Annotated in this window: 38 protein-coding genes (1 of these 38 cut by a window edge); 1 reads left to right on the forward strand and 37 read right to left on the reverse strand. The window is 51.0% G+C overall.

Annotation, left to right across the window (positions count from 1 at the left end):
* The 10 genes from B5F75_RS04090 to B5F75_RS04140 all read right to left on the reverse strand — a co-directional run.
* Positions 1 to 981, reverse strand: the 5' portion of a protein-coding gene (locus B5F75_RS04090) for a hypothetical protein (protein WP_087288212.1). 297 nt of this gene lie to the left of the window's left edge; only the first 981 of its 1,278 coding nucleotides appear in the window; the start codon lies at positions 979 to 981; its stop codon lies off the left edge, out of view.
* A 4-nt stretch (positions 982 to 985) separates the two neighbouring features.
* Positions 986 to 2,329: a hypothetical protein gene (locus B5F75_RS04095; protein ID WP_087288214.1), complete on the reverse strand. Its 1,344-nt coding sequence runs from the start codon at positions 2,327 to 2,329 to the stop codon at positions 986 to 988.
* A gap of 45 nt (positions 2,330 to 2,374) precedes the next feature.
* Positions 2,375 to 3,775 (reverse strand): hypothetical protein, encoded by a 1,401-nt coding sequence (locus tag B5F75_RS04100; protein WP_087288216.1) that lies wholly within the window; start codon positions 3,773 to 3,775, stop codon positions 2,375 to 2,377.
* Between the two features lie 2 nt (positions 3,776 to 3,777).
* Positions 3,778 to 5,040, reverse strand: a complete 1,263-nt coding sequence (locus B5F75_RS04105) for a hypothetical protein (protein ID WP_087288218.1) — start codon at positions 5,038 to 5,040, stop codon at positions 3,778 to 3,780.
* A gap of 201 nt (positions 5,041 to 5,241) precedes the next feature.
* A complete protein-coding gene (locus B5F75_RS04110; protein ID WP_143351247.1) occupies positions 5,242 to 6,576 on the reverse strand; it encodes a hypothetical protein in 1,335 nt (444 codons plus the stop codon).
* A 105-nt stretch (positions 6,577 to 6,681) separates the two neighbouring features.
* A complete protein-coding gene (locus tag B5F75_RS04115) occupies positions 6,682 to 8,076 on the reverse strand; it encodes a hypothetical protein (RefSeq protein ID WP_087288222.1) in 1,395 nt (464 codons plus the stop codon).
* A gap of 96 nt (positions 8,077 to 8,172) precedes the next feature.
* Positions 8,173 to 9,495: a terminase large subunit domain-containing protein gene (locus tag B5F75_RS04120; protein ID WP_087288224.1), complete on the reverse strand. Its 1,323-nt coding sequence runs from the start codon at positions 9,493 to 9,495 to the stop codon at positions 8,173 to 8,175.
* The gene (locus B5F75_RS04125; RefSeq protein WP_087288226.1) at positions 9,492 to 9,926 is read right to left on the reverse strand and encodes a hypothetical protein; all 435 of its coding nucleotides are present in this window, start codon (positions 9,924 to 9,926) and stop codon (positions 9,492 to 9,494) included. Before B5F75_RS04125 ends, B5F75_RS04120 begins: the two co-directional genes overlap by 4 nt.
* A gap of 264 nt (positions 9,927 to 10,190) precedes the next feature.
* Entirely contained in the window at positions 10,191 to 11,558 is a 1,368-nt protein-coding gene (locus B5F75_RS04135) for an MATE family efflux transporter (protein ID WP_087288230.1), read from the reverse strand.
* 91 nt (positions 11,559 to 11,649) lie between these two features.
* The gene (locus B5F75_RS04140; RefSeq protein ID WP_087288232.1) at positions 11,650 to 11,853 is read right to left on the reverse strand and encodes a cold shock domain-containing protein; all 204 of its coding nucleotides are present in this window, start codon (positions 11,851 to 11,853) and stop codon (positions 11,650 to 11,652) included.
* A gap of 149 nt (positions 11,854 to 12,002) precedes the next feature.
* Here B5F75_RS04140 and ftcD point away from each other — a divergent pair, with 149 nt between their 5' ends.
* Positions 12,003 to 12,983, forward strand: a complete 981-nt coding sequence (gene ftcD / locus B5F75_RS04145; RefSeq protein WP_087288234.1) for a glutamate formimidoyltransferase — start codon at positions 12,003 to 12,005, stop codon at positions 12,981 to 12,983.
* Here the strand turns inward: ftcD and rsmA are convergent.
* From rsmA to B5F75_RS04275, 27 genes are all read right to left on the reverse strand, one after another.
* Complete coding sequence (rsmA, locus tag B5F75_RS04150) at positions 12,966 to 13,733, reverse strand: 16S rRNA (adenine(1518)-N(6)/adenine(1519)-N(6))-dimethyltransferase RsmA (RefSeq protein ID WP_087288236.1); 768 nt, start codon at positions 13,731 to 13,733, stop codon at positions 12,966 to 12,968. The genes ftcD and rsmA overlap by 18 nt on opposite strands.
* Positions 13,734 to 13,735: 2 nt before the next feature.
* A complete protein-coding gene (locus tag B5F75_RS04155) occupies positions 13,736 to 15,433 on the reverse strand; it encodes a tetratricopeptide repeat protein (RefSeq protein WP_158093771.1) in 1,698 nt (565 codons plus the stop codon).
* 86 nt (positions 15,434 to 15,519) lie between these two features.
* Complete coding sequence (locus B5F75_RS07355) at positions 15,520 to 19,395, reverse strand: hypothetical protein (RefSeq protein ID WP_087288240.1); 3,876 nt, start codon at positions 19,393 to 19,395, stop codon at positions 15,520 to 15,522.
* Positions 19,396 to 19,602: 207 nt separating this feature from the next.
* Complete coding sequence (locus tag B5F75_RS04165) at positions 19,603 to 21,126, reverse strand: hypothetical protein (RefSeq protein WP_087288242.1); 1,524 nt, start codon at positions 21,124 to 21,126, stop codon at positions 19,603 to 19,605.
* A 54-nt stretch (positions 21,127 to 21,180) separates the two neighbouring features.
* Positions 21,181 to 22,692 carry a hypothetical protein gene (locus tag B5F75_RS04170; protein ID WP_087288244.1) on the reverse strand — a complete coding sequence of 504 codons (1,512 nt, stop codon included), beginning with the start codon at positions 22,690 to 22,692 and terminating at the stop codon, positions 21,181 to 21,183.
* Between the two features lie 12 nt (positions 22,693 to 22,704).
* Positions 22,705 to 22,989 carry a hypothetical protein gene (locus B5F75_RS04175; protein WP_143351248.1) on the reverse strand — a complete coding sequence of 95 codons (285 nt, stop codon included), beginning with the start codon at positions 22,987 to 22,989 and terminating at the stop codon, positions 22,705 to 22,707.
* Positions 22,990 to 22,997: 8 nt separating this feature from the next.
* A complete protein-coding gene (locus B5F75_RS04180; protein ID WP_087288248.1) occupies positions 22,998 to 24,563 on the reverse strand; it encodes a hypothetical protein in 1,566 nt (521 codons plus the stop codon).
* A gap of 25 nt (positions 24,564 to 24,588) precedes the next feature.
* Entirely contained in the window at positions 24,589 to 25,962 is a 1,374-nt protein-coding gene (locus B5F75_RS04185) for a hypothetical protein (protein ID WP_143351249.1), read from the reverse strand.
* Positions 25,963 to 26,370: 408 nt separating this feature from the next.
* Positions 26,371 to 26,916 (reverse strand): hypothetical protein, encoded by a 546-nt coding sequence (locus B5F75_RS04190; protein ID WP_143351250.1) that lies wholly within the window; start codon positions 26,914 to 26,916, stop codon positions 26,371 to 26,373.
* A complete protein-coding gene (locus B5F75_RS04195) occupies positions 26,916 to 28,028 on the reverse strand; it encodes a TadE/TadG family type IV pilus assembly protein (protein ID WP_087288255.1) in 1,113 nt (370 codons plus the stop codon). The genes B5F75_RS04190 and B5F75_RS04195 overlap by 1 nt, the downstream gene beginning before the upstream one ends.
* 2 nt (positions 28,029 to 28,030) lie before the next feature.
* Positions 28,031 to 28,207: a hypothetical protein gene (locus B5F75_RS07360; protein ID WP_158093772.1), complete on the reverse strand. Its 177-nt coding sequence runs from the start codon at positions 28,205 to 28,207 to the stop codon at positions 28,031 to 28,033.
* A 3-nt stretch (positions 28,208 to 28,210) separates the two neighbouring features.
* Positions 28,211 to 28,903, reverse strand: a complete 693-nt coding sequence (locus B5F75_RS04200) for a response regulator transcription factor (protein WP_158093773.1) — start codon at positions 28,901 to 28,903, stop codon at positions 28,211 to 28,213.
* Positions 28,904 to 28,932: 29 nt separating this feature from the next.
* The gene (locus tag B5F75_RS04205; RefSeq protein ID WP_087288258.1) at positions 28,933 to 30,054 is read right to left on the reverse strand and encodes a hybrid sensor histidine kinase/response regulator; all 1,122 of its coding nucleotides are present in this window, start codon (positions 30,052 to 30,054) and stop codon (positions 28,933 to 28,935) included.
* Positions 30,038 to 31,933 (reverse strand): ATP-binding protein, encoded by a 1,896-nt coding sequence (locus tag B5F75_RS04210; protein ID WP_087288260.1) that lies wholly within the window; start codon positions 31,931 to 31,933, stop codon positions 30,038 to 30,040. The genes B5F75_RS04205 and B5F75_RS04210 overlap by 17 nt, the downstream gene beginning before the upstream one ends.
* Before the next feature lie 133 nt (positions 31,934 to 32,066).
* Positions 32,067 to 33,017: a DsbA family protein gene (locus tag B5F75_RS04215; RefSeq protein ID WP_087288262.1), complete on the reverse strand. Its 951-nt coding sequence runs from the start codon at positions 33,015 to 33,017 to the stop codon at positions 32,067 to 32,069.
* An 18-nt stretch (positions 33,018 to 33,035) separates the two neighbouring features.
* Entirely contained in the window at positions 33,036 to 33,305 is a 270-nt protein-coding gene (locus B5F75_RS04220) for a hypothetical protein (RefSeq protein ID WP_087288264.1), read from the reverse strand.
* Positions 33,306 to 33,325: 20 nt separating this feature from the next.
* Positions 33,326 to 34,435, reverse strand: a complete 1,110-nt coding sequence (locus B5F75_RS04225) for a HAMP domain-containing protein (RefSeq protein WP_087288266.1) — start codon at positions 34,433 to 34,435, stop codon at positions 33,326 to 33,328.
* A gap of 13 nt (positions 34,436 to 34,448) precedes the next feature.
* Positions 34,449 to 35,870, reverse strand: coding sequence for a tetratricopeptide repeat protein (locus B5F75_RS04230; protein WP_087288268.1), 1,422 nt, complete (start codon positions 35,868 to 35,870; stop codon positions 34,449 to 34,451).
* Positions 35,871 to 35,882: 12 nt separating this feature from the next.
* Positions 35,883 to 36,773 (reverse strand): type II secretion system F family protein, encoded by an 891-nt coding sequence (locus B5F75_RS04235; protein ID WP_087288270.1) that lies wholly within the window; start codon positions 36,771 to 36,773, stop codon positions 35,883 to 35,885.
* Between the two features lie 2 nt (positions 36,774 to 36,775).
* Positions 36,776 to 38,398: a type II secretion system F family protein gene (locus B5F75_RS04240; RefSeq protein ID WP_087288272.1), complete on the reverse strand. Its 1,623-nt coding sequence runs from the start codon at positions 38,396 to 38,398 to the stop codon at positions 36,776 to 36,778.
* Positions 38,399 to 38,425: 27 nt separating this feature from the next.
* Complete coding sequence (locus B5F75_RS04245; RefSeq protein WP_158093774.1) at positions 38,426 to 40,753, reverse strand: ATPase, T2SS/T4P/T4SS family; 2,328 nt, start codon at positions 40,751 to 40,753, stop codon at positions 38,426 to 38,428.
* A gap of 5 nt (positions 40,754 to 40,758) precedes the next feature.
* The gene (locus B5F75_RS04250) at positions 40,759 to 41,505 is read right to left on the reverse strand and encodes a type II and III secretion system protein family protein (protein ID WP_087288274.1); all 747 of its coding nucleotides are present in this window, start codon (positions 41,503 to 41,505) and stop codon (positions 40,759 to 40,761) included.
* Positions 41,506 to 41,520: 15 nt separating this feature from the next.
* Positions 41,521 to 42,273 carry a Flp pilus assembly protein CpaB gene (gene cpaB, locus B5F75_RS04255; RefSeq protein WP_087288275.1) on the reverse strand — a complete coding sequence of 251 codons (753 nt, stop codon included), beginning with the start codon at positions 42,271 to 42,273 and terminating at the stop codon, positions 41,521 to 41,523.
* A gap of 42 nt (positions 42,274 to 42,315) precedes the next feature.
* Positions 42,316 to 42,804 carry a TadE family protein gene (locus tag B5F75_RS04260; protein WP_087288278.1) on the reverse strand — a complete coding sequence of 163 codons (489 nt, stop codon included), beginning with the start codon at positions 42,802 to 42,804 and terminating at the stop codon, positions 42,316 to 42,318.
* 11 nt (positions 42,805 to 42,815) lie between these two features.
* Positions 42,816 to 43,037, reverse strand: a complete 222-nt coding sequence (locus B5F75_RS04265; RefSeq protein ID WP_087288280.1) for a hypothetical protein — start codon at positions 43,035 to 43,037, stop codon at positions 42,816 to 42,818.
* A 27-nt stretch (positions 43,038 to 43,064) separates the two neighbouring features.
* Positions 43,065 to 43,253, reverse strand: coding sequence for a hypothetical protein (locus B5F75_RS04270; RefSeq protein WP_087288282.1), 189 nt, complete (start codon positions 43,251 to 43,253; stop codon positions 43,065 to 43,067).
* 3 nt (positions 43,254 to 43,256) lie between these two features.
* Positions 43,257 to 44,225 (reverse strand): PorV/PorQ family protein, encoded by a 969-nt coding sequence (locus B5F75_RS04275; RefSeq protein WP_143351251.1) that lies wholly within the window; start codon positions 44,223 to 44,225, stop codon positions 43,257 to 43,259.
* Between the last annotated feature and the right edge of the window lie 203 nt (positions 44,226 to 44,428).

Raw genomic sequence — 44,428 nt, forward strand, 5'->3', positions numbered from 1 at the left:
TTGCTCCATCACCCGCCGGATAATGCCTTCCCAATACTTATTGCGCACCGGCATCACCCGAAAAGACGTATTGGCCACCGTAAACTCCAGTTGGCTCAGCTCCACCGTTTTTTGATACGTAAACCGGATATCTTCCAGCCCGTAAATATCCATTGACAGCGACTGCCCCAGCCGATAAATTTCGTTCGCAAAATCGGGATTCTTTTCAAAAAAGTCCGCCGGCACCGCTTGCCCGGCCTGCCAAAAGGACGGATGACTGCTTGGCAAAAACTCAGAAAACAAAACGATTTTCCGCTTCGGATAGCGCGCATGATACTGCCGCAGCAGCGCCGCCATTTCCGCCTGCAAATTGGCCCGTCCGTGCACTTCCCCCACCAGAATCAGGCGGTTTTCCGGCCCAATCGTCTGCGCCAACAGCCCGGGGCGGTCTATTTCCGTAATTTGTAAAGCGGCGTGGATATCCGCCTGATGCGCCATTACATACGCGGCCTGTTTTTTAAAGTTCGGCGCAATCCGCAGCAGCCAGTCGTTGTTTTCGACTGCAAAGCGGGTATTCGTCGTCAAGAAAGGGTACCAATCCAAAAACAGCCGGGCCTGTTCGGCCGTAAAACCCAACGCAAGGAATTTAACGGCCTGCAAACGCAGGGCTTGGGGCGCGTTGCTAAAAATAAACTTTTCTATCTCGTCCAGTTCCCGCAAGGTGCCGCGGCGGCTCTGCTGCAACAGCACCGAGCGGTTCACCGCCGCAGACAAACTTTCCAGCTGTTGTAAGGAAATCTGCACCGGCGGCACATACGAAAACGGCCCCTTTACGCTGACGGGAGGAGCCCAATGCAAGACGGACGCGCCGGCGGCTTTCTTCACGCTTCCGGCACCGGCCGCGCGCAACGCCGGAACAAGCTGCTTTTGGGCCCACGCCTGTAGAGGCGTTCCCAAACTGCTCAGGATGAATAGGCTGCCCAGCAAGATGCGTTTTAACATACGTTCACCTGTTTTCTTCCGGCACTACCAAGGCATAATCAAAACCTGTTTTCTGCGCAAAAATGCGCCCCAGTCCGCTTTTCCAATAGTATAGCGTTAAATCGGAATGAGGGGTAAAGAAGACATCCTCTTTTCCCCACACGGTATACAAGGCGGAAACGGACGAAGGCTGACCAAGCGTTACTTCTACCACCGCCGGTTTTTCAGCGGCGAAAAACTTGGGCAACGAATAGGGCAACAGCCACGAAGTATGCCCGATTCCGGCATACACCACAAACAAGGCGTTGGGATCGGTCTGCCGAACGGCGGCCATTTTGCGCTCTATAATCCGCGCCCAGGTTTTATTGCGAAGCGAAATGGAAAGCGCCGGATTTTTGACCTGGCATATAGGCCCGCATTCCTGTTCCAACACTTCCATCAGCCGGCGGTCTTCCAGCGGATAAATTTCCACTTTTTCTTGGAACAAACGCAAAAATAAATTGGCTGCATAATCGATGCGCGCGGCGGACGAAAAATCTTCTTGGTTTAATTTGTCCAAAGACATTTCCTTGGTTTTCAAATAATAGTCCGACAGGGAACTTCCTTCCCGGGGAGCGTTGGAATTTAAATCAATAAATTCCGTAAATAAAATCACCCGGCGGCGCGGATTTTGCTTTTTTAAAAACAAAACTAATTTGGTGATGGTCTGCTGTACGGAAGAAATCCCGTGCTGTTCGCCGATAAGGATCATTCTTTCTTTGTTTAATTTTTGGGCAAATTCGCCCAGCACATTGTCCGACTGCAGCCGCCCCAATAATTTGCGCCCTTGGTCGGGCACGTTGGCGAGCCACTGCATTTTGCCAAAGAAATTTCTGCTGGCTAGCAAAACGATTTTGTTGTTTTTTACCGCAAATTCGGACGGCCATTCAATCGGCTTATAAATGCTTTTAAACAGCCAATTGTTTAAAAACTGGTTGTTCCATAACCAAAGTTTCTTTACTTCCGTTACCACTTCCCGGTTCCGCTTCGCCCATTCCGAACTCACGTTGGCCTGATAATACAGCTCCAATAACTGCGAAAGCAGATCTTCCATTTCTTCTTGCTGAACCCGTATGTTTTTTAACGAAACATTGGCCAAAAACGCCTCTTCCGCCGCCGCAGCGTCTGCCACTTCCTCCAACTCTTTGCCTAACGCCGAGCGAAAACCGGACGTTCCTGTTTTCCCCGTTTGCCCGCCAACCGCATTTTTTACGGCGTCTCCTTTTACGGCACGCGCAATGGGCAGCAGGCGTTTTTGCGCCCACAACGAAGGGGCCGCCAGCATGCCGCATCCGAGCAAAAGGAGTACAAATACAATTCTTTTTTTCATCTTTAACTTATACTATATTTCTTTTTTTAAGTTCTATAAAAATTTCTACTGCATCCGCTCCGCCCACGCAAGGTATTGGCGCAGCAGTTTCCCTCTGAAAGAAGCCGGCAGCACCCACAAGTAATCAAACCCGCTGTTTTGAACCAATTGCTTGGCGTCCGCCCCTTCCCAGTACGAAAGGGAGGCCTGCTGGGGGTTGGAAAACGGCGCGCTGTCCGCCCCCCACAGGGCGTACAGAACATTATTTTTAAAAGCAAGATCAAACTGAAATTCTACGACGACCGGTTTTTCCGGGGCGAAGAAAGCCGGCAGCGGGCTTTGGCGCCGCCAAGACGTATGGCCCGTCCCGGCGTACACGATAAACAACGCATCGGGATCCGTCCGGCGGATTTCATCCATTTTTTGCCGGATAATCCGCGCCCAGGTTTTGTTGCGGTACGAAACCCCCAACGCCTGCGCTTCTTGTCCGCCAGACGCCTTCAGCAAATCCGAAAAATCCCGATCTTCCAAGGGATATACTTCCACCCGGGCCTGCAGCAACCGCTGGAACACGCCTCTGGCATAGGGTTGTTTGGCCGCGGCTTGTTTGGAAAGCTGCGGCGCCGTATGCGCATCTATTCTTCGGTAATAGGTTTCCAAAGTTTGATTGGCAATTTGTTTTCCTTGCGAAGGCAACGCTAAAAATTCCGAAAACACCACTATTCGGCGGGCGGGATTTTGTTTTTTGAGCTGTACAATCAAATCCCCCACCGCTTGTTGTACTTCAAATCTAAAATGCGTTTCCCCCAGCAGAATCAATTTTTCCTGCTGCAGGCGTGCGGCCAGCTGCCGGGCCAGATTGCCGGAAGTAACGGTTTTCAGGGCCTGGCGCCCTTGGTTCGGATACCGATCCATCCACGTAAATTTTTGATACAGGCGCTGTAAATAATTTAAAAGCAGTCTGTTGTTGGCCACCGCTACCGAAGAATACTCCCGCATCGGCATAATTCCCTGCATATACTTCAGCATTTTTTGAAAACGTCTATCGCCAAGGCCCACGTTATCTATTTCCTGCAGCGTTTCCTGAAATTCGCCCAACGTTTGCAAATGCCCGGTGCCCGTGCCTCCGGCCGCCAGATGTTTGCGCCACGCGGTTACGGGGCGGTGCAAATCCACCCGTTTCAACAAAACCTGCTGTTTGAGGCGTCTCCAAAGAGCGGACTCTTTGGGGGACGCCATAAAACGCTGCGGCATTTTTACCGAAGGCTGCCAGGAGAGGCAAGCGTCTTTTAAATGTTCCGAATAAGGAACCGAAACGCCCTTTATGAGGTTTTTTTGCACTTGCAGCGGCTGTTTAACGGCCCCGGCCCGAACGGCCGGCAGCAGCTGTTTTTGCGCAAACGACGTCCCGGCCCCGAACAGGCCGACGGTGATGAAGATAAATAAAAATTTCTTTTGTATCCTCATTTTTAGGGCAATATCAGTGCGTAATCAAAGCCGGTCTGCCTGCCTAACAGACGGGCCTCCCGCCCCTGCCAATAGAACAACGCCTGCTTGCGGAAATACGGATGTTCCCGATCCCACACCCCGCAAAGCGTATTTATTTCGGAAGGTTCCCCCACCGAAAATTCCACCACGGACGTTTTTTCTTTGGCAAAAAATTTGGGCAGGGCATACGGCATAATCCAGGAGGTATGCGCCATGCCGGCGTACACCACAAACAGCGCATCCGGATCCGTCTTGCGGATCTGCGCCATTTTATGCTCCATCATCCGCGCCCAGGTTTTGTTGCGAAGGGTAATAGCCAAGGCAGACACCTGCATATCCCGCAGCAGGCCCTCTTCCTGATAAATCATCGAGCACAGCTTGCGGTCTTCCAGCGGATAAATTTCAAAATGATCGTCCAGTAAAATTTCAAACAAATCCCGCGCATAATCCAACCGCTTAAAAAGATGCGGATCATCCTCTTGGATCCGTTCGGTGGGGAACTCGCTGGCGCGGCGATAGTAAGAAGCCAGCGAAGCGGGAGCTCCCTCCCGTGCCGTGGGCGGCAAATCTATAAACTCGGTAAACAACACAATGCGCCGGCCCTGGTTACGATCTTTCAATGCATAGAGCAGCTGCCCCACCGCCCGCTGGATTTCCGGCACATAATGAAATTCCCCCAGGAAAACGATATGGCTGTCCTCCACTTTGGCCGCCAGCTGCTTGATTAAATTGCCCGAAGATACATAGCCTAACTCCGCTTGCCCCTGTCCTTTGCGTTGTTTGAGCCACTGGGTTTTTTGCAACAGTGATTTGCTGGCCGCCAGCACGATTTGATTGTTCTGATAGGCAAACGGGGTGTTCTCCTGTAGCGGCGTATACAACGTTTCATACGCGCCGCCATAGATTAAATCTTCATTTTGTTCCCACGTTTGGTCAATCTGGCGCAATAACTCGTCGTTTTTTGCCTGTCTTGTTTTATCCACCTGAAAAAGCGCGCGGCGCTGCAAGCTGTGCTGAAACTTCAGCCGGGAAGCAGGCGGCACTGCTTGGGCGGCAGGAAAACGGGTTAAAGCCCGAGCGGCAGTGGTGGCGCCAAACGAAGAGGCACTTCCACAGGCGCGGGCGGCCGTTTTGGGCGCATTTGTAAGCAAGGCGCGGCCCGCCGGCACCAGATTTTTCTGAGCCCATACCGGCGCCGCCGGAACAGATAAAATAAAAAACAACAACAGGACTAAATTTTTCATACTATTACTATATCGTTTTACCGTCTTAAAAAACAGAGTCTTTAGGCCTATTGTTTCCCTCCAAAAAGGCCTATTTACCTCTAGGCCCTCGGCGGGGCAAAAAGCGCGTCGGACGTTCTTGTAAGGTTTCTTTTTAAGCGGCGCTCCGCCGCCCGGATAATCCCGGGCGGGAAAAGCGACATTTGGTAACAAGCAGGAGGATTATTCTCCGGGCACAACGAGCAGGTAATCAAAACCGCTGCAGTTGGCCAGCTGGCGGGAGTCTTCGCCTTGCCAGGAGAAGAAACTGGGATGCAAAGGCGGATTTATAAAAAGCGGATCATCGGAAGGCCAAAGGATTTTAAGCGAGGTATGATCCAGCAATCTGTTTAAAGCCAGTTCCACCACCACCGGTTTTTCAGCGGCGAAAAATTTGGGCAATGCCATCGGAGAAAGCCACGAAGTATGCGCTTGGCCGGCATAGACAATAAAAAGCGCGTCCGGATCTGTTTGGCGTATTTCCGCCATTTTAGCCGCCATCACCCGCACCCACGATTTGTTGCGCGCAGTCGTAATGACAGGCGCATCCAGCGAACCGCTCGTCTCTTTGGCCAATAAGGCAAACTGCCGGGTATCTTCCAGCGGATAGACTTCCACTTGGTGCTTAATTAACTGACGAAAAAGCGACGGAGCGTATAAAAACAGCCTTTGGTCTGTCGCCGCCAGCGGCTGAATTTCTGGTGCGGTAAAGTGTTTGTAATAAGTTGCCAAAGTCTGCCCGTTGCCGCTCTTTTCTTTGGGAAGCGGGATAAACTCCGTAAACAGCACGACGCGGCGGTTTGGGTTTTGCTTTTTTAAAGTCAGCACCAAATTCACTACCGCCCGCTGAAAGGCCGGAACAAAATGATACTCCCCCAGCATAATTAATTTTTCTTGGCTTAACTGCCGCGCTAATTGGGCAAAAACGTTGCTTCCGCCTTCGGCCCCTTGCGGCTGATGCTGCGGATCTGCTCCCTTCACAAAAGCCTCTTTTGCCAGGTTCGTGTTCTGTTGGAGCCATTTCATTTTTTGAATATAATGGTTCAGGGTATGCAAAACGATTTGGTTGTTTTGTATGGCAAGCGGAGAAAAAACCGTCATATGGAAAAAAGAAGTCGAAAAGAGCTGCGCGTAATCAAACGAGCTGTAGGTGGTTTTCAAGCGTTCAATTTCGGCATACGTATTGATAAATTTTTGCAATTGCTGCAGGTCATTTTCTTTCAGTTCCCGCTCATATCCCCGGGCAGAAAAACTTTTTAGCAACCCGGCAGACGCATCTGACGCGCCGGTTTGAGCACTGAATAGGTCTTTTAAAGTGAAATGGCGGCTTACAGGCGCCCCTTGGCCCGCAGGCAATGCAAAAGCGGCGCCAGTGGCCAAAGCGGGCAAGGCGGGCGTTTTTACGGCCGTTTGCAGTGCCGTTTTTCCAACGACCGCTTTTGCGGCGGGCAGCATATTTTTTTGCGCCGCCGCCGGAAGCGCCAAACAAAACACCAAAAATAAAATTATTTTTCTCATTTCTGCATTTACCATTTTAAAATCCGTTTTTAGCCCGATCCATTTGGAGTTTTTCCCCCGTCTTTGGGCCCAGCCAAACGCTGGCCCGGCGGGCGAAATTCCGCCCTAGAGCGAATTTATAAAAGAAACATACTTGCGCTGCAGTTTCCCTTTCAGCGAATGCGGCACCACCACCAAATAATCAAATCCGCTGTTGCGCGCCAGCAGCGAAGCGTCTTCTCCCGTCCAATACGAGAAAGAAGCCCGAAGCGGCCTTGCAAAGAGCGGAACTTCTTCCCCCCACAAAAAATGGAGGATATTCTTTTTTACAAACGGATCAAACTGAAATTCCACCGTTACCGGTTTTTCCGGCGCAAAAAAGGCGGCCAACGGATATTGCCGCTGACGGTTTACGTGACCTAAGCCCGCATATACAATAAACAATGCATCCGGATCGGTTTTGCGGATCTGCGCCATTTTATATTCCATCACCCGCGCCCATATTTTATTGCGGGAAGCCACTTGCAGTAACATGGCTTTTTGTCTGTTCGCCGCCTTTAATAAATCAATCAGCACCACATCTTCCAGCGGATAAACTTCCACCTGCGCACGAACCAGCCGCAGCAGCACATCCCGTGCGTATCTTTTTTGCTGGGCTTGTTCTACAGAGAGCTGCGGCGAAGTGCTCTCGTCCACCCGGCGGTAATACGTTTCGGCCGTTTGGTTGACGACCTGCGGCCCGGCTACGGGCAAATGTGCAAATTCGGAAAACACTACAATGCGGCGGTTGGGGTTTTGCTTTTTCAGTTCCAAAATCAAATCGCCCACGGCCTGCTGCACTTCCAGCTGATAATGTCCTTCTCCCAGCATAATCAATTTTTCCTGCCGCAGCCGGCCCGCCAGTTGGCGCACCACATTCCCCCACGAGGATATGACCGAATGCAGTGCATCGCGGCCTTGGTTGGGGTAGTGTTTCATCCAGTTAAACTTTTGATGCAGATACTGTAAATGACTGACGAGCAGTTTATTGTTCAGTACGGCCTCGGCGGAATAGTCCGATAAGAGGGATGCCTCGGGGCGGAAGAAAAGGAATTTCTTAAAGTCCGGATCCTGCAACGTCATCCGGTCAATTTGTCTTAATGTCGCTTGGAATTCTTCGGGGGTTTGCAAACTGCTTTCATAGGAGGCGGCCTGGTGTTTGCGCCAGTTTGTTACAGACGCATAAGGCGTCAGAAACGGCTTACTCAACTGTTTTCGAATAAACTCCCTCAGCAAAAATTTATCGGCCCCCGGCAATCGTTTTATCCTCTCATAGGCAGCCGGAACGTTTCTTCCGCCAAAAACAGCGGCATCCGGCGGCAAATTTAAGCCGGGCACCCCCACCGCGGAGATTCCTTTTGCCAGATGCTGAGACACCCCCGCTGGCCGGGCCATCCCCGCGCGCACGGCCGGCAGCAGATTTTTCTGCGCATAGGCGGGCACCGTTAAACATAACATAAAAAACAAATAAGACTTTCTCATATTATTACTATACCGCTTTCGGCCTTCCAAGAACAGAGTCATTGGGCCTATAAATTTTTTTCCAAAAGTCCTATTCTTTTTGGGCCCTGATTTGCTTTACAGCACCTCGTACTCGCTGTTGGCAAATTCGCATTTGCCACCCGCGCTTCGCGCGCGCACGGGAGCGGCAAACGTAAGGGCCAGGGCGTCTGCCGTGTCGGGGCTTTTGCCGCAGCGCTCTTTGATTTTTTCTTTCGGCTCCAGGCGCAAGCGTCCGGCGGCGTCAAAGTCATAACACACTTGGCACAAATCCGCTTTCAGTTCCGCACACTCCGGCAGGGCGCCTCCCGCCTTTATCCACGCCGCCATTTCCCCCCACATTTCCGCCCGCTTGTTGGCATACTGCCCCGGGCGGGCCGGCGCGCCGCCGAAAGGCACTTCCGTTACGCTAAACCCCAGCTGGCGCAGGCGGTCAATCACGCCGCCGCCGCAACCGGCATCCACAAACACCGCATCAGGATGAAACGTTTCTATCTGCCGGGCCGCCCGTTCGGCCAGGGCCATATTGTCCAACTGCCGAAATACCAGCGGCTCCCACGTTTTTAACCCCTGACGCAAAAAGATGACGCTGCGGTCGTTTCCGAAACGGGCCGGATCAATGCCGATGATTTTGGGTGCAAAACGCACTTCGGCCGGCGCATAACGGCGCGCACAGGCCTGCAGGACGCAGTCTATGGGGATTAATACATTCTCCGCCGAGGCCGTAAAATCGCACAGGTATTCCTGCCTGAAAATGTTGGCGGGTGTTTCCCGGCGCAGGCGCTCGAGTTCCCCCGGAGAGATGACGCCCGATTCATCGGCGCGGAATACGCCCACCCACCACACGCCGGGCTCTTCCTGCGCGGCCTTTTGGGCGCGGTTAAACAGTTCAAAAAATGCGTTTTGCCCTTTGGGCGTACCCATAAACACGGCCCACCCTTCCCGCGAAAGAAGCATCGGGCGGATAATTTCGGTAAACACATCGGGCTTAATCTGGGCGTATTCGTCCAACACAACGCCGTCTGCATATGTGCCGCGCAGGGCGTCTGGATTATCGGCGCCGCACACCCAAATCCGCGCGCCGTTGGGCAGGCGCAGGCACAGTTCCGCTTCGTTTACGCCCACGCCCGGCAGCGGGGCCGAATAACGTTTTAAATAATCCCAGGCAATCATTTTGGCCTGCTTTAAAAAAGGCGCCAAATAGAAATAGCGCGAATGCGGCCGCGTGTTCTGCAGGGCTTTTTTAAGCAAGTGATTAACGGCGCAGACGGTCTTGCCCAGCTGGCGATGGGTAACCAGCACGCAAAAGCGGTGCGTTTCCAGCTGGGGGTGAATTTGACGCTGCGCCAGGCGCGGATGATAGGGGATGGTAATCAGCCAATCGGAAGGTTGTTTTTTCATTTCTCGCTCTCCCAGCGCACCACCAGCGGCGCAGGTTGGGAAGGTTCTTCTTTGCCGTCCTTCCAACCCAAAAGATTTTTGGCGGTAAATACCGCAAAGGAAGCGGAATAATTGCCGCGCAGGCTGTTTTGAATTAAGATATTGCCCTGCAAATCGCGCGCTTTGGCGGCGGCTTGGCGAAAGGCGGGATGTTTTTCTTCCCATTCTTTCAGCACGCGGCACGTCGTGCCAAGCATTTTGGCAAAGGCGGCAAAAGTGGGCAATTCGGCGGCGGTTTCCACGAGGGAAATGCTTCCGTCGCGTTTGGCTACTTCCGTTACGGTAAAAGGCGCAACGTCAAAAAACCGCAGCAGACGCTCGCAAAATTCAGGTTGGTATTTTAACGGTTTTTCCCGCGTTTTTAACGTGCGGGCACGGGTTTTGGCAGGCATAAAAACTCCTTGGTAAGCAAACGGCATGACAGCCAAGCCTGTACAAACAGGCACGGCCAAAACCGGAAAAAGAAAAGAGGAAAACGGGCGGACGCCCCAGATAAAAAAATTACAAACCGCACAGTGCGTTTTATAATAAAATTATTATAGCAAAATAAGTGCTTTTTGTCAATAGAAAAAGCAACCAACACCCCGTTAAACTCCGCCGCAGACAAAAAAACGCGGCCCTTTAACAGGCCGCGTTTTAAAACCAACTTGCCCACGCTACACGCCGGTTACGTTAAAATGTTTCCACCGACCGGAGAGAAACCGCCCCAGCATAAAAACCGCCGTTAGCGCCGCGTAGAACGTCAGCCAGCTCCATACCCAAAACACAGACCACTGCAGCTTATACACAATCAGCCACGTACCGGGAATCAGCAACCCCCATGCACAGAACAGCATGATGTACATATAAAACTTGGTATCGCCCGCACCGCGGATGGCCTCGCCGAAAATCAAATACGTCGCGTCAAAAATTACAAAGAAGCTTACCAGTTTCATCAGCGGATAGGTCTTTTCGCTGATCAAGGCCGCATCCGGCGACGAGGCCGGGATAAACAGCCCCACAAAAAACGGCGCGAAAAAGAAGAACGCCACTCCCACCGCGCCCGCATAGGCATACCCGATTTTGCAGGCATTTTTAATGACCTGCACGCTCAAATCCGGCCGCTTTAGGCCTTGGTATTTGCTGACCAGAATTTGGATGCCGATGCCCAGGCCTAAAATAACCGTAAACACCACCGGCTGCATGGACATTACCACATTGCTCGCCTGCAAAGAAAGCGTATCAATGTTGCCAATCATAAACGTAAAGAGGGTAAAAGAAAGAATGTCCATCAAAAACCCAAATCCGTTGGGCAGCCCAAAGCGAAGCAGGCGGGAAAAAACGGGTTTATAAAATCCGGCCAAGCGGCTTATTTTAAATTCCTTGCGCGTTTTTCCGGCAAAAATCAGGGTGCAGAAAATAAGCGTAATAGACGCACTGCCGATAATCGTGGCCCACGCCGCACCCTTAATGCCCATGGCCGGAAAACCCAGCTTGCCGAAAATCATCACATAATCCAACCCCACGTTGACGAGGTTTCCCACCACGGCCGCCCACATGGGAATTTTGGTATGCCCGCGCCCGCTGAAAAAGCTGGCCAGCGCGTTATTGATGACCGCCAGCCCGCCAAAAATGTTTAAAATTGCAAAGTACTCCAGTTCCAGCACGCGCACGGGGGCATCGTGCCCGAAGGCATTAATGACCGCCTTTCCGGCAGGCGTCAGCCCTGCCAGCACCAGTGACGACAGCACCGCCAGCAGAATCCCCTGCCACAGCGAAACCGTTACCGAGGCGTATTTTTTCTTTGCATAGTACTGGGAAATAAAAACACTGGTATAACTGGCCAGCCCCATAAACATAGCGGCAAACGTCATAGCCAGTACGCCGGCCGGCACACAGGCCGCCAGCGCCTCGTGGGAATACCACGCCAAAAACATCCGGTCTACAAATTGCATGACTACTTGCGCGGCCATGGTTACAACCAGCGGATACGATAAATGCCACAGCTCGCCCAGCGAGGCCTGCGGATATATTTTCTTCGCCATCACAACAACTTCCTCCTTCTTTTCTGCCTTAGTCAGGCAGAAAAAAGCCCTGAGCCTGACGGTTCAGGGCTTTTTAAAAGTCTTTCAAAAATTACAGTTTGACGACTTTTACGGCCTTGGGGCCTTTTTCGGATTCCACGACTTCGAATTCCACTTCCTGACCTTCGGCCAAGGTTTTGAAACCGTCGCCCTGAATTTCCTGATAGTGAACAAAGAGATCTTTAGAACCGTCTTCGGGGGTTACGAAACCGTAACCTTTCTGGTCATTAAACCACTTAACTTTTCCTTTAGGCATTTTACTATATACTTCCTTTTATGAATTATCAGGTACTTAAACTTAATAAGTACCTACAACTATTATACTATAAATCTGCAAAAATGGCACATTTGTTTTTAGAAAATTTTTTCAACGGGGTTTTTCCGTAAAAGGGGTATAATGATTATATGAAAATAATGGAAGCCGTGCCCAATATATCAGAAGGAAAAGACCCCAAGATTATAGCGGCCTGCGCCCAAGCGGCCCGGCAGGCGTGCGCGCAGGCAAAACTGCTGCACACAGACAGCAACCCCGACGCCAACCGCACCGTGCTGACGCTGGCCGGCACGCCCGAAGGAGTGCGCCGCGCGGCTTTTGCGCTGATGCAAACAGCCACCCGGCTGATTGACATGCGCCTTCAACACGGGGCCCACCCGCGCTTGGGCGCGGTGGACGTGTGCCCGTTTGTGCCCGTAGCGGGCATGACGCTGGCCGAAGCCACCGAACAAGCGCGCCTACTAGGGCAGGAAGCCGCCGAACAATTAGGCATTCCCGTTTATTTTTACGAAGCCAACGCCCGGCAGGAAAACCGCAAAAATTTGGCTTTTATCCGCCGCGGCGAATACGAAAGCCTGCCCCAAAAACTTGCCGAACTGCCGCCCGATTTGGGCCCGCGGGAATTTTCGCCGCATGTTGCCAAAACGGGTGCAGTGGTGATCGGCGCACGGAATTTTTTACTGGCGTTTAACGTGTCCTTAAACACGCAGGATACGGCGGCCGCCAAGGAAATAGCGGGCGTCCTGCGCGAAAAAAACGGCGGACTGCCCGCCGTAAAAGCCATCGGCTGGCTGATGCCGGGCTACCAAGCTGCGCAGGTTTCGTTTAACCTGACGGATTTTCATAAAACAGGCTTGGCGCAAGTCTTTGAAGCGTGCCGGCGGGAAGCTGAGGCGCGCGGGCTAAGCGTAACGGGCAGCGAGCTTATTGGACTGGCCCCGCAAGAAGCGTTGGCGGCGGCGGGGCGTTTTTACCTGCCTGACTGCCAAGACACGCACACGCTCCTTCGGCAAGCCGTCCTGCGTTTAGGGCTAAATAAAATCCGCCCGTTTCACCTGCGCGAGCGGATATTGGAATTCCGGCTTCAAGAAGAACTACAACAGGGCAAATAGCCGCGCGTATGTTTCGGGCGGCACTTGTTCGGGGCGGACGGACGGCGCCAGCGAAAGCGCCTGCAAGGCGTGCTGAATTTTTTGCGGTTCATACCCGCCCAAGCTCCAGGCATTGGCCAATGTTTTGCGCCGGTGCAAAAAGGCGGCCTGCACCATTTTTTTAAACCGCTGCCAATCGCCGAGCGGCACAAGCCAAGGCGATTTTTTTTCAAACGCCAACACCATACTTTCCACTTTCGGCGGCGGATTAAAACACCCGCGCCCCACCTTGCAAATAGGGCTGATCCGCGCGCGCAGCTGGCTAAACACGGACAGCGGGCCATACCCTTCCTCCTGCGCGCGGGCGCGGATACGCTGGGCCTGTTCTTTTTGAAACATAAACACTGCCGCGTGAAACAGCGGGAAAGAAAGCACTTTATCCAAAATATCCGCCGCGTCAATATAGGGAAGATTGCTTACAAACAACGCCGGGCGCGTAACCAAAGAAGCCAAATCCGTTTTTAAAAAATCCGCCTCTTTCAGCTGCACCTTTGCCTGCGGCGGCAGCGTTTGGCGCAGGTACTGCACCATTTTGGGGTCTATTTCCACCGCCGTAAAATTTTGTTCTCCCCGCTCAATCAGCCGCTGCGTAAGCGCGCCTTTCCCGGGGCCGATTTCCACCAGCTGCGCCGCTTTTAACAAAAGAGCCGCATCCACAATTTGGCGGATGACGTTTTCGCTGATTAAAAAGTGCTGTCCGTATTTTTGCATTGTTAATCTGCCAGTATTTTTAAATTGCGTTTGGCTATTTTATTTTTGGGATCTGCTTTTAGCGCCTGCCGGTAATAATTTTGGGCGGCTGCATCATCCCCCGCTACGACGGCCGCCGTCCCTAGTCCAAGCCATGCCAGCGCGTCCTGCGGCGCTTGTTTCCCGGCTTGCTCAAACGCGTCCGCCGCCAGCGCGGCGTCTCCGCGCGCCAGCGCCGCTACACCCTGCAGCAACCGGCACAATCCGTCTGCCGGGCACTGCGGCGCATAATCGGCCAGTTCTTCTTCTGCGTCGTCCACAAACGCAAGCCATGTGCGTCCCATGACCCAAAGCCCCATATCATTGCCTACGATGCGCGGGTCATACACGGCTTTTGGGGCCGTGGTATTATCCTGCGTCAGAGCGGAAGGGGAAGCGTAGTCCGGCGTGCGGCCCTGCAAAGATAAATTAATGTTATACCCCTCGCCCGCTTGGGCCAGCGTCTGCTCCAAGCCCGCTACAAACTGTTCAATCTGCTCGGCGCGCTCTTGCGAAGATCCCGCCGGAAGCGAAAAAATGCGTTTAAACGTGCGCGAGGCCGAAGCCCCCGCCAAATTGCCGTCCGCCCGCAGGCGCTGGTAGGCCTGCTCAAATGTGTTGCCGCGGCGGGAATCGGAAGCGTTTTGGGGAGAAGAAACGGGGTTATATTCCAAAGACACTTCTATATTGACCGTTTTGGACGGAGATACTTTTTCCAAGCTGTTTTGAAACTGGCGTATTTCTTCGCGAAAAGCCTCCGCCCCGCGGCCGCTGGCGCGGTAGACGGCATTCAGCGCTAATCCGTCCGCCTTAAAACGCGTAATGGAAAACGCCTCCTCCAGCACCTCCCGTGCCTTGTCCGCCTCGCCTTGGCGCATGAGTAAAGAAGCATAGCGCAGGCGGGCCACATAGTCCCCCGGTTTGGTGCGTACGGCCTTTTTATAGTATTTTAAAGCGTCCTGCGGGCGGTTTAATTTTTCGTATAAAGCCCCCAAGCTCAGCTGGGCGTCTTCGTAATAGGGAAATAATTTAAGCGCTTTTTTAAACGATTTTTCGGCTTGTTCATCCCGCCCCAAGGCCTCGTAAAGCGTGCCCAGCTGATAGTGGTACAGCGGCTCGCGCGGGGAGAGTTCTGCGGCGCGGCGGAAATGTTCCAGCGCTTTATCCAAATTTAACTGCACCGCGTAGGTGGAACCCAAATTCATATGCGTGTCGGCCTTGTTGGGATCGAGCGCGTTGGCCTTTAAAAAGTATTCCTGCGCCTGGGGCACGTCTCCCTTCCAGCCGCTGGCAATCCCCAGCAATTGGTAAGCCATGGCATTGGAAGGATCCAAACGAAGCGCTTCTTGGTATTCACTTTCGGCCGAGTCCACCTGCCCCATCCAGTAAAGCGACGCGCCCAGCAGCAAGTAAGGAAGCGGGTCTTTGGAATTTTTGATCACGGCTTTGGCAAAACTGTTAGACGCGTCTTTATAGCGGGCTTGCGCCATTTCCCCCATGCCGCGGCGCATATCGGTAACGGACTGCTCCAGCATAATTCTGTCCCACACGGTTTGGGAATAGTCGGTCTTTAGCTCCTGCTTGCGAAAGGAAAACGGGAAAAAGGCCCCCGCACCAGGCGGGTGCGCCCCAAAAAGCATTTCCATTCCTACCAGCAGGGCCAACGTGCGTTTCCAGTTCATATGTATATGATAAATAAAAACAGACGGCCGGGGCAAACAGGGCATAAAAAATCCCCGGGATCAACCCGGGGATTTTGTTGTTCAAACTATTCTATCGTAACTGATTCAGTCACTGTTTCACCGGCTACTTGTCCGCCAGGCGTTCCGGTGGCAGAAGACCGCTTATACTGGCCTCCGCACGCCGAGAAATTTCCATTGCTCGGTTTGGCGTTTTTGCCGTTTACGCATACCGCGCCAACATACTGCAGCGCTTCCGCCACCGGCATATTGCCTTCTAAGCCGCACGAGGTATCCGAATCGTTAAAGATACGGGAATACGCCCGAACGTAGTTTTGACGGTTGATATCGTCAATCGTGGCGTTGGTGCTGAAATCTGCCAGCTCTTTATCCGTGGCAGATATCTGCTGCTCAAAGCCTACCGCATCCGCAATGGCATGCAGCGGATACGTAGACGGGTTAAACCCGTTTTTGGCCCAACCGCCCTCCGTAATTTGCTTTAAGTAAGAATCACGGCCCGTGCTGCCCGCATAGGTGGAATACCGGGCGCGATCGCCGACTCTTTTATGGTTCCAGTTATAGCGTCCGTAGTGATAAGGGACTACCTCCTTCTTAGCATATACGGTCGTTCCCTTGACTTCTTGGGCAGAACCGCAACCTAAGAAACGGCGGTCTACAATCTTTTTCCCGTCGGCATCAACCGCAAACAAAGCCGGGAAGTACGAGGAGTTCGGCCCCGTATAGGCGGCAAACGCACCAAACGTATTTCTCCAAACTTCTTTTTCTTGGATCATCTGCGGATCATACGAGTTGTAGCCAATCGTCTTACCCAGCGCGCAGACCACGTTCAGCGGTACCTGCGCCTGCGGATTGCGGGAATACGCAATCGTCATGGCGTCTACCAACTGAGGCACGGTGACGGTTCCGCTATGGACGAATTTCGTTTTGGCATCGGTAAACTCTTGGCTGGCGTTTACTTCCGCGATGACACTGTCCACATATTTCTTGACTTCTTCCTGGTTCATCATCTTGGCGGAACCTTGGCCGGATTTGCGCGTGCTGCCTACTGCCGTACAATTATCGGTAGACAAGGCACTTTTATAGGAACGTTCGCCTCCTCTGGCAAAAACGCTCATCGTCGGGAATTGAAGCAAGGCTACACGTTCCTTGGCAAAGCGGAACGAAATGCCAAAATCGCCGTTCATTTTATCGGCCAATTCCAAGGTAATCGTGCCTTCCGGTTCCGGATCCGGTTCCGGATCCGGTTCCGGGTCATCGGCCGGCGGATCTTCTGGGTCTTCCTCTATGTCCGTTTCAAAACCAATCGGCTCCGAATTGTCGCTGTAGTAGCAAGTGGCCGTGCTGACGATATTACCCGGTTTATCTGCGCCTAACGCAGCGCCCGGCTTGCCGTCTGCAGTCAACGCCCGGATATTGCCGTTTTGGCAGCCGCCTTTGGTAATAGAACTGCCATCCGTAGTAAGCGAATCGCACTGGCGCACTTCCCACGTGATGACGACACGCCCGCCGGCATTGCGCAATGCCGCAATTTCAGAAGACGTAGCTACCACTTGGTAGTCATCCCCCGCACCCGGCAGCTTGGCGCGTTCTTTGCCCAAGCTCTGGGTTACAAAACCCGCATTGGTGATATTTTCACTCCACGCGCCTTGAAACGGCCGGACATCTTGGTGCGGAATATAGAACCACTGGCCGCCATCGGACGTTTTGGTAGACGTTGTAATCGCCGCGGGCTGGGTGTTATTTTCCCCTTGGATCGTATACGAGAGCAGGAAACGGCTCTTCATCGCGTTATACGCCTGGGCACCCATCATCCCGTTCGTAAACGTCAAATGCGCATACGGAAAGCTCTGCTGCGTTTCTCCTTTGTTATTGGAGATATTCGCCAAGTAATCGCAGCTGATGCGCACCAGCGGGAACGGACAACGCGCTCCCGTTACCCAATCTTTGCCTTCTTTGGCTTTTTTGGTGGAAATACCCAGATTTTGCTTCGTTCCCACTTTTACCGCATCCCGGATGATGCCGCCTTCTCTAAGCGTATCCATGAACGCTTTGTAAGTGGGCAGAGAACCGCCGTCCACCAAAGCTACCATTTTTTTAGCTTTGTCGACATCCGTTGCCTGTTCGTTGATGGCGTTTAAACAGTCCTGCTGCACAGGCCACTTCATGGCGCGGCACTTGGCAATGGCTTCATCATACGTTTTGGCTTTAAAAGCCCCCGCCTTGCCTTCTTTATTTAAGCCCCAATAGCCGCTGTAATTGTAGCCCTCAGGCGATTTTTCCTGCAACTCGGTCTTTTTGATTTTTTTATTTTTAATGGCAACGCTTTCCACAAACATCGGAACAAAATTGCTGCGTTGCGTAATCGCCGTGATGTTACTGTTAAATTCGGGGCCTTTACCGATATATCCCACCACCAAAGCAGCTTCCTGTTCATCCGGCGGCAGGTTGTAGTACGCGTTTAATTGCGCCGTCGGAACACCCACCACATAGTGGTACACGCTCCAACCGTCTTTGGTGCTGGAGAAGTCGGCATAATAGACGCCGTCTTTGGAAAAGGTATTGCAGTCGCCCGCTTCCGGGAAAGTGCCCACATTTTTGCCGGCAACTCTGTTCCACCAAGCCATCAATCTGGCACCCAAGCCGTTGCTCAAGCAATCCATACGCTGGGCAATGGGGCCCATGGAAACTTCATTAGAGGTGCTCCCTTCCCACGGGTCTTGAACATCTTTCTCAATGCCATAGCGGAAATGGGCTCGGCAATTGTCTTTATCAAAAGGAATCGTCGGATAAGATCTGTTCCATTCCTTTTCAGTCAATCCGGCACATTCGGCTTCAGATCCTGCACCGGCCTTTGCGCCCAAAAATTTACCCATAGACCAGTCGTCCGTCCCCGTGATAATACAAGAGAGGAAACCGTCCAAGAATTTCTGCGCTAAGCCGACGCCGAATTTAATCCAATCCCATTTGTGGTTGAACCGCGCTTCCCATTCCATCTGGGAGCGGCGTTTCATCATATCCCACCACCAGGGTTCTTTGCCGTTAAAAGCAAACCGGCGTTCCAAATTGCCGTTTCCGCCGCCGGGGCCAAAAGAACCGCCCGAAAGCCCGCCAATTTTGCCGGGTTCAATCGGTCTCATTTGGGCGTCCATCAAGGCCTGCATGGCGTTGGCTTTAGACATGGCGTCTTTCGAACGTCTGGCTTCCGCCGCCGCGCCTTGCCCAAAATAACTGCGGCTCGGTTTACCCGCCGCCTGCAACGGCTGCAGAGAAACCGGTTTGGGACTGTTGCGCGGGCCTTCGGCCGCTACACGCTGTGCGGCCGTTTTTAAACCGCCGCCCCACATGCCGACACCCAGCTTAGACCCGCTGCGGCTGGTCAGCCCAGCATTAGAAAGCGGGTTGATCTTCGTCGTCGCACGGCGGAAAGCCGCACGCGTAGCGGGGGCTGCGGTGTTTCTGTAAATGTTGGTATTATTTTCTTCCACAGAGGTTCCGGTATAGGAAGAATCATCCAAACCGCTGCGGTCAATATCGTACAGACTGGAATCATCCGCCGGTTCCTCATCCGAGCCAAATCCTTTAATCAAGCTCAGGGGGTCGCGGCCGGCAAGTTGCGCAATCTGTCCTTCCGGATCCCCGGTAACCGTATCAAAACCATACCGTTCGGGATCGAATATAGATTCCTCGCTTCCGGGAGTAATCATCGGTTCTTCATTTACTTGCCCGCTGTATTTATACAGGAACGGCAGCAACAACAATGCTACCAAGGCCGCAATAAAGAACGGGGCATCCCTTTTGGTTCTCTCAAAGAGAGTCTTTTTGGGTTTGCCATCGCTCCCAATTTTGGAGGAAATACGATTAGCAAAAGATTTAAAAGCAGCGGGTTTGCTGTTTTTAATCTTATCGCTAAAGGTAAAACTATCCTTCTTTTTTTCCTCTGGCATAAATGCCTCCTATCAAAATAAAACTGCCGGTTCGGCTTTTTTCAAAGCCTTGGAAAGAATTTCTCCGTCGGAGATTCTTCCACGTACTGCATTTTTCTATAATAAAGAAATGCGTTGTTCAGAGATGGTCCCCCACTCCGTAACAACTTTCTTTATACACACTTCCTTACTTCTATTATACAATTAAATCCATTTTTTTCAAGGGGTTTAATACATATTCATGCTTCCCCAATCCGTCTCCGGGAAGAAATCCCCCGCATTGGGGTCTACCGGTTCTCCGTTTACCCCTACGTTAAACGTGCCTTTTACCAAATTTGCCACGCCGCTTTCCGAGCAACCGCCGTTATAGCAGTCGCCTTCTTCATAATCGGCCGCGGCCTTAATTTCGCCTAAGCAGGCTTTTTGCTCGTCCGGGGTTTCCAAAGCGGCGCATTTTTCTTGTTCTTCTGCACAATAGGACGCGTATTGATCGTACCGGCCCTGCAAATTATTGGTCGTACAAGTGCCCTCTCTGCCCGATTTTACGGCTACGCCGCAAAAAGTGCTTAAGTCCGAATAGGCCAGTTTAATTTGTTCGCATTGATTGCGCAACACGGAAAGACGGTTGGAAAAATCCCCGTTTACGTCTTCGCACGTTTTCGGAAAGGCGGCGGCCAGCGCATTAATTCCGGCTTTTGCCGCCTGCAACTGGTTCGTGAGCGTCTCCCCGGAGGAACTCATGGCCCGCTCGCATTCTTTCTCGTTTTCCAAGCGCAATTTAATCGTATCCACATCGGCCACCACGTCATCGGGATTAATACCGATGCCCGAAAATCCGGAAGAATCAAACACCTTTTTAGGCATATCCGCCCCGTCAAAACCGGCGCTCGCTAAGGTTTTTTTGAGCACCACATTGGGCGTACGGCGGGCACTCATGCCCGTCAGCCAGGCATAATACATATCCCGCTGGGCTTTATGATTGCCGATTTCCGTAATAGGATTTAACTGCGAAAGCGTCCCCCCCGTTTCCAGCGATTTGGCCAGATTTTGAAGGCCCGCGTCGGAACGAGTGGCTTTATCCACCAAGCGCCCTAGCCAATCGTTCTGGCTGGCGCCCGCAATATGAGGGTTGGCAATTTTTTTAAGCGAGTTTACCGAATTAAATCCATCTTTGGGATCACGGGCTAAGGTGGAAGCATCCGCCCCGAAAAAGACTTCCCCCGGGGCCGTTTGATTTGCTTGGGTGTTGGCCGAGTCCCCCGTAATGCGGGCAGCAGGAGATTTGTTATCATCTCCGGAAAAGGAACCCGCAATCAAATCCCGCGCTTTGCCCTGATTGGCAAGGGCCACATTGACCGCCCGCAAATTGATTAAATTGGAGTCTTTCTGCGCCGTCATCCGTTCATGCGCGGTCGCAAATCCTCCGTCGTTTCCAAACACGCCGGCGGCCGTCGGATCGGGCAGTTCCCCGCGGGCTATTTTGGCATGTTCATTCCAAGACAAAAGCGCCTTTAAAAAAGACATCTCCTGCGTTTCTTCCGGGGTGTATCCCATGGCCCAAGCCAAATTGCGCAGAAACGGAATTTTGCTAACGGGTACCAACCCCGTCAGCAAAAGAAGAAAAAAGAACAAAATAAACACCGCCCACGCTTTTTTAGAGCGGGCAAGACGTTTTAGCTCCCCCCACAAAACCGCCAAGGAGCTTTGTTTGACAGTGTTTTCCGTCTGTGTTTGTTTATTTTGTTCTTTCATCTTTTGATACGTACGGAAGGAACGCCTTTCAGCGTTCCTTCCGTTAGATTTTCATTAAGCCTGTTGGTTAGAATCCGCATTTGCTTTGGCATCACTTTCCATGCCTTTCTGAACCAAAGCAGAACCGCCTTGTGTTAATCCCATCATACCAACTGTTTTGACGGCTCCCATTGCTTTTGCCATAAATTTAGCATTAGCCGCAGCAGAGCCAGTTTCTTTGACAGCTGAAATTCCAGCATAAAGCAAGGCAACAATAGCTCCCATGGATAATCCATATCCCATTAGTGGCATAAACCATCCCTTATAGTGCCGTTGATAATCTGCCGCAAAGCCGAACACCACTGCCGCATAAGCCATTGCAATGCCCAAGACAATCCAGCCATAAGCCATCATGGAAATTCCCAAGAAGCCCGCTTTTTTCCCTTGTGCAATCAAGTGATATCCAAGCGGAATAGCAACAACCGTAACGGCCACCAATGCCAGTGCCATCCACATCAAACGTTTACGAGCTTTATCCTGTTTTTCCGCTTCTTCATCCACTGTGGGTATATAGTCACCGATGCCCTTCAGTTTTTGCTGCGTAGGGTTTTCAAAATCAGCCGAACCGCCAGATTCTGAAGCATTGGGAAGATCATCTATCTGCATACCGCCCGAGTTTTTATAACTGGCAAACCACGCCCGGGAGGCTTCGTTTGCCGCACGGTTGCGGTTGGAAGCCACATCGGCAGAACGTTTGCTAATATCTTTCAGTTCATTTTTTTCCTTAAACGATCTGCGCGATCTGGAAACGGAAGAATCTCTTCCGCCCGCCGTAAAAGAGCTGGAACGGCGCGCATTGGTCAAAGAGGAAACCGCATTGCTGCCGCTGGGCATTGCACCGGAAAATTGATACCCTTCCGAAGGCCCGCCCGCTCCTCTCCCGCCGGATGCCACACCAGAAGAGCTTCTCGCCGCAGAAGACCCGGAACCGGAAGAAGAAGCCACCGGGCCGGAGGTAGCATTAAAAGCGTTTCCAGACGCCCGAGCCATAGAGGCAGACGCCAAGGTAGGCCCGGCACCCTCTCCCGAACCGGCTCCCATAGCGGCGGCCGCAACGGCCCCCGCCGGCACCTGGGAGGAAGAACCCGCCGGCGCATTCCGCACGGAAGAGCCCACTTCCATCGCTTTATTGGCGCCCATGCCTAAGCCGTCAGTCGCTGAGGTTTCCGCCGCAGGCCCGAACGATACATTTTTAATGTTGTCTACCGCATCTAACCCAAAGTTATCCGCCGAACCGGAACCGGCTTCTATAGCGGCACGTTCTTCCGCGGTAGCCACTTGGTTTAACGAATCTTTGATGTTAATAGAGGTAAGCAGCCCGTTCTTTTGGCGGCGCAGGCCTTCCTGCGCGGAAGAACTGCTAATGGCCGACACCGAACGCAGGGCACGTTCTTTGTTGGCGACTGTATTATCCGCCTCATAGGCGCCGTAAACGGCTAAGACACCCACCCCGGCAATAGCCGTCAGCTGGGGGATACCCATCACCAGTTTACCGGATATGCTTTTTAAAAATTTAAACACATTCATATGCATTTCTCCCTACTGTTTCAATGCGTCCACCGCGTTTTGCACGCCCGATTGCACCGCCTGCTGTTCCATAGAAGCCCGCTGATAAATAGCCCGCCGGCGCAATAATTCTTCCTCTCGTTGCTGTTTCTGTTTCAGTTCGGCAATTTGCCGTTCCGTTTCTTTTACTTGGGAATAAAAGTAAAAAATACCAATTACCCAAACGAGCAAAACGATTAACACCACCGCCCGCGCAATAAAAATCATTTTTCGCGAAACCTGAATAGGATGAGTAGATCTTTTTTTATTCTCATTCATAAAAACTCCTATTTGTTCTGCTCATCATTTTGCCCATTCATATCCAAGTCCGGGTTTTCCGAATCCAAGGTTGCATCCTTCGTTCCCGAGTTTACCCACCAGGCACCCAACGCACCCAGACCGGCTGCACCACCGCCCAACAATAACTGGGCCCAAGTTGCCCACTTGACGGCAAATCCGACTCCGGGAATAAACGCGGCGCCAATGCCGGCCGTTAATATTGATCCAATGGTTATACCCCATGTGGATAAGGAAGAACCACTGTATTCTTTGGCGTATTTGGCACTGGTTATTAACAAAGAAAGCACCGGAATTAAGGCAACCGCCGCAATAGCGGCCGCAAAAATCCATCCAGCACCAAATATCCATCCTGCGGAAGCAATGGCCGCCGGAATGGCCACCATGGCCGCCAGCGCCGTGGGAATGGCGATCCACATCCACATACGGATATTATCTCTGGCTTTTTTGCGCTCCAAGGCTTTCTGCTCTAATGGGGTGGTTGCATACGTCTGAATCCCTCTTAATTGAGCTTCCGTAGCATCATTAAAATCTTTGGATCCCTGCCCCTGCCCGGTGGTTACGCTTTCGCCGCTAATGATGCTCATCCCGCCGGAAACTTTGGTACCGTCCAACCACGCCCGGGAGGCTTCGTTTGCCGCACGGTTGCGGTTAGCCGCGGCATCGGCAGAGCGTTTGCGGATAAAAGCCAAGTCCGATTTTTCTCTGGAAGAGCGGCCATCCAAAGCTTTTAAATTTTTATCAGACGCCAGCATTTCATCTTCCCCAAAGCTGGCACGGGCGCGTAAGCGGGCATTTTCCTGTGCAGACGCCACTTGCGATTGAAAATTTTTCATAATTTGCTCAGGCGTCTGGTTCTGTCCGGCGGCACCAGCCCCTTTGCCGCCATTTTTGGTGCTGTCCTGCACGACAAAAGAGGAATTAAACGAGTTACCACCACCACCGCTGCCGCCTTTCGTCGCCGCGGAAGAGCCCCAATCGCGGCTGGCGCTGGCCAACGTTCCGGCCGGGGCCGCTCCTTGCGCTTGTCCGCCCGCGGCGGCCGCTTGCTGGGCCTGTGCTTGGGCTTGGGCTTGCGCAATGGCATCCGACACGCCGGAGAGCGATTGTTTGGCAAAAGCCATCGGATTATTTTTTAATTCTTCTTCATTCGCGCGGTTTGCTCCCATACCTAACCCTTCCGTACCGCCCATTTGATACGCTTGCGGATTCGAAGGAGCCAAGGCCTCGTCCGAAACAGAGTCCTCATATTCTTCGGCCCGTTTTTGGGCAAGAGCAAATTTTTCCGTCATCTCAATGGCTTTGGAGGGCGTCGCCAAAAAGGAGGACTGCACCTCTCCATTGGCTCCATACGAGCCGCCGGAGGCGCCGGCCACGTAAACCACTTCACCCGGGTTGTACTGCCCGCCCAGATTGAAAGCCGTGTTATCCGAAGGAGTATCCAAGTATTGCCACGCAGCAATACCCGCCACCCCTACCACGGCTGAAAGGCCCACTGCCTGCGCAGCGGAAAGGGCAATTTTGCCGCTTTTTCCCAGCCATTTAAAGATATTCATAAATTCCTCCCGATCTCTCACAAAACTAATTGCGTTTTAACAAAACTTCTTTAACATCCGTCTCCACTGGCAACTCATTGACATATGTTTCATACTGTGTACGTGTAGTAAAATCACTTGGAGATTTAAATTTTATATCTTGTTTCCCGCCAGTAGTCCCAGTTGAAAAATTACTTGTATCAATTTTAGTTCTCCCTGTATGCGCGGTAAACTCAGCATCATATACTTCGTGCCATCCTTTGTTGTAAAAGGTATCAGCCAGGGATCCGTCACGGTTAGCTTTCAGATCAGATGTAAATTCCTTTCTGATTTGATCTTCCCATTTTTTATCCTGTTTTTTAAGAGCTGCTATTCTCTCTTTTTCCAGCAACTCAGCTTGATTGGCATCGACATTGCCCTTGCTGCTGCTTTTTGTTTTCCCGATTTCTACAGTTTCAGATTCCGTACTGGGCCGTTCCGACGGACGTGTAAATTTTTCGCTTGCAGAGGTATCCGATCCCGCTAAGCCTTTTTTATAATTTGCATAATCATCGCGCAAGGGCCCCTTCACATTCGCCATGTCCGCTTCGGTTTTTCCTGTTAGTTTTAAATAAACATCTTTTTGATCAGCTGACAATTCCGACCAATCCTTGGATAAGATATCTTCCGCCACCTGATTATTATATCGTCTTCCAGCAGAATGACCGCTCATCACCCCACCTAAGGCGTCAATTCCTTTTCCCAGCAAATTGCCCATCGTTTGCATACCCAAATTAATCATTCCGCTCCACAACTGTTCCAACAGGCGGTCAGCCATATCTTGTGTTAATTCGTCTTTTTCCTCTTTGCCTTGCTGTGCCGCATCGGAAAGGGCATCGTCCAAATTACTTAAATCGGCCGAAGAAACCGGCGCATTTGTATCCAACGCAAGACCGCCGCTTTTGCTTAAATCCACACCGTTTTCCGTAAAAGCTTCACTGCCTTGCACGTGGCCGCCCATCAACGCTCTTTTGGCGTTGGCGCCTTTGGAATCGCGCAATCCGGCAGCCGCCCGGCTGGTTTGCGCAAACTGCGACAAAGCCCGGCGGGCATCTTGGTTTTTTAATTGTTGAAAAGGCGCTTCGGTTCCTTTTTCCTGGCTCTTATACGGAGAGAAGTCCCCCCGCGGGGCACCCCAAGAAGTGTTAACGCCGCTCCCGCTGGCGTGGCTGACGCTGGCATTATCCAACTGTCCGATTTGGGTCGGCCCGGAGGAAGCCCCCCCGCCGCTATACCCGCCGCCGGAACCGCCATATCCGCCGGGAACGTAATCCGCCGAGTCCATGCCGCTGGCGGAAACGTCCTCCTCCGCCGCCGCTTCTTCTGCGGCCGCGGCATCTTCTTCTTGGCGGGCTTCTTTTTCGGCAGCCGAATACAGCATCGTAGAATTGTTGCCTTGCATATCCGGATATTTGGAAGCCAGCAGATATTCTTCCGCCTCGTCATTTAAAAAGGGCATCTGGGCCAAATCGTACCCGCGGGTGTTAAATCCGTCGAAAGACGATTCATCTGCATCTCCCATAAAAGAAGCCAGCGTAAGCAATGCGACAAAACAAACGACGATAATGGCCCCCCACGTATACGCCTGCTTACGGTCCATTTTATTAATCTTTTGGAATACATTTCCCGGTTTTAGTTTTAATTTAAACATAAAAACCTCTTAAATATATAATAAAAACTACTCTTGTTGACCCGTACCCGCCGGATACGCTCAAACACAGAGTTACACATTCTCCTGCTAATAATTAGTATAGGCAGAAAATAGCCTATTGTCAAGGCTAAAAAGCCGCTAGCGTCCTTCCGGCCGCTGATACGGGGCAGGGCGTTCATTATGCCCCACATACTTAATAATTTCTACCTGTCCGCCCGTTTCACACAAGAAAGCATAGCCTTTAAGGCATTTGCCATCCCGGTCGCAGACTTGGTCTTTGTTATAATTGCACAGGAAACGAATCCGGGGCGGACGGGTGTGCGCCGTCAGGACGACCTTCGTCCACGTGCCGGACGTTTCAATATCCATTTTTAATTCACTTAAACTCAGAAATTTGCGCATTCCCGGGTTATCAAAACCCAAATAATTTTCCACCTTTTTCTGGATATCTTTTTTTAAAAAGCGTCTGTCCCATGTATTGGCATAATAGTCGGTTTCGTGCGACTGCAGCTGAAACCGGCGCGCCGCATAAAACCCCGCAATTTCCATTTTCTGGCTTAAAATCAGCAGTCCGAAAATTTTAATGATGAACAAAATAAAAATGACAAACAACGGGAACAGCAACACCACTTCCGTGGTGGCCTGCCCTTTTTTAGAACGGAAAGAAAAAAGACGTTTCATCATCACGGATCCAATGTTACCGTATATTTCGGCAACGGGTCTGGCCACACGCAGTTGTTGCTGTTGCGCGGGCAGGACAACACCACCGTGTTGCGCACATACGGCTTATATTTTTGTTCCAGATTAATGTTAAAATGGTTCCGCGGCAGTTTAAAAGGCTGTTTAAGCACCACCCCGCGCCCTAAGGTGCGTAACTTGCTGCGCGAACTGGAATCCAAATAAGCAAATTGGAACAGCTTGGTTTTAATAATTTCGGACATCGGCAAATCCAAGTTAATGGCACCGCCGTGTTCCCCGCTTAAACCGGAGTCTGATGCATAAAAACGCACTTTATCGAGTTCAAACGGCTTGGTAGAAAGCGTGATATACCGGCGCAGCTGCGAAGCGCTTTGCCGGGCGCAGTCTGACTTTTTGCAGTCGTTCGTATTCAAATAATACGCTTCGCGGAACATGACCGCATTTTTGCTGACTTCTTTATACACATAAGACTGCGACTCGTAAATAGACCCTACCTGCACGTATGTTTCCAGATAGTTCTGAATGACAACCGTGGCGTAACGAAGCGCCGGGAAATAATAATCGTTGACCAAAGAACGGCTGACTACCGGCACCCACGTATTGGAATCCGGTTCCCGGGGATCTTCGCGTTCCCAATCCGTACGCGGAAAATCCTGAATAGCCGGATCATAGCGCACTCCCCAGTCATCCTTTTCAGCAGGTGGCGGATTATTGATGCCGGTGTCATAGTTGGGAGCAATGGTAGGCACGCCGCCGCCGTGATAGAAAAGCTCAAAAATGCTAATCGGCTGCTTGCCGGCTTGCGCCGCCGTCTCCTTAGGATTCAACTTTTGGTCTTTGTAATAAAGCATGACGCGGTAGGGAAGCGGCCCGTTGACCATTGCCACGGCGTTTAAATACGTGCTGGCCGAAGATACTTGGGAGTAAGCCGCATTATCCAGGGCAAACTGCTGGCGCACTTTGGTCATCGAAACTTTGGCCGTTTCAAACAACAAATAAATGACCAATATAAAAATAGGCGCCAAAAGCACCGAAGGCAGCAAAATTTGCGCCTTTCGGTCTTGCAGTTTCCATACGGCATGGCGGATAAAATGCATAATCAGCTCGTGAGCAGTTGCCCGATAAACGTAAAGAAAAAACGCACAATGTGTGTATGAAACGCCGTTAAAAAGGCTGCCAAAATCACCACAATGGTGGCAAGCATCAGCACATACTCCACCGTTGCCTGCCCCTCTTGTTTAGAGAGCCATTTGCCGGACAGCCTTTTTAAACGCATAAATTACTCTCCGTCGTTGTCGTCGGGAACGATGGTGCCTTCCGACGAGATCAGCCCCTTTTCAATCGCTTTTACCACCGCTTCCGTGCGGCTGCTGACGCCCAACTTATGAAAAGCGCTGTTCAAATGGTTTTTGATGGTTTTGACGCTGCAATTGAGTTCTTTGGCCAATTCCTTATTGCTAAGGCCTTTGCCCAAATAATCCATCACTTTAATTTCCGTTTTGGTAAGCGTAGCCTGAGAAGGCATGCCGTTATTTCCCATTTTGCGAAGGCCATGCAGCAGTTTCCCCATCAGCTGCTGCGGAATCATCAACCCTTCGCTGGTAAACGTTTTAATGGAATTTACCAACTCGGCCGCCGGCAACATTTTGGATAAGTACCCATTGGCCCCCGCCTGGATAGCGTCCAGCACATGTGCTTCGTCTTCAAAGCTGGAAAGCATCAGCACATTTACTTCCGGGCAGGCCTGGCGGATTTGGCGCGTGGCGTTAATGCCGTCCATTTTCGGCAGTTTGATATCCATCAGCACCACATCCGGTTTAAGTTTTTTGGCTTTGGCAACGGCTTCCAAACCGTCGGCCGCCTCACCCACCACTTCAATCCATTTTTCGCCGGTCAGGACGTCTTTAATCCCTTCCCGGAACAGCGTTTGGTCATCGGCAATCAGTACGGTTACTTTTTTCTTCTTATTCATTGGCATACTCCCTAAACGTTGTAAAAATTTTAAGAATTCGTGATAGGCAGCGTAAAGTTAAACGTCGCCCCTTTTCCCAACCCTTCACTGTGCGCCCAAATACGGCCGCCGTGATTTACGACAATATCTTTGGCGATGGAAAGCCCCAGCCCCAAGCGGCCCACACGGCTTTTATCGCCCAGCTGGGTAAAGCTGGTAAACAAATTGGGGGCCTGTTCCGGGTCAATGCCGTCGCCAGAGTCCGTTACCGACACTTTAGCATTTTTTTCATCTATTTTGCTAACGACAATTTCAATCGTTCCGTTATCCGGCGTATGGCGCACCGCGTTTTCCAGAATGTTGGAAATCACTTGGCGGATGCGCTTTTCGTCCGCAAATACCGGCACGGCGCCGCAGCTTTCAAACGTAACGCGGATGTTGCGCTTGGCCCCTTTGGCACGGAAAATTTCCACCGTTTTCTTTAAGCTTTCCGTCAGTTCAAAGCGGGTCTTTTCAATGCGAAGTTTTCCTTTTTCAATGGCCGCCCAGTCCACCAGGTCTTTAATCAAATGCTCAATTTGGCTGATGGACTCGTCCATAAACATCATTTTCTTTTTCTGGTCTTCATCCGGGTTCATCTTTTTCTTGAGCATATCAAAGCTCATTTTAAGCGTCATCAGCGAGTTGGACAAGTCGTGCGACACAATGGAGAAGAATTTAGACTTCATGTTATTTAACCGGTCTAAATCCTCGTTGCGGGTTTTGAGCTGGGCCAATAATTCTTTGTTGCTTTGTTCCAGGAAATACTTATCCAGCGCCCGGTTAATCGTGCGTTTTAAATAGTCAAAATCCACCGGTTTCATCAGGAAATCATACACGGATTCCTGCATGGCTTCCATAATGGCATTTAACGAAGCATACGCCGTGATCATAATGATCTGGGAGTCTTGGTTAAAAGAGCGGATTTTGCGGATTAAATCCAACCCCGTTTCGCCGGGCAGGTTATAGTCCATCAAAATCACGTTAAAAAACTCGTTGGCGCAAATTTCCAAACACTCCGCCGCGTCGCCCGCCTGATAGACTTTGTATCCTTCAATTTCCAGCAAATCTACCAGCGTTTCCCGCAGGTTGTTATCGTCGTCTACTACTAAGATTTTAACTTGCTTCTCCATAATTGGTGTCTCCGGGTTTTCTGTATATTTTTAGGTAAATCTGAAAACAAGTTCCTTTGCCGGGAACGCTGTGGATAAACAATTTGCCTTTGTGTCGGCTGATGGCTTTACCCACGACCGCCAATCCAAGCCCCGTTCCGCGGGCTTTGGTGGTAAAGAACGGCGCAAACATTTTGTGCCGCACTTCTTCCGTAATGCCGGTTCCTTGGTCGGCAATATAGATGCACACCAACCGCCGGCCGATTTTGGTGCCCACGGTCAGCGTGCCGCCATTGGGCATGGCTTCTATGGCGTTGGAAACCACGTTGCGGATGGCCTGTTTGATTTCTTCGGCATCCACCTTAATCCGTACGCTTTCCGGGTCTAATTCGTCTTTCAGGGTAATCCCCGGAATAAACGGATACGAAAGCAATAATTCCCGCAGATAGCTGTTTAAATCCACCGTCGTCAACATCAGCTCGCGGGTGCGGGCATAGCCCAATACTTCGCTGATAATGCTGTTGGCCTGTTTGATTTCGGAATCAATAATACCAAATTGTTTCGTCAGCTTGGGATCCGGCGACGCCACCAGCATTTTAATCAGGCGGGTGGCATTGCTGATGACGGCCAGCGGGTTTCTGATTTCGTGGCTGATAATAGACGCCATCTGCCCAATGGCCGCCAAGCGTTCCGCCTTTACCAACTCCTTACTGGCCGCTTTCAATTCGTGGGTTCTTTCTTCCACCCGTTTTTCCAGCGCTTGGTTTACTTGCGCCAATTCCGTCTGCGCGCGCAAAAGTTCCTGCCGGCGGGTATGCAACGTGCCCGACATATCCACAAACGCAGCCGCCAGTTCGCCGATTTCGTTGTTGGGAATTTCCACGTCTTCTTTCTTTACCACATAATCCTCTTTTTCGCGCTGTTTTACCGCCGCTTCGCGCAGGCGCTCCAGCGGGCGCGTAATGGGTTTAATCACCCAATAGCTTACAATCAGCACAAACGCCAGCATGGCCAGCACCAACACGATTACATCCCAAAACGAATGGAAGGTGCTTTCCACAAACAACTGTGCCGCCACATTGGCCGGCTGGTCTACATATACTTTCCACCCGGGCAGCGATAAGTTCGCCACCGCCACCAATACGGAGTCTCCGTCCGGAAGCCTCACCTCTCCGCTGGGCTCGTCCCCCAATTGTGCATTAATGGCTTGCACCTTGGCTTCCATTTCGGGCTGCGGTTCTTGGGCCAGCCCATCCGGCGCGCCGTTATACGAAATAATCTTGCCGTCTTCCGTAGCGATGATGGCGTTCATATCCAGCGGATACGCTTGGGAAAGCGATTCCCCCATCTCTTTCAAATTCATTTCCGCCACCAACACGCCCGAAACGCGCGTGTCCCCCAAATGCTGCCGCACGGGGAATGCCAGCAGGGCAAACAAACCGCCTTTTCGTTGGTAAACCTCACTGATATAATCTTTTCCCCGCTGCACGCATACTTCCACGATATGGGGCAGCATCTCGGCATAATTTACCGTTCCGGCGGGAGTACCGGCCGAAAACAGCTGAACCCCGCTGGGGTTTAAAACGGCCAAATAAACGATAGCAGGATTGCGCGCCAGCAAATACTTTAAATCTTGTTCATTAATAAAATCGTGCCCGCCGAAATCCGTATGCAAATCCACGAAAATAGAAAATAACTGGGCTTTCCTGTTGATATGCGCCCGCGCCACCGAAGCCAAGCGGCTGGCTACCGTTTGCTGTTTTTGCAGAATTTCATTTTTTAAGATGCGGCTGTCCACCCCCATTACGTGGTAGGCGATAATGACTACCGGCACAATGGAAATCAGGATAAGTACCAGCACCGCTTTGGCAAACAATCCATTAAATCTTTTGATATGCATACACGTCCTATCGGTTTTACTTTTCAAAGCAACCGGGTCATCGGCCGGGAAAGTCGGCCCATCACCTGCCTGCTTTGGAAAACGGGGGCCGGGATCCTTCCCAGCCCCCGTTTGACTTTAAATCAAGTGCTTTTTAGCAGCTGCCGGCCGGTACGGCTGCAGCGCCAGGCTGAGCGGCGTTCGGATTTAAAAATCCGAAGCCTTCAATCTGCGCGGCCGAACCGAAATCCAGCTGCACTTTGCCTTCCCACAAGAAGGTCGGCGAGGCATTAACACCGTATTCGGCGGCATATTTGGCTTCTTCTTTAAGCAGTTCAATGCCTTCTTTATCAAATTTCTTCATGATTTTTTTAGTGTTAATGCCGGCTTCTTCCATCGCCTTATCCCAGCGGCTGGAGCGGTAATCCTTGTTGCGGATTTCCAGGTATTTCCAGAATTTTTCGGGATAGTATTTGGCAATTAACAATTGGCGGACGTCTTCTTCCCATTCCGCCGGGCCGTGCAGGCTGCCGAAGCCGTTCTTTTCGTCATAGTTGACGATGTAGCGCACTTTAATATCTTTTCCTTCCGGCATTTTGCCGTCTTTTTGGGCTTGAATGACCAAGTTTTCCGCCATCGCGCCATACGGGCATTGGGACATTACAAACAGTTCCATAACCCCCGGTTTTCCCGTTTTGCCGTTAAATACGCCTTGGCGGGTCTGACGGGGCAAAATGATGAAATCATCATTTTCTTGGGCATATCCGTATTGCAGATGTTTTTCCAGTTTGGCACGGATATCATCCGTCTTTTTGATTAAATAAAGCGGCAAAAAGCTGTAATCCAAATTTGCCATTTTGGGATCCGCCGCCGCTTCTTTGTAGGAAACCTTGGTTACCGTCGGTTCCGCATTTAAAAACTGGGCGATTCCCGCCGTTAGCAACACGTCTTCTTTACCGGCGTCATACTCATCCGATTCTACGATAATAAATTCGGCTTTCGTTTTTTCCGGAGCTTTCGCTTTTTTCGCTGCTTTTTTGGCCGGCGCCGCAAACGCCAACCCCGCAACGGCACACACTAACAATAAGGTTAATAGTTTTTTCATTCCCCCATGTCTCCTTTTTTATTTATCTTCCAATTCTACGCGTACTCCGCGGATTCCCACGGCGCACAACAAATTATACGCCAACAGAAAGAAAACCGCCGAAACCAAGAACAGCAAAGTGCTTTGGATGGCACGCATCACTAAACCCATGATATACGCGGCGTTAATGACGGCATCCGGGTTGAACACTTCCATCAAAGCGCTCAGCATCATCACCACGAATACGGCCAACGGAAATACGGAAAACAATACCGTTGAAATACCAATTTTTTTAATTTCTACTCTCATAGTATCTCCTCAAAACTCCCTTACTTTTCAGGTTCCAGCACCAGCACGATGCGGTTTTTGCCGGCATCGTCCGGCAGCTGAACGGCTTTCACCAAACATTTTACATTTTTATTGATGACCGTGCCGCGTAAAACTTTTGTCGGGTTTTCCAGCGCCTCTCCCACCACTTGGATAATTTCCTGCTGTCTGCCGTCAAAAATATCCAACAGGTGGATGCGGTCTTTGCCCGGCATATTTAATTCAAAGTTGGTATAGAGGATGTTATTGTTCTCGTCAATGACCAACGCGCGAGACCCTTTGGGCACGGTAACGGCCAAAATGGTTTTCCACCAGCGTTGTTCTTTTTCAAGAGACATAATTTCCACATTTTCCAAACTCTTAATATCTTCCCGAATTTTTGCCAACAGAGATGAAATGGAAACGGCCACGTCGCCGATTTCATCCTTCCTCGGCGGGAAAGACAACGACAAATTGTTTAAAGACACCGCTTCCACGCTGTCCTTTAACGCCCCCAGCGGACGCAGGATTTTAAGCAGTAAGAATAAATACAGCACGCCGCCAATGAGCAAAATCATAATTACGGCGCCCACCGCATAGCGCACCATAGAGGAATGGATGAGCTTCTTGGCGCTTTCGCGCGAAACCGTAACATTTACCACGCCGGCCACCGTATTCCCCTTCGCCAGCAACGGAATAGCCATATCGTAATAATCCCCGTTGCCAAACAAAATGGCCCGCGGCAGGCCGTCCCGAATGGCCTGCACCACCGCGTTGGTATCAAAACCGACGGAGTTGTTGTAATCCGAATACGACATGCGCAGAAATTTGGTGTTTTCGTGCCAGCGGATAGATCCGTCATAGTTCAAATACACCAAGCTTTTAATCCGGTCGTCGTTGCGCTGCAGCCCTTTCATAATTTCCGCTTCGCGGAAGGTAGCTTCGCCTTTGGGGCGGGAGGCCAGCCACTGCACCAGTGTAGGCGCACGGAAACGCACCATTTCCACCATTTCGTTTTGTAGTTTTTTATCAAATACAAATTTGAACAGGTTGTAATAGAAGAGCCCGCCAATCACCGCGGCATATACCGTGACTAGTACAAACCATAATACCCATTTAGAAGTCAATTTCATACGGTCTTTTCTCCTATCTCAACAATTCTTCCACTTTCCGCAAGCCCAAGTCGGCGTCGCTGTTGCCCGGATCCAGCTGTTTGGCCACAATCCACGCTTGGCGCGCGCGTTCATAATCGTCTTGGTTGAAAGCGTCCAACCCTTCAATATATTTGGCGCGGGACGCCGCACTGGCTTCCGCCGATACGCGGCTGGTCGTGCCGCCCAAGGTGGGCAGGGTTTCGTTCGTTCCCACCGCACCCACGGAGGAACCTATCCCCGTGGCGCCCGGAATGGAACCCGGAATGACGGCCCCTTCCGAAAGGCCCGGCACCGGATCTACCGTAACGGTTTCAATCGGCTCTTCTTCCATCGTAGCGGCTTCTTCCGCTTTCTTGGCGGCTTCTTCCGCTTTTTGAGCGGCTTGCTCCGCTTTGATAGCCTGTTGTTGCTTCACGCGCAAATGGTTTTCTTTGGCGTTGCGGGCCCGTTTAATCAAACTGTCCATCGTGCCCGAATCGGCCCCCCATTTTTTGGCATTCGTCCAATACGAAATAGCCTGGTCAAAACGGTTGGAATTATAAGATTTATTGCCGGCATTGTAATACCCGGCGGCAATTTCGTTTTTAAGCTGCGACATATACTTCTGCACGCGCGGATCGCCGGGCTGAATTTTAATAATTCTTTCAAACACGGCATACGCTTCCACAAACTGGCCTTTGTTATAAAATTCCATGGCTTGTTTCATGGAGTCCGATACTTGCTGTTTGCGCAGTTTGTTTTCCGTATCGGAGATTTTAGCCAGCAGTTTGGGGTCGTCTTTGCGCATGAGCAACGCATTGTACCAGGCATCCAACGCTTTTTGATAATCGCCGTCTTCATAGGCCACGTCTCCGCGGCGGGTATATTCCTTCGCGATATCATAATCAATTTTGCGTTTCCAAGACTGCGCTTTGGAATTGCCCGGCTGAATGGTTAAAATTTCATTTAATTTATCGTTGGCTTCCACCAAGCGGCCGCTGTCGTAGAGGCGGATGGTTTCCTGGAACTTGGCTTCAATCACCTGCGCTTCCGAAATCGTTCCATAGGTGCCCATATCGCTGGCTTGGCGGGCCAGCGTCTGCGCCTGTTTAAAATTCGGGTCAATACTTAAAATGGTTTGCGCCATTTCCTGGGCGCGCTGGTAATCCCCGTGTTTATAAAGCAGGTATGCGTTTTCGTACACCATGCGCAGGGTATAGTTCTGGATGCGCTGTTTTTCCAGCTGAACGGTGGAAAGATACTGTTTTTTCTCTTCCACGTCATTAAGCGTTCCCATAGAAATTTTGCTTAAGTCCAACAGCATGCCTTCTTCTTTTCCATGCTGGCGAACGGGAATTTCTTTACGAAAGGTAGCCGCTTGCATCCCGGCGGAGGCAAGAACGAGCAATAAGGTCAAAGTAAAATATTTTTTCATATTTTTTATCCTCTAAAATCCCATGCCGCCGCTAATCAGGCTGCCGATCATCGGGGCTAAAATTAACGCAAAAATCGTCGGGAAAATAAACACGAAAAGCGGGAACAACATCTTCGTGGAAGCCTGTGCCGCCAATTTTTCCGCGCGGCTTAAACGGCGCGAGCGCAAATCCGACGAGAAGTTGCGCAGCAAATCCACCAAGCTCGTACCCAATTCATCCGACTGAATAATCAAACTCACCAGCGAGCGCACCTCCGCCACGCCCGTTCGGGCAGAAAAGCGTTCCAACGCTTCACGGCGGGAGTAGCCCAGCTTAATTTCATTAATCGTTTTTTCCAATTCTTCTTCCAAAATGGTTTTTTCTTTGGCAATTTTGATAATTCTTTCAAAGGCGGTTAAATAGTCCAACCCGGATTCAATAATCAAAGCCGCCAAATCTACCGTCGTGGAGAAATTGCCCAAAATTTCCGCCTGACGTTTTTGAATTTTGCTCTTAATCAATACGTCCGGCACCATAAAGCAAACCGGCACCAAAAGAACCGGCCAGATGGCCTGGAACAACAGCATAATGGCCGCGGGTATCACTAGGGCCGCAATGACTTTAGTATATAAAATATCCACCGGCTGCGGCGTATCCGGGCTGCCCAGCTGCATATGCATTTCTTCCAAACTTTTTTCCAAGTGAAAGTTGTGCAGGCAGAACACGGCCAACCGGTCTAAAATCTTTTCTTCCGGTTTCAGCCGCGCAAAGCTGGAAGTAGACTTAAAGCGGCGCACCGCCACGTCTACAATTTCTTCTTTTTTAGGCTTCGGAGACAGCAAACCAAAGATAGTGAGAAATACCGAAAACATCCCCACCGCCAGCAACAAGTTCAGCCCTAATGTAAACACTAAATTGTTCATAATTATACCCGCACTTCTCCCATCTTTTGCAGTACTTTCATACCGATGCCGATCCAGATGATACAGAACAGGAACAGGAAAATACCCATCGGACTGGTATAGAACGAAATCATCTGAGACGGGTTAAAGATAAACATAACCAGCATCATGACAAACGGCATAATACTGACTACAATAGACTGGATTTTTTGCTGGGCGGTCATCGCCTGCAATTTTTCTTCCAGTTTGCTTTCTTCGCGGATGTTTTCCACCAAGCGCGCGAAAATGACCGTCAAGTTACCGCCGACCTGGCGCTGAATGATAATGGCCTTAATAATATACGAAAGCATACGGCTTTCCACGCGGTCGGACAGGCCGTCCAAAGCTTTTTCAAAGGGCGTACCCAGCTGATAGTTTTTAATTACCAGCCCAAATTCATCGGCAATCGGCGGGAGCATATCTTTGGATACCAGTTCAAACCCTTGCACAATGTCCATACCGGAGCGCAGGGAGTTGGAAAGCAAAATTAACGCGTCCATCAGCTGTTTGTTAATGCGTTTGCCGCGGCTTTTCTTTAATGCGTCCAACACGGCCGTAGGCATCCGAATACTGACGACGCCCCCCATAAACACCACCAGCAAAAACACAAACACGCCCGTAAAGCCGCCCACCATCAGGCCCAAGAACAGCCCAAACAGGGCGAACAGGCCTACCGTACCGAATACAATGTATTTGATATCAATCGTAACGAACTGACGGTTAAAATCTTCGGCCCATACCACGCTTTTTTGTTTATATTCTTCCACCAAGCGCAAAATGTTTTCACGTTTATTTTCCAGCAGCAAGTAAACCGCCAAGCCCGCCAGCGAAGACCCCAGCACAATTAAAATCAGGCTTACCATGCGGTCGGCCGTAGTGGTGCGGTAAATTTTCGGATCCGGCGGATAGGTGGGAATAGACGTGCCCAAAAACTGCGAAAACAAATGGTTGGAAAGCACCACTACCGCCATGACGGATTGGCGGTATTTGTCTTCCCGTTGGGCAATAGGGCTGGAAAAAGATTCAATGGTGCTGAAAAATTCATTGTTGATTAATTCAAACGTGGAAAGCATCGAGCGGGCCCGGCCGTCCATGCTGTCTTTCATAATCAGCAGCTGGTTGCCGCGCAGCAAGTCTTTATTCAATCTGTCCAGCGTCGCCATCAGGTTGATACGGTTCCCCACAAACCCGCGCGAGAGCTGCTCCAACACTACCGGCTGGCTGGGATCCAAGGATTTGGCCGCACGGTCTAAAAACAGGTAAACGTTCGAAAACGCCTGGCGCCACAAATCCACTTCGCTATAGGTGCCTTCGTTGGGAACATAGACTACTTTATTTTTATCCATGCGCTCCAATTCCGTAGCAAACCATTCCGGCATTTTAACCGTCCGCCCGGCGGAAGCGCCGCACACGTTGGGCAGAGTGTAAACCTTTTTTTCCGTTTCCAAATTTACGTCAAAAAATTCCGCCAGAATACGCATTTTTTCCTGGGCGCACTGAATCCGTGCCAAATCCTGCTGCCCCAGCGCACGGGCCTGCAGCGGTGCCGGTGCGGCGGCCGCCAAAAGCAATACACCCAATAGAAAAGCATACAGTTTTTTCGTCATATTTCCCTATATTCCAATATCTGCAAATTAATGCTGGGCCGGTGCAGCCGGCGGGGCAGGAGGAACCTGGCGGCTCTTCGCCTGCTGTTGGGCCTGCTGCAAACGCTGCACAGCCAATTTATCCGGTTCGCCGTTTTCATCCAGCGGAATGGCGTTCTTTAAGAAAATCTCCTTATCCACCGGTTGGCCTTTGGCGGCGAAATCGTCAAAGAAGGTCGGCAATTGCCCCGTAGGCGCAAATACCCCCTGCACTTTTCCGTTCTCATCCACCCCGGTCTGCACGTAGCGGAACAAATCCGTAGATTGGATTTCGCCGTCTTTTTGGCCGTGCATTTCGGTAATATACGTTACCTTTCTGGAACCGTCCGAGAAACGGGACAGCTGCACAATCATGTTCACGGCCGAAGAGATCATTTCGCGGATTACATACACCGGCAAATCCACCCCCGTCTGCATGCACATGGCTTCCAAGCGGGACAGACCGTCCCGCGGCGTGTTGGCGTGAATGGTGGTCAAAGATCCTTCGTGACCCGTATTCATGGCCTGCAACATGTCCAACGCTTCGCCGCCGCGGCATTCCCCGACGACAATGCGATCCGGACGCATACGCAAACAGTTCTTTACCAAATCTTGAATGGTGACCGCCCCTTTTCCTTCCACGTTTGGCGGACGGCTTTCCAACGATACCCAGTGCGGCTGCTGCAAGCGCAATTCCGCGGTATCTTCTACGGTAATGATACGTTCATCATCGGCGATATAGCCGGAAATAGCGTTTAAGAATGTAGTTTTACCGGTACCCGTACCGCCGCAGACAATAATGTTCTTGCGGATACGCACACATTTTTCAATAAAAGCCATACATTCCGGGCTAATGGTACCGAAACGATAATAATCTTCCGGGCCGAACGGCTTTTGAGAGAAGCGGCGGATGGTCAGCGTCGGGCCGGATACGGCCAGCGGCGCGATAATGGCGTTTACACGGGAACCGTCTTTCAAACGCGCGTCCACCAGCGGGACAGATTCGTCGATACGGCGGCCCAAGGGCGCCACAATACGTTTGATGACCTGCACTACCTGGTCGTTGTTGCGGAATTTGTATTTCGTCAGCGTCAACTTACCTTTTTGTTCGATAAAAATCTTATCAAAGGCGTTGACCATAATTTCGGTTACGGCCGGGTCGCGCATTAACACTTCCAGCGGCCCCAAGCCTAAAATTTCATCCAACAATTCCGAAGAGAAACGCGTGCGCTGATCGCGCGAGAACTGCAAATTGGGCTGTTTTTGCAAAATATCGTCCACAATAGCCGCCACGCGTTTGCGCGTTTGGGCGCTGGCAGAACTTTCATCGCTTACCACGATGTGTTCAATTTCCAGCGTATGCACGACTTCTTTGTGAATTTTTTGCTTTAAATCATCCCAAAACGACAGTTTCGTCTTTCCGGCTTCATCATCGGCAGTTGCTATGTGCTCCGTCGCGCTGGTGGTTTTGCCGTCGTCAAACAGAATGGGGCTCCAAATTTCTTTGGCGGCCTGCGTAAATTCTTCATCCGATACCGACGCCACCCAGTCTTTCGGCGCCGCTTTCAAATCCCGGATTTTGGCTAATACCAAGCGCAGCCCTTTAACCCACTCCGACTGCGGATTGGTGATAATTTCCACTTCCTTGCGGTTGGACGTGGCCATCACGTCTTCATCCCACGGCAGGAACACGTCAATTTCGCGCCCCAAGGACGAATAAAACCGTTCTACTTCTTCGTAAGGAATCGATCCGGGCGTATCATAGGCGTTGCAAATCACGCTCACGCGATCCATCGGATAGCGTTGTTCTTTATAATCGTTAAAAAGCTGCACCGTAGAATTTAAATGGGTGCGAGTCGCCTGGCAAACCCAGAAAATTTTATCGGAAATATCAAACGCAAACGCCTGCATGGGGAAGCTGGAATCCACATCCAAAAAGATATCAAACGTTTGAGAAAGACGCGACAAAATGGGAATTAAAATTTTGGGGCTGATGGAAGCCACTTGCGCCCGCGTATTGCCCAGCGGCAGCACGCCCACCCCCCATTGAGACATGGAAATCTTCCCGCGCAAAAGCCCCCCCACTACCGCAATAGAGGTGTTGCCCAGCGTTTGCAAAATATCCGACACGCTGACCGGCTTTTTGATATCCAAATAAAAGCTGTGTTCCTGCCGGGCCAACGGATCCAGCGGCACAATCAGCACGGGCCGTTTCTGGATGCCCGCCCAGCCCAAAGCCAAGTTCAGCACTAACGTCGTTTTCCCGGCGCCTTCCTTCGGCCCGGCAAACGCGATGATTTTTGCTTCGGTTTTTGGAGTTGCGTTTTCTTCTGCCATAGCGATTATTCCACGATTTCAACGGTGATAAACAAGAACAAGGAGCGCTGTTCTTCCGTAACGTCTTTGTTCTTAAATAACAGGCCAATAAGCGGGATGCGCCCCAAGAACGGAACCCGGTCTTCAGACACGTTGCGGGAGCTGTTCTTCAAACCGCCAATCACCAGCGTTTCCCCGCTGTTCAGTTCCACATGGGTTTCTACGTCGCGGTTCGTAAACGAAGGCGCCGTAGCCGTACCGATTACCACGGTTCTGGAATAGTCCACCGTAGAGACGGAAAGCTGTACCTGCAAATCAATAATGTTGTTGCGTTCCGGAATAATCGTAGGAAGCACGTTAAGCAAAATGCCGTATTCTTCCAATTGGGAGCCGACCCCTTGGTTGTTCACAATCGGTATTGGCACCTTACCGCCGACGGTAATTTTGGCGCTGTTGCCGGAAGAGGTGACAATTTTAGGGTTGGAAAGCACTTGGGCGCGCCCTTCCGTTTCCATCAAACGAAGACGGGTGGTAACGGCCGTTTTGCGCTCAAATTCCCCCAAGGACAAAATGCCGGGAATGGTGGCTTCTTCAAAGTCAAACAGCTGGTTCCAGGAAAACCCTTTTACGCTTTGCATGGTTCCGCTGATTTCCACCACATCGGCGCTGACCGCCACCAAACGCGTTTTCTTGGCAAACGCACTGGACGGCAGCAGCACACTGAGAAGTAATACCGCGAGAGATATTTTTGTAATAAATTTTTTATTCGTCATATTTGTCCTGTGTAATTATTGGAATAATTTCTCAAAGGTCGCGATTTCCATTAAGTAGTTGGTTACGTCGCCGTGAGAACGCAAGATGACGGAAATATCGCCTTCGGCCTGCGCCAAAGCCAAATACTGCGCATCACGCGGCGAAAGCGCCAACGACAAGGCGGAACTGTCCGAATAGGCCGCGGCATCTTCTTCTTTGTTTTTCATAGCGTTGGCGGCTTTGGCATCCAAACCTTGGCCCAAGTCCGACCCGACGCCCAATACTTTTACGTTCTGCAACAGCGTTACCGTTACTTTCTGGCGGGTTCCGCTCTTCATGACCGCTTCAAACGTCAACAACACGTCAATGTTGTCATCCGGTTTAATCATCGTGGCCGTAGCAATCGGTACGTTGATGATAAAGCCTCTCATCTGCACCGGAATCTTGCTCGATAAGCCCGCCTCGGGAGACAACGAGGTAATGGCATATTTAGAAATCTGGTTTCCTTTAGGAATCTGGATACGCGCCACGGTGTTTTCAATCGCCTTAAAGTCCGCATCCGTCGTGTACGTAAAGGCATCCTTCTGCAAGTAGGCGGCCGGCACCGGCACGGTTTTGATAAAATCGCGCTTGATGACTTCGCGTTCTTTAATATCACGCACGGGCACAAACACCTGTTTGATGTTTTTGGAAGCGTTCAGCTTCTTTTCCGCACTGCTGACAATCATCGCGTATACAATGGCGGCCAAAATGGCAACCACCAACGGAAGAAAGATTCCTTTTTTCATTTCGTCTCCTTGACCACAACTTTTAAATTTAAGAACTCAAATCTATTTCGTATCGGAACTTTGATACGCTTTTTCTATCGGCATCCGGGTCACGGCCTGAATGCGGCGCACGCCTTCTCGGCGGGGCTCGCTGGCCAGCACATAACTGGTGCCCGGGAACATCAGCCGCACGGGATACGTAACCGTTACAATTACGTCCTCATGGCGGTGTCTTCTGTACATCGGGTCGGTGCCGGTGGTTTCTACTTTTACGTTCACCCCGATACCGGCCGCTTTTGTGCCAAATACTTTTTGTTTGGCTTGGTTAATCTTCTGTGTAATAACAGTTCTGTCCGGCCGGCCGCTGGGCTTTTTAACCGCCACCAGCGAGCCGATACGGGCAAATTCATAGGAAGCATGGTTTGCAATAATCGTGTGGTATGCGATGTTGCCGTATTCAAGGACGAAAAACACCATCAGCATAAATACCGGCAAAATCAGCATCAGCTCCGCAGTTACCTGCCCACCACACTTCCTACGAAATTTGTTCATACGGCCTCAAATTACATTTCGTTCATGCTGCCGGTGATTTTGCCTTTGACTTGTTCAAACAAATCCGGCATAAACTTCTTGATCAACACCCCGGCCAAGCCGGCCACGCCCACGACCACTACGAGCATCAATACGTATTCGATCGTGTTCTGGCCTTCTTTTTTCTTCAGGCAGCCCAAAGCTTGCGCTTTCAAGGCTTCCATTCTGTTTTGCAAAGCAACGATAAACTTCATGTGAGGATCCTCCTGATTTTTTTAAAACTATCTGCTTGCGTCGTATTCCATCAAAATCACTTTGGCTCCTTCTTCAAATTGTTCCGGAACCATATATGAATACAGCACATAGAAAGAAATAATTGCCGTAAACAATCCGGCCGCCGTTATAATATATTCTACCGCGGTTTGACCTTTTTTGTTTAAGAATCTTTTCTTTCCGGCTCCATTCTTCATACGTTAAAATTCAATTGCCAAGGCAATCTGTTGGGAAGTACCCAACGCGCCAAAGGGCGTGACCGCATAGTCAATCGACGCGCCGTACCCAAACAATTCCGAGCTGTAAATACCAAAACCAAACGAAACTTTAGACGTTTCCGCCAAGCCCAAATCGCCTACCCACGAATCTTGTTCGTTGATACCCGTATTTTCGCGGGTATAGTATCCTACGCGCAAATCAAAGCGGGCCACTTGGAGCAAATCTTCCGGTATGTGGATTTCAAGTCCCACCCCGTAGCGGGCTTTATCGTCGCGGTATTTCATATATTCACCCGAAATGGTAAAGTAACGGGTATTTAAGTCCGCCCCCAAGCGCAGGCCGCGGGGCATTTCTTCCTTATCGCCGATGTTTACCAGGGCGCCGCCTAATCCCAGCCAGTTGACCAGGCGCAGCTTGGCCCCTACGTCAAACCCTACGTTATTATAATGGTCGGAATCTAATTTTTCACTAATATACTTTGCCGTACCGCCGATTTGGAGTTTCTGGTCAAAGAAACCGCGGGCGATAGACAAGCTGCCCACAAAGTTTTGCACCGGCGTTCCCACTTCCGGATTGGGCGCCCCCGTATCATCGCGGAAATCAAACCCGTCCATATCCATATAGTTGACGGTTACCCCAATGATCGTTTTGCCGATCGGCTGCAAATAAGCCAAGGTGCGGGCTTTGTAGCCTTGCAGATAATCCAGATAGGAGAACTGGAGTTCCCGGGTGGTAGCCGAAGCCGCACCGGCCGGGTTCCAAAACAATGCCTCCGGGCCGTCTGCAATAGACACAAAGGCATTTCCCAAGGCCTGGGCTCTGGGGGAGCCGGCGTCAATCTTTAAAAACGCGCTTGCGCTGGTACCAGCGTCCGAATCAATGGCCCACGCATTCACGCCTGCAAGACCGACTGTTAAACAAGCTATTAAAACTTTTAATCGTATATTCATAAATTAGTTTCTTTTCCCGGAAATTCCGGCCTTTTCTTAAGTTCCGGCCCAGAGGCCTCTTACTATTATACATCTGCCGAAGGGGGATGTAATCCCCCCCTCCGGTTTACGGCACCAAAATCTTTACTACCTTCTGGCAATGCTCGCGCCCGTTCTGCGCTTTGAAGTCTACCAATCCAAAGTACACCCCGCGCGCCACTTTC

Origin of the sequence: Elusimicrobium sp. An273 (genome assembly GCF_002159705.1) — a bacterium.
Classification (GTDB): domain Bacteria; phylum Elusimicrobiota; class Elusimicrobia; order Elusimicrobiales; family Elusimicrobiaceae; genus Avelusimicrobium; species Avelusimicrobium gallicola.

Coding starts and splice junctions, on each gene's coding strand:
- B5F75_RS04105 (WP_087288218.1), bottom strand. CDS start 5,040: ATGAAAAATTTAGTCCTGTTGTTGTTTTTTATTTTATCTGTTCCGGCG.
- B5F75_RS04125 (WP_087288226.1), bottom strand. CDS start 9,926: ATGCCTGCCAAAACCCGTGCCCGCACGTTAAAAACGCGGGAAAAACCG.
- B5F75_RS04210 (WP_087288260.1), bottom strand. CDS start 31,933: ATGCATATCAAAAGATTTAATGGATTGTTTGCCAAAGCGGTGCTGGTA.
- B5F75_RS04180 (WP_087288248.1), bottom strand. CDS start 24,563: ATGAATATCTTTAAATGGCTGGGAAAAAGCGGCAAAATTGCCCTTTCC.
- B5F75_RS04250 (WP_087288274.1), bottom strand. CDS start 41,505: ATGACGAATAAAAAATTTATTACAAAAATATCTCTCGCGGTATTACTT.
- B5F75_RS04120 (WP_087288224.1), bottom strand. CDS start 9,495: ATGAAAAAACAACCTTCCGATTGGCTGATTACCATCCCCTATCATCCG.
- B5F75_RS07355 (WP_087288240.1), bottom strand. CDS start 19,395: ATGCCAGAGGAAAAAAAGAAGGATAGTTTTACCTTTAGCGATAAGATT.
- B5F75_RS04205 (WP_087288258.1), bottom strand. CDS start 30,054: ATGGAGAAGCAAGTTAAAATCTTAGTAGTAGACGACGATAACAACCTG.
- B5F75_RS07360 (WP_158093772.1), bottom strand. CDS start 28,207: ATGCGTTTAAAAAGGCTGTCCGGCAAATGGCTCTCTAAACAAGAGGGG.
- B5F75_RS04195 (WP_087288255.1), bottom strand. CDS start 28,028: ATGCATTTTATCCGCCATGCCGTATGGAAACTGCAAGACCGAAAGGCG.
- B5F75_RS04265 (WP_087288280.1), bottom strand. CDS start 43,037: ATGAAGTTTATCGTTGCTTTGCAAAACAGAATGGAAGCCTTGAAAGCG.
- B5F75_RS04140 (WP_087288232.1), bottom strand. CDS start 11,853: ATGCCTAAAGGAAAAGTTAAGTGGTTTAATGACCAGAAAGGTTACGGT.
- B5F75_RS04135 (WP_087288230.1), bottom strand. CDS start 11,558: ATGGCGAAGAAAATATATCCGCAGGCCTCGCTGGGCGAGCTGTGGCAT.
- B5F75_RS04175 (WP_143351248.1), bottom strand. CDS start 22,989: ATGAATGAGAATAAAAAAAGATCTACTCATCCTATTCAGGTTTCGCGA.
- B5F75_RS04165 (WP_087288242.1), bottom strand. CDS start 21,126: ATGAAAGAACAAAATAAACAAACACAGACGGAAAACACTGTCAAACAA.
- B5F75_RS04275 (WP_143351251.1), bottom strand. CDS start 44,225: ATGAATATACGATTAAAAGTTTTAATAGCTTGTTTAACAGTCGGTCTT.
- B5F75_RS04270 (WP_087288282.1), bottom strand. CDS start 43,253: ATGAAGAATGGAGCCGGAAAGAAAAGATTCTTAAACAAAAAAGGTCAA.
- B5F75_RS04190 (WP_143351250.1), bottom strand. CDS start 26,916: ATGATGAAACGTCTTTTTTCTTTCCGTTCTAAAAAAGGGCAGGCCACC.
- B5F75_RS04235 (WP_087288270.1), bottom strand. CDS start 36,773: ATGAACAATTTAGTGTTTACATTAGGGCTGAACTTGTTGCTGGCGGTG.
- B5F75_RS04100 (WP_087288216.1), bottom strand. CDS start 3,775: ATGAGGATACAAAAGAAATTTTTATTTATCTTCATCACCGTCGGCCTG.
- B5F75_RS04220 (WP_087288264.1), bottom strand. CDS start 33,305: ATGAGAGTAGAAATTAAAAAAATTGGTATTTCAACGGTATTGTTTTCC.
- B5F75_RS04115 (WP_087288222.1), bottom strand. CDS start 8,076: ATGAGAAAGTCTTATTTGTTTTTTATGTTATGTTTAACGGTGCCCGCC.
- cpaB (WP_087288275.1), bottom strand. CDS start 42,273: ATGAAAAAAGGAATCTTTCTTCCGTTGGTGGTTGCCATTTTGGCCGCC.
- B5F75_RS04215 (WP_087288262.1), bottom strand. CDS start 33,017: ATGAAAAAACTATTAACCTTATTGTTAGTGTGTGCCGTTGCGGGGTTG.
- B5F75_RS04200 (WP_158093773.1), bottom strand. CDS start 28,903: ATGAATAAGAAGAAAAAAGTAACCGTACTGATTGCCGATGACCAAACG.
- B5F75_RS04240 (WP_087288272.1), bottom strand. CDS start 38,398: ATGACGAAAAAACTGTATGCTTTTCTATTGGGTGTATTGCTTTTGGCG.
- B5F75_RS04260 (WP_087288278.1), bottom strand. CDS start 42,804: ATGAACAAATTTCGTAGGAAGTGTGGTGGGCAGGTAACTGCGGAGCTG.
- B5F75_RS04155 (WP_158093771.1), bottom strand. CDS start 15,433: ATGAACTGGAAACGCACGTTGGCCCTGCTGGTAGGAATGGAAATGCTT.
- rsmA (WP_087288236.1), bottom strand. CDS start 13,733: ATGCAAAAATACGGACAGCACTTTTTAATCAGCGAAAACGTCATCCGC.
- B5F75_RS04225 (WP_087288266.1), bottom strand. CDS start 34,435: ATGAAATTGACTTCTAAATGGGTATTATGGTTTGTACTAGTCACGGTA.
- B5F75_RS04245 (WP_158093774.1), bottom strand. CDS start 40,753: ATGGCAGAAGAAAACGCAACTCCAAAAACCGAAGCAAAAATCATCGCG.
- B5F75_RS04185 (WP_143351249.1), bottom strand. CDS start 25,962: ATGCTGTATTCGGCTGCCGAAAAAGAAGCCCGCCAAGAAGAAGATGCC.
- B5F75_RS04110 (WP_143351247.1), bottom strand. CDS start 6,576: ATGAGAAAAATAATTTTATTTTTGGTGTTTTGTTTGGCGCTTCCGGCG.
- B5F75_RS04170 (WP_087288244.1), bottom strand. CDS start 22,692: ATGAATGTGTTTAAATTTTTAAAAAGCATATCCGGTAAACTGGTGATG.
- B5F75_RS04095 (WP_087288214.1), bottom strand. CDS start 2,329: ATGAAAAAAAGAATTGTATTTGTACTCCTTTTGCTCGGATGCGGCATG.
- B5F75_RS04230 (WP_087288268.1), bottom strand. CDS start 35,870: ATGAAAAAATATTTTACTTTGACCTTATTGCTCGTTCTTGCCTCCGCC.
- ftcD (WP_087288234.1), top strand. CDS start 12,003: ATGAAAATAATGGAAGCCGTGCCCAATATATCAGAAGGAAAAGACCCC.